Origin of the sequence: Microvirga lenta, assembly GCF_020532555.1 — a bacterium.
GTDB lineage: Bacteria > Pseudomonadota > Alphaproteobacteria > Rhizobiales > Beijerinckiaceae > Microvirga > Microvirga lenta.
This window is the reverse complement of record NZ_JAJBBR010000016.1, coordinates 54,083-104,835: the sequence shown is the minus strand read 5'-3', so window position 1 is coordinate 104,835 and position 50,753 is coordinate 54,083. Positions and strand designations below refer to the sequence as shown.

Annotated in this window: 46 protein-coding genes and 3 tRNA genes (1 of these 49 cut by a window edge); 18 read left to right on the top strand and 31 right to left on the bottom strand. The window is 62.5% G+C overall.

The window, feature by feature from the left end:
* Positions 1 to 1,069: 1,069 nt before the first annotated feature.
* On the top strand, positions 1,070 to 1,333 hold the full coding sequence (locus tag LGR44_RS20485; protein ID WP_226742574.1) for a hypothetical protein: 264 nt from the start codon (positions 1,070 to 1,072) through the stop codon (positions 1,331 to 1,333).
* A gap of 209 nt (positions 1,334 to 1,542) precedes the next feature.
* Here the strand turns inward: LGR44_RS20485 and LGR44_RS20480 are convergent, their stop codons facing one another.
* Positions 1,543 to 1,923, bottom strand: a complete 381-nt coding sequence (locus LGR44_RS20480; protein WP_226742573.1) for a hypothetical protein — start codon at positions 1,921 to 1,923, stop codon at positions 1,543 to 1,545.
* Positions 1,924 to 2,158: 235 nt separating this feature from the next.
* Here LGR44_RS20480 and LGR44_RS20475 point away from each other — a divergent pair, with 235 nt between their 5' ends.
* The 3 genes from LGR44_RS20475 to LGR44_RS20465 all read left to right on the top strand — a co-directional run bounded on the left by LGR44_RS20475 (position 2,159) and on the right by LGR44_RS20465 (position 4,547).
* Positions 2,159 to 2,860 (top strand): L,D-transpeptidase, encoded by a 702-nt coding sequence (locus LGR44_RS20475; protein ID WP_226742572.1) that lies wholly within the window; start codon positions 2,159 to 2,161, stop codon positions 2,858 to 2,860.
* Between the two features lie 359 nt (positions 2,861 to 3,219).
* On the top strand, positions 3,220 to 4,281 hold the full coding sequence (locus tag LGR44_RS22080) for a DUF882 domain-containing protein (RefSeq protein ID WP_404809964.1): 1,062 nt from the start codon (positions 3,220 to 3,222) through the stop codon (positions 4,279 to 4,281).
* A 110-nt stretch (positions 4,282 to 4,391) separates the two neighbouring features.
* Positions 4,392 to 4,547: a hypothetical protein gene (locus LGR44_RS20465; protein WP_226742571.1), complete on the top strand. Its 156-nt coding sequence runs from the start codon at positions 4,392 to 4,394 to the stop codon at positions 4,545 to 4,547.
* A 123-nt stretch (positions 4,548 to 4,670) separates the two neighbouring features.
* Here LGR44_RS20465 and LGR44_RS20460 read toward each other — a convergent pair whose 3' ends face one another.
* From LGR44_RS20460 to LGR44_RS20445, 4 genes are all read right to left on the bottom strand, one after another.
* Positions 4,671 to 5,396, bottom strand: coding sequence for a ZIP family metal transporter (locus LGR44_RS20460; protein WP_226742570.1), 726 nt, complete (start codon positions 5,394 to 5,396; stop codon positions 4,671 to 4,673).
* Between the two features lie 317 nt (positions 5,397 to 5,713).
* Entirely contained in the window at positions 5,714 to 7,834 is a 2,121-nt protein-coding gene (locus LGR44_RS20455) for a heavy metal translocating P-type ATPase (protein ID WP_226742569.1), read from the bottom strand.
* Between the two features lie 576 nt (positions 7,835 to 8,410).
* Positions 8,411 to 9,223 carry a nucleotidyltransferase family protein gene (locus tag LGR44_RS20450; RefSeq protein ID WP_226742568.1) on the bottom strand — a complete coding sequence of 271 codons (813 nt, stop codon included), beginning with the start codon at positions 9,221 to 9,223 and terminating at the stop codon, positions 8,411 to 8,413.
* 2 nt (positions 9,224 to 9,225) lie between these two features.
* Positions 9,226 to 10,332: a CgeB family protein gene (locus tag LGR44_RS20445; RefSeq protein WP_226742567.1), complete on the bottom strand. Its 1,107-nt coding sequence runs from the start codon at positions 10,330 to 10,332 to the stop codon at positions 9,226 to 9,228.
* A gap of 1,086 nt (positions 10,333 to 11,418) precedes the next feature.
* Here LGR44_RS20445 and LGR44_RS20440 point away from each other — a divergent pair.
* Positions 11,419 to 11,916 carry a PTS sugar transporter subunit IIA gene (locus tag LGR44_RS20440; RefSeq protein WP_226742566.1) on the top strand — a complete coding sequence of 166 codons (498 nt, stop codon included), beginning with the start codon at positions 11,419 to 11,421 and terminating at the stop codon, positions 11,914 to 11,916.
* Between the two features lie 745 nt (positions 11,917 to 12,661).
* Here the strand turns inward: LGR44_RS20440 and ctaD are convergent.
* Together ctaD and LGR44_RS20430 are read right to left on the bottom strand one after the other, a co-directional pair.
* The gene (gene ctaD / locus LGR44_RS20435) at positions 12,662 to 15,142 is read right to left on the bottom strand and encodes a cytochrome c oxidase subunit I (RefSeq protein WP_226742565.1); all 2,481 of its coding nucleotides are present in this window, start codon (positions 15,140 to 15,142) and stop codon (positions 12,662 to 12,664) included.
* On the bottom strand, positions 15,139 to 15,705 hold the full coding sequence (locus tag LGR44_RS20430) for a cytochrome c oxidase subunit II (RefSeq protein WP_226742564.1): 567 nt from the start codon (positions 15,703 to 15,705) through the stop codon (positions 15,139 to 15,141). The genes ctaD and LGR44_RS20430 overlap by 4 nt, the downstream gene beginning before the upstream one ends.
* Positions 15,706 to 15,834: 129 nt before the next feature.
* Between LGR44_RS20430 and LGR44_RS20425 the strand changes: the two genes are divergently transcribed.
* The gene (locus LGR44_RS20425) at positions 15,835 to 16,350 is read left to right on the top strand and encodes a DUF2231 domain-containing protein (protein WP_226742563.1); all 516 of its coding nucleotides are present in this window, start codon (positions 15,835 to 15,837) and stop codon (positions 16,348 to 16,350) included.
* Here the strand turns inward: LGR44_RS20425 and LGR44_RS20420 are convergent.
* The 4 genes from LGR44_RS20420 to LGR44_RS20405 all read right to left on the bottom strand — a co-directional run bounded on the left by LGR44_RS20420 (position 16,320) and on the right by LGR44_RS20405 (position 22,518).
* The gene (locus LGR44_RS20420; RefSeq protein WP_226742562.1) at positions 16,320 to 16,832 is read right to left on the bottom strand and encodes a CopD family protein; all 513 of its coding nucleotides are present in this window, start codon (positions 16,830 to 16,832) and stop codon (positions 16,320 to 16,322) included. The two genes, LGR44_RS20425 and LGR44_RS20420, sit on opposite strands and share 31 nt — an antisense overlap.
* Positions 16,829 to 17,542, bottom strand: a complete 714-nt coding sequence (locus LGR44_RS20415; protein ID WP_226742561.1) for a cytochrome c oxidase assembly protein — start codon at positions 17,540 to 17,542, stop codon at positions 16,829 to 16,831. Before LGR44_RS20415 ends, LGR44_RS20420 begins: the two co-directional genes overlap by 4 nt.
* A 173-nt stretch (positions 17,543 to 17,715) precedes the next feature.
* Positions 17,716 to 20,004, bottom strand: a complete 2,289-nt coding sequence (locus tag LGR44_RS20410) for an FdhF/YdeP family oxidoreductase (RefSeq protein ID WP_226742560.1) — start codon at positions 20,002 to 20,004, stop codon at positions 17,716 to 17,718.
* Between the two features lie 1,077 nt (positions 20,005 to 21,081).
* Positions 21,082 to 22,518 (bottom strand): PRC-barrel domain-containing protein, encoded by a 1,437-nt coding sequence (locus LGR44_RS20405; protein ID WP_226742559.1) that lies wholly within the window; start codon positions 22,516 to 22,518, stop codon positions 21,082 to 21,084.
* Positions 22,519 to 24,497: 1,979 nt separating this feature from the next.
* On the opposite strand from LGR44_RS20405, the gene LGR44_RS20400 reads away from it, so the two are divergent.
* On the top strand, positions 24,498 to 25,592 hold the full coding sequence (locus LGR44_RS20400; RefSeq protein ID WP_226742558.1) for an AI-2E family transporter: 1,095 nt from the start codon (positions 24,498 to 24,500) through the stop codon (positions 25,590 to 25,592).
* A 165-nt stretch (positions 25,593 to 25,757) separates the two neighbouring features.
* Entirely contained in the window at positions 25,758 to 26,639 is an 882-nt protein-coding gene (locus LGR44_RS20395) for a YihY/virulence factor BrkB family protein (RefSeq protein ID WP_226742557.1), read from the top strand.
* Between the two features lie 82 nt (positions 26,640 to 26,721).
* On the opposite strand, the gene LGR44_RS20390 is transcribed toward LGR44_RS20395, so the two are convergent.
* Positions 26,722 to 26,913, bottom strand: coding sequence for a hypothetical protein (locus tag LGR44_RS20390; protein WP_226742556.1), 192 nt, complete (start codon positions 26,911 to 26,913; stop codon positions 26,722 to 26,724).
* Positions 26,914 to 27,429: 516 nt separating this feature from the next.
* A complete protein-coding gene (locus LGR44_RS20385) occupies positions 27,430 to 27,603 on the bottom strand; it encodes a DUF1328 domain-containing protein (protein ID WP_226742555.1) in 174 nt (57 codons plus the stop codon).
* A gap of 609 nt (positions 27,604 to 28,212) precedes the next feature.
* Between LGR44_RS20385 and LGR44_RS22075 the strand changes: the two genes are divergently transcribed.
* Positions 28,213 to 28,938 (top strand): glycosyltransferase family 2 protein, encoded by a 726-nt coding sequence (locus tag LGR44_RS22075; protein ID WP_226742554.1) that lies wholly within the window; start codon positions 28,213 to 28,215, stop codon positions 28,936 to 28,938.
* On the top strand, positions 28,890 to 29,189 hold the full coding sequence (locus LGR44_RS20375) for a hypothetical protein (RefSeq protein ID WP_226742553.1): 300 nt from the start codon (positions 28,890 to 28,892) through the stop codon (positions 29,187 to 29,189). Before LGR44_RS22075 ends, LGR44_RS20375 begins: the two co-directional genes overlap by 49 nt.
* Positions 29,190 to 29,660: 471 nt before the next feature.
* On the opposite strand, the gene LGR44_RS20370 is transcribed toward LGR44_RS20375, so the two are convergent.
* The 5 genes from LGR44_RS20370 to LGR44_RS20350 form a co-directional block, all read right to left on the bottom strand.
* Positions 29,661 to 30,860 carry a ferredoxin reductase family protein gene (locus LGR44_RS20370; protein ID WP_226742552.1) on the bottom strand — a complete coding sequence of 400 codons (1,200 nt, stop codon included), beginning with the start codon at positions 30,858 to 30,860 and terminating at the stop codon, positions 29,661 to 29,663.
* Positions 30,861 to 31,499: 639 nt separating this feature from the next.
* Positions 31,500 to 31,778, bottom strand: a complete 279-nt coding sequence (locus LGR44_RS20365) for a hypothetical protein (protein WP_226742551.1) — start codon at positions 31,776 to 31,778, stop codon at positions 31,500 to 31,502.
* A 66-nt stretch (positions 31,779 to 31,844) separates the two neighbouring features.
* Positions 31,845 to 32,069 (bottom strand): hypothetical protein, encoded by a 225-nt coding sequence (locus LGR44_RS20360; RefSeq protein WP_226742550.1) that lies wholly within the window; start codon positions 32,067 to 32,069, stop codon positions 31,845 to 31,847.
* Between the two features lie 961 nt (positions 32,070 to 33,030).
* Complete coding sequence (locus LGR44_RS20355) at positions 33,031 to 34,023, bottom strand: IS481 family transposase (RefSeq protein WP_226742549.1); 993 nt, start codon at positions 34,021 to 34,023, stop codon at positions 33,031 to 33,033.
* Between the two features lie 149 nt (positions 34,024 to 34,172).
* Positions 34,173 to 35,417 carry a D-alanyl-D-alanine carboxypeptidase family protein gene (locus LGR44_RS20350; protein WP_226742548.1) on the bottom strand — a complete coding sequence of 415 codons (1,245 nt, stop codon included), beginning with the start codon at positions 35,415 to 35,417 and terminating at the stop codon, positions 34,173 to 34,175.
* Positions 35,418 to 35,679: 262 nt separating this feature from the next.
* Here LGR44_RS20350 and LGR44_RS20345 point away from each other — a divergent pair, with 262 nt between their 5' ends.
* From LGR44_RS20345 to LGR44_RS20325, 5 genes are all read left to right on the top strand, one after another.
* Entirely contained in the window at positions 35,680 to 35,862 is a 183-nt protein-coding gene (locus LGR44_RS20345) for a hypothetical protein (protein WP_226742547.1), read from the top strand.
* A gap of 584 nt (positions 35,863 to 36,446) precedes the next feature.
* Entirely contained in the window at positions 36,447 to 37,361 is a 915-nt protein-coding gene (locus LGR44_RS20340) for a DUF389 domain-containing protein (protein WP_226742546.1), read from the top strand.
* Between the two features lie 427 nt (positions 37,362 to 37,788).
* Entirely contained in the window at positions 37,789 to 38,184 is a 396-nt protein-coding gene (locus LGR44_RS20335; RefSeq protein WP_226742545.1) for a copper resistance protein NlpE, read from the top strand.
* A gap of 397 nt (positions 38,185 to 38,581) precedes the next feature.
* Positions 38,582 to 39,211, top strand: a complete 630-nt coding sequence (locus tag LGR44_RS22010) for a YsnF/AvaK domain-containing protein (RefSeq protein ID WP_319004872.1) — start codon at positions 38,582 to 38,584, stop codon at positions 39,209 to 39,211.
* A gap of 5 nt (positions 39,212 to 39,216) precedes the next feature.
* Positions 39,217 to 40,407 carry an AI-2E family transporter gene (locus LGR44_RS20325; RefSeq protein ID WP_226742544.1) on the top strand — a complete coding sequence of 397 codons (1,191 nt, stop codon included), beginning with the start codon at positions 39,217 to 39,219 and terminating at the stop codon, positions 40,405 to 40,407.
* A gap of 220 nt (positions 40,408 to 40,627) precedes the next feature.
* On the opposite strand, the gene LGR44_RS20320 is transcribed toward LGR44_RS20325, so the two are convergent.
* From LGR44_RS20320 to LGR44_RS20290, 7 genes are all read right to left on the bottom strand, one after another.
* Positions 40,628 to 40,801, bottom strand: coding sequence for a hypothetical protein (locus tag LGR44_RS20320; protein ID WP_226742543.1), 174 nt, complete (start codon positions 40,799 to 40,801; stop codon positions 40,628 to 40,630).
* 73 nt (positions 40,802 to 40,874) lie between these two features.
* Positions 40,875 to 40,951, bottom strand: a tRNA-Arg gene (locus LGR44_RS20315).
* Between the two features lie 18 nt (positions 40,952 to 40,969).
* A complete protein-coding gene (locus LGR44_RS20310) occupies positions 40,970 to 41,275 on the bottom strand; it encodes an ETC complex I subunit (protein ID WP_226742542.1) in 306 nt (101 codons plus the stop codon).
* Positions 41,276 to 41,312: 37 nt separating this feature from the next.
* Positions 41,313 to 41,389 (bottom strand) — tRNA-Pro (locus LGR44_RS20305).
* A 60-nt stretch (positions 41,390 to 41,449) separates the two neighbouring features.
* Positions 41,450 to 41,917, bottom strand: a complete 468-nt coding sequence (locus LGR44_RS20300) for a DUF192 domain-containing protein (RefSeq protein WP_226742541.1) — start codon at positions 41,915 to 41,917, stop codon at positions 41,450 to 41,452.
* Positions 41,917 to 42,537 (bottom strand): cold-shock protein, encoded by a 621-nt coding sequence (locus LGR44_RS20295; protein WP_226742540.1) that lies wholly within the window; start codon positions 42,535 to 42,537, stop codon positions 41,917 to 41,919. Before LGR44_RS20295 ends, LGR44_RS20300 begins: the two co-directional genes overlap by 1 nt.
* Before the next feature lie 123 nt (positions 42,538 to 42,660).
* A complete protein-coding gene (locus LGR44_RS20290; protein ID WP_226742539.1) occupies positions 42,661 to 43,422 on the bottom strand; it encodes an SIR2 family NAD-dependent protein deacylase in 762 nt (253 codons plus the stop codon).
* Between the two features lie 70 nt (positions 43,423 to 43,492).
* Between LGR44_RS20290 and LGR44_RS20285 the strand changes: the two genes are divergently transcribed.
* Positions 43,493 to 44,467 (top strand): DUF1624 domain-containing protein, encoded by a 975-nt coding sequence (locus tag LGR44_RS20285; protein ID WP_226742538.1) that lies wholly within the window; start codon positions 43,493 to 43,495, stop codon positions 44,465 to 44,467.
* Here LGR44_RS20285 and speB read toward each other — a convergent pair.
* From speB to LGR44_RS20270, 3 genes are all read right to left on the bottom strand, one after another.
* Positions 44,464 to 45,501 (bottom strand): agmatinase, encoded by a 1,038-nt coding sequence (gene speB, locus LGR44_RS20280; RefSeq protein ID WP_226742537.1) that lies wholly within the window; start codon positions 45,499 to 45,501, stop codon positions 44,464 to 44,466. The genes LGR44_RS20285 and speB overlap by 4 nt on opposite strands.
* Before the next feature lie 18 nt (positions 45,502 to 45,519).
* A complete protein-coding gene (gene rocD / locus LGR44_RS20275; RefSeq protein ID WP_226742536.1) occupies positions 45,520 to 46,719 on the bottom strand; it encodes an ornithine--oxo-acid transaminase in 1,200 nt (399 codons plus the stop codon).
* Positions 46,720 to 46,811: 92 nt separating this feature from the next.
* Entirely contained in the window at positions 46,812 to 47,333 is a 522-nt protein-coding gene (locus LGR44_RS20270) for an Lrp/AsnC family transcriptional regulator (protein WP_226742535.1), read from the bottom strand.
* A 235-nt stretch (positions 47,334 to 47,568) separates the two neighbouring features.
* Between LGR44_RS20270 and LGR44_RS20265 the strand changes: the two genes are divergently transcribed.
* Together LGR44_RS20265 and LGR44_RS20260 are read left to right on the top strand one after the other, a co-directional pair.
* Positions 47,569 to 48,180 (top strand): 2-dehydro-3-deoxy-6-phosphogalactonate aldolase, encoded by a 612-nt coding sequence (locus LGR44_RS20265; protein ID WP_264196670.1) that lies wholly within the window; start codon positions 47,569 to 47,571, stop codon positions 48,178 to 48,180.
* A complete protein-coding gene (locus LGR44_RS20260) occupies positions 48,177 to 49,172 on the top strand; it encodes a ribonuclease Z (protein ID WP_226742533.1) in 996 nt (331 codons plus the stop codon). The genes LGR44_RS20265 and LGR44_RS20260 overlap by 4 nt, the downstream gene beginning before the upstream one ends.
* 12 nt (positions 49,173 to 49,184) lie before the next feature.
* On the opposite strand, the gene LGR44_RS20255 is transcribed toward LGR44_RS20260, so the two are convergent.
* From LGR44_RS20255 to recJ, 3 genes are all read right to left on the bottom strand, one after another.
* Positions 49,185 to 49,412 (bottom strand): DUF6894 family protein, encoded by a 228-nt coding sequence (locus LGR44_RS20255; RefSeq protein ID WP_226742532.1) that lies wholly within the window; start codon positions 49,410 to 49,412, stop codon positions 49,185 to 49,187.
* Between the two features lie 108 nt (positions 49,413 to 49,520).
* Positions 49,521 to 49,595, bottom strand: a tRNA-Glu gene (locus LGR44_RS20250).
* 76 nt (positions 49,596 to 49,671) lie between these two features.
* Positions 49,672 to 50,753 carry the 3' portion of a single-stranded-DNA-specific exonuclease RecJ gene (gene recJ / locus LGR44_RS20245; RefSeq protein ID WP_226742531.1) on the bottom strand. 730 nt of this gene lie beyond the right edge of the window, so only the last 1,082 of its 1,812 coding nucleotides appear in the window; its start codon lies beyond the right edge, outside the window — the gene reads right to left on this strand; its stop codon occupies positions 49,672 to 49,674.

Sequence of the window (50,753 nt, the reverse complement as noted above, 5' to 3'; positions counted from 1 at the left end):
AGCCGAAGCGGTGTACTCACCAAAGCATAGAACTGGTCGATGTCCATTCATCGGCCATCCTCTCGGACAGCCCGCAAGAACACCGCCGCCTACGCTTCTCTCTCTCATCTTCACTTGTCAAAGAGCATTGTCTCAATCCGAGACGAAGAACGTCTTCGTAAACCAAACCGCCCATCACGGACCGTTCGGCTCCCGAAGCGTTCCGGCGTCAGGTTCGTGACCGAACCGCGCCGTCGATGGATCCTATTTAGAACGACCCATCCCAGAAGTCAATCGGAAAATCGAAGCTTTTTTCGAATTTTCCGGCGCTCGATCCTGCCTCTCCCAAGTAAAGACAAAGAAAGAGCGGCCGCAGAAACGAACCCGCTTCTGCGCTGAACCTCGTCGAACGGCGCGAAACCTTCGACACCTGTGCGGATTGTCCCCAGAGGAGCCCGTAAAAGCCCAGATCACTCCAGACAATACAGGGCTCATGGATGTGGATGCTCGAGGCGATTGCTCACCTCAGCCTCCGTGACAGTCGCAGCACCCGGGCTGAAGTGCCTGGGATGGCTCGCGACGATGTCAGGAAGCGGCGCCGGATCGCTGACGCGACGGCGCCGGGGAACGCGGATATAACCGATTCGTTCCGGATTGCAAGCGCGGGTTTATCCGTCGCCGGAGAGACGAATTTTGGATCGCACCGACCTGCTGAAAAACGACCACCTGCATCACTAGGTGCCAAGACGCCCTTGCCGGCGGATCTCACAGCACCCATGGAAGGTCCCAGTGGCCTATAAGCTGAGATGGTGTTTCCGCACGGTGTTTCAAGGGCTCCAGCCCCCGGCCCTACAGGCCGACGCCGCTGTGCCGGAATCTGAAGGCCGTATCTCTTCTCTTCCGCTGTTCGTACTCCCCTGCCCCTCTGGAAAATGCCCCTCTTCAGCGCCGGTGATTGCCCAGGGTCGGCTCATTGCGGCGCATGTGCATAAACCGTCAGAGCTGTGGATGGAGCCTCGGGAACGTTACTGATCCTTCCGTCGAAATGCTATGAAGCGCCGCCCATCCCGACAGCCCCAAAATCATGGCCATGAAACCGGCAGCGTTTACACTTGGATTGTTCCTCCTCGGCCTCCCCCTGACTTCTCTGAACGCGGAGGATCTCGTCGCCAGGCGGGAGGCCTGCCGCGCGCAGGCAAAGCGGCACCTCACGGTACGTGGCAAGACCAAGGTTGCCACCGAAGAGTACCGACAGATCGTGGAACGCCGCCGCGCCCATGTGGAAGCATGCATGGCATCGACGCAGGTCGCGCAGGATCAGTTACCGGTACCGCCGAAACGCCCGAGCATTTGAGGTGCGAATGCCCCATAGACGGGTCAGAGCCGGTCGAGAGAATGTGATCGCGGCCAAGCCCAGATCGGCGAGAAGGACAGGAACGTCGGGGGCGCTCGGAGATTGACTTGGTGCGGAGGCATCCCGCCCCTTGTGTGAGATCCCCCTCACCCGCCTCCGTAGACTGAGCCCCGTTCAGGCAACCCGAACGGGGCTTTTTCGTCGGGTGCTCAATGCGCGGTCCAAGTCCGCCCGTCACCATCGAGCGGCTCATGGTAGAGCGCTCCACGTGGAACGGCCTCAAGTGGGCGCATTCCCTGCGATCGCTCCTGCGAGATCTCGGCGATCGGGGTCAGGTAATGCGGGCGAAAGCGCTGATCGATCAGGTTCCGCAGCTCGGGGGCCGCCAAATCCAGAACTGTTGCGTCACGCCAGCGGCGATAATGCTTGGCGTTGCCGGTGAGACGACTCCAGAGGCTCTTCGTCTCCTCCTCCACGACCAGCACGATGCGGCCGGTGAAGGTTTTCCGTAGATTAAATCTCCCTGTGAGAGGCATCTCGCGTTTCCTTATGCGGCTGCGACGAGCCGGGAGAGAATAGAAGCCCAACATCGGCTGGTCTTCCTCACCTCAGGCGCTCAAGCTTCGCAGCGGACAACAATGCTGTGCTGTGGCAATGCGCACATCTGCTTGTAGTTCCTTAGAGCCTCGAAGGAGCAAGCCAGGGAAACGTATGCCCTGCCACGCTCGAAATCTGCGGTCTCGAGCGCGAATACTCAGCCCTCATCCGGACTCCTTCATGCCGTAGCTTGGTCGGGGTGGAACGGCATCGGCAGAGGATCGGGTCATGGGGCTCAACCGCCGCATCTTCACCTTCGGACTTCCGGCTTCGGCTGCCGCTCTCCTCGGTGAAAGAGGATGGGCGCAGTCCCTACGCCCCCGGCCCGCCTATGGCGGAATCTATGGCCCTATCGACGACGATCTCTACCCGGTACCTGGAATCGATCTTTCGGGGATCCAATCCGCTTTTCTCCGAAGCATCGTGCCGTACGAGACGCCCGAGCCCGCAGGCACGATCGTGATCGATCCCAGAGCGCGTTTTCTTTATCACGTCCAAGATGGCGGCCTTGCGATCCGCTACGGCGTCGGAGTCGGCCGGTCCGGTTTCGGCTGGTCCGGCACGGCGACGGTCGGCGACAAACAGGAATGGCCGGACTGGTATCCGCCGAAGGAGATGCTGCAGCGCCAGCCCGAACTGATGGAGCAGATGGCAGATCTCCCCGGCGGCGCAGGCATGCCCGGCGGGCCCGGCAATCCGCTCGGGGCCCGCGCGCTATATCTGTGGCAGGGAAAGAAGGATACGCTCTACCGGATCCACGGAACTTTCGAACCCTGGACGATCGGGACGAGCGTCTCGTCGGGCTGTATCAGGATGATCAATCAGGACGCGATCGATCTTTACAACCGCACGCCTGTCGGCACGAAGGTCGTGGTGCTTGCGCCCGCCTCGAACAGGCGAAAGCGCGCCGCTGCGGCCTCTGGAGAATAGCCCGTGCGAAGGGGCGGCTCCCGCACGCTGTCAAGCTTGAAATCAGTTGTCGGCCAGGAAAAATCCTGTCGTTGCTAACGCTCGATTAAAGACCCGGGGGCACACTACCACCTATGCCCCACGCCCCTGCAAAGATCGACCGCCCCTCCCTCCCTTCAGACGGCTTGCGCCCTGCCGCAATTTTCTCATTCTTTCTCAGCAGAAGTCAGTCTGAAGCTCAGGGCGGATATAAAGACATCAAGGGGATTTCTCGTTTCGCCCGGCCTGTGGGAGGACGCCAGATGGATGGTGCGTCGAGGGGTCATCGTCGCGCTGCAAGGAAAGCTTTCCTGCGCCTCACCTTTTGTTCGGTCGCAAGCATGGCGAGCTTCCTCGCCGCGACGGTCCAGACGCAGGACGCGATCGCCAACGGCGATACACGAAGCCTGAGCTTCTATCACACCCACACCCGAGAGACGGCGACGATCACCTATCGACGCGACGGTCGGTACGACGATCGGGCACTGGAGCAGTTGAACTGGCTCCTGCGCGATTGGCGTGTCGAACGCCCCGCCAAAATGGACCCGCGCCTGTTCGATATCCTCTGGGAGATCTATCGCGAAGCCGGATCGAACGAGCCTATCCACGTCATCTCCGCCTATCGCTCTCCGGCGACCAACAGCATGCTGCGCCGTCGGTCCAGCGGCGTCTCTGACCAGAGCCAGCACATGCTGGGCAAGGCGATGGATATCCGACTTCCTGATGTCGACACGGCCCGATTGCGCGCCATCGCCATGCGAATGCAATATGGTGGGGTCGGCTATTATCCCTCTTCCCAGTTCGTCCATGTGGATACCGGCAGTGTCCGAGCTTGGCCGCGAATGTCGCAGGATCAATTGGTCAGGCTTTTCCCCGATGGAAAAACCCTCCACCTGCCTCCAAGCGGAAAGCCCCTTCCCCGCTACGAGGAAGCGCGAGCTGAAATCCTCCCGAGGAATGCGGCGCTCGCCGCACAGGCTTCTGCAGGTGGCGGATCCTCAGGAAACATTCTGACAGCCCTGTTCGGCCGGAAAGCCTCCCCGGCTGCTCAAGCTCCACAACCGCCCGAGACGCAGGTGGCTTCCGCCTTGCCCGAGGCTCTCGGCGCGACGCTTGCACCCGTACCTGTTCCCCCGAGGCGGCCGCAGGAATTGGCTTTGCCGGAGCAACCCAAGGCGCCGGCGGCTCCGGCAGTTGCTGCATTCGCCCTTGCTACAGCACAACCTGAGGCGATCCTCGGCTACAACGTCGAGGCTGCGGTGGAGGCTCTCTTCGATCCTCGGGCTTCAGCCGCGAATGTCGGGTTCTCGCAAGCTCTCCAGACCGATTTGAACTCCGCGTCCTTCAGCGGACCGGCTGTAAAGCCGCTTTCCCTCATCCGTCAGGCCCAACTGGATCTCTGAGACGGATCCTTCCTGCTGGAATTATCGCCTCCGTAGCGACGGAATCAAGAACTGCCCTGGGGTTCGCTGCGTTATCCCGCGAGGTTTCAGCTCATTGAAGGGATGTCCTCATGAATGTCTCGATCACGTTGGAAGACGAGGCGAAGCAAACCTACTCGGTCTACATCGACGACACCTGCATCGCACGAGGCGTGCCTAAAGCCGAGGCGAACCGGATTCGCGTGCAGGCACGTCAGGGACAGCTTGGAAAACCACGCCTGGGCTAACTGCAACGGGGCATGTGCTCGGGACGCGTGATATGGCGATGTCTCCGATGAACCGTCTCATCCAGGTCGGTTGAGGCGCCGGGATTCCAAACAACCAGGCAACGGCCGGCTGGCTTCGCACCGTCATGCCTCGAAGTAGGATGAGACAAGGGTGAACAGGGCGAAGCCGCCGATGAAGAAAGCGGCGGAAAAACGGGTATCCTCAGCCACGTCGTGCGCCTCGCCCAGCATCTCCTCGACCGCCGCCAGGATCAGAAGTCCTGCCGTGAAGGCGAGCGCCGTCAGTTGGAGGCTCGCGCTCTGGTCGCGCAGGAGCCAGTACCCGATGCTCGCCCCAAGCAGGGGTGCGATCACGAACGAGGCCGAGAGAAGCAGGCGCGTGCTGCGCTCGACGCCCTTGTCGCGGAAATTGGCGATGGTCGCGAACCCTTCCGGGACGTCCGCCGTGACCTGCCCGATGGCAAGCACGAGCGCAAGGCTGAGGGAGACGACTGATCCGACGCCGATCATGAGTCCGTCGCTGAACAGGTCGATGAACACGGCCCCGTAGACAATCCATGGCCCCGCGGCCTCCTCGCCTCCCCCGAAGCGCTCGATGGCCCAGTCGAGCAGGATGAAGGTTACGCCGCCCAGGCAGAAGCCGAGGACCACCAGCCAAGGGGCCGCTCCCTCCAGCGCCTCCGGCATCAACTCGATGGCGACCACCGCGACAACGATCCCGGCCGCCACGTGAAGGGCCCGGCTGAGGGTTCGCCGGGAGGTCTTGATCAGTTCCGCGACCGCCCCTCCGGCGAAGTTGCCGAGCGCCGGAAGCAAGGCGAGAGCCAGAACCTGGAGATAAGGATCCATCCTTCAGCCCATCCCCTGCGGAGCCCGTACCTGGTCAACGCGATCTCCAAGACCGAGTTCACGAGCGGTGAGGAATGCTGTCCGCAGCCGGGACAAATCCCCGGCTGCGCATTCTCCGGCCGATCCGACGGGGCGGGCAACCGGAAAGCGAACAGGGCGGCACTACTCGTGCGGCGAACCGCCCGATGGATTCATGGATGCCCTCGCCCGCGCCGCAGTTATCCAGCGAGCGGCCGATGCGGTGCGGCACCTGTCGCGTCAGCAGCACGAAGACATTGACGCAGGCGAGGATTGCAACGGGAAGCCAGGTGACGGCATCACACGTTCCGTCCGGCCCCGAGCAAGCGCATGGCATTGGCGGTCACCAGCACTGTCGCGCCCGTATCGGCCAGGATCGCCGGCCAGAGGCCCGTGATGCCGAGCACGGTCGTGACCAGGAACACGGCTTTCAGGCCCAGGGCCACCCCGATGTTCTGGCGGATATTGCCCATGGTGGCTTTGGAGAGTGCGATCATGCGGGCGATATCGAGGACGCGCCCATGCAGCACCGCCCCGTCCGCGGTTTCCAGCGCCACGTCCGTGCCTCCCCCCATGGCGATGCCGACATCGGCAGCGGCCAAGGCCGGGGCATCGTTGATGCCGTCGCCGACCTTGGCGACTACCTGCCCCTGCGTCTTGAGTTCGTTGACGATCCGCAGCTTGTCCTGCGGCAACAGGTCGGCTCTGGACTCCACGCCCAACGCACGGGCGATGGCGGCCGCGGTCCTGGCGTTGTCGCCGGTGAGCATGACTGGTGCGATGCCACGGGCCTTGAGAACCTTCAGTCCTTCAAGTGCATCCTCGCGCGGCTCGTCGCGTACTGCGATCAATCCGGCCGGACTGTCGCTCACCATGAGTACGGATACGGTCTTACCTTCCTCCTGAAGGGAGGCAATGCGAGCCTCTGCCTCAGGCGAGAGAGGCGCGATGGCCGCTGCGGCCTTGGGCGAACCCAGGAACAGGCTGCGACGACGGGCGCGGCCCTTCACACCTTTGCCGCCCAACGCCATGACGCCGACGGCGGGAACGACCTCGATGCCGTCCGCCTGCGCCCGGGCCACAATGGCCTTGGCGATGGGATGGGACGAAGTGGCGTCGAGGGCGGCTGCATCCTCCAGGATGTCCCGTCCGGTCGCCTCGCCGAGGGTGATCACATCGGTGACCTGCGGACGGCCCTCGGTGAGGGTTCCGGTCTTATCCAGCGCGACGGCCGTGACCTTGCCCAAGGTCTCCAGTACGGCTCCACCCTTGATCAGCAGCCCGCGCCGGGCGCCGGCGGCAAGGCCGGCTGCGATGGCGGCCGGGGTCGAGATGACCAGGGCGCAAGGACAGCCGATGAGGAGCACCGCCAAACCCTTGTAGACCCACTCGCCCCATGGCTGGCCGGCCAGCAGCGGCGGCAGGATTGCAACAAGTGCACCGACGACCAGAACGGCCGGTGTGTAGTAGCGCGAGAATCGGTCGATAAAGCGCTCGGTCGGGGCCTTGGCCTCCTGGGCCTCCTCGACCAGGCGCACCACCCGTGCGATGGTGTTGTCCCGGGCCTCGGCGGTCACTCGGACGTGCAAGCTGCCGTCGGTGTTGATGGTGCCGGCGAAGACGGTCTCGCCCTCGCCCTTGCGCTTGGGCGTGCTCTCGCCTGTGACCGGAGCCTCATCAATGGCGCTCTCGCCCGACACGATCATGCCGTCCGCAGGGATGCGGTCGCCGGGCCGGACTGCAATCACGTCTCCGACTGCGAGGGTCACCGCCGCAACCTCCTCCAGGCTGCCGTTGCGCTCGATGAGGGCTGTCTTGGGCACCAGATCGGACAGGGACCGGATGCTGGCCCGCGCCCGGCCGGCTGCGACGCCCTCCAGGAGTTCGCCGACAAGGAAGAGCAGTACCACGATGGCGGCCTCCTCGGTCTCGCCGATGATTACCGCTCCGACGGCCGCGACAGTCATCAGGGTCTCTATGGTGAAGGGTGCGCCGGCCATGGCGGCGGCAATCGCCCGGCGCGCAATCGGCACCAAACCGATTGCCATGGCTGCAGTGTAGAGCCACGGCTCGTATCCCGGTAGGACCATGGCCAGGCTCCAGGCCGACGCGAGTCCCAATCCGCTGAGGATTGCCAGCCGCCCCTTGGCCGATTGCCACCACGGACCGTCCGCGGCCCCATGGTCATGGTGGTGATGGGCACCTTCGCCCACGGGGGTGATGCCGTAGCCAAGGTCGCGCACCACCTTCTCGACCTGCTCGCCCGTGTCGGCATGGGCTACCCGCAGGCGCAAGGTCTCGGTCGTGGTGTTGATGCTGATATCCGAGATGCCCGGCACACGGGTGAGCGCGGTCTCGATCTTGCGCGCGCAACTCCCGCAATCCATACCCTCGACGCGGAAACGCAAACGATCACTCATTTTGAAAAGCCCGATTCGATCTCATCTGACAGGCAGGCTACAACCTCTAGCGGCTAGAGGATCAAGAGGCTTTGGTGACCCGGGCGCCTGGTAAGGAGTCGGAATGGTCCGACCTCCCCTCGCCGGCCGCCGCACAGGGCTACGCGGGAGGCGTGATCTGCTTTCTCATCAGCCACTGATCGAGCTGCTCGACAGCCACTGCACCATCCGGAGCGGATGGAAGGTCCGCACCCCCAGATGAATGCGGCTCCCTCGGATCGTCTGCGCGCAAAGTCGATCTCGACCTGCCCGACCGGGAAGCCCGCGGTCACGGCCAGCAGCATCAGTGCGTCGCCGCATTGCTGCGCCTCGAAGGCCTGAGGGATGATGTCACGATGAGCCGAGAAAAGCCCCATCCATTCGAGCGCCGGAAGATCTTCCTCGACGCAGGAGCGAACGGCGATCTCAAGGGTCACCTCGAAGCGTCCAGATCCTCAGAATGTTCCATCTGCATCACTCCGGTCGAATGACCGATGCGGTTTCTGCCCCGATGCAGGAAATCCCTCCGCAGCTCCGTGCCGGACAGGACTCGAACGGCTATTCCTTATTCGCGTCGTGAAGACCCCGACCCATGCGGCCCGAAGGCCAACCCAGAGCCACCCGGGCTCCCGACTGGGCATTCTGCTCGGCCGCATCGCTCAGGAGACCTATCGCGGAGCGATATCCGTGAAGCGTGCCGACATCTACGTAGGATCGACCGGCCTTGACGCCGACGGCCTGCCCACCTTGCGCCAAATATGCGTTCACGAGAGTGCCAAAATACTCGTCCTCGCGGCCGCGCTTCAACCAGAGTTGCCGCAGGTCCTCCAACATACGGCCGGGCATCTTGAAGGCGCCCCAGATCCACTTGGAGGATGCATCGCTGCGCTTCACCTGGATTTCCAAGACCCGGTCGTTCTCGTCGAGTAGGACGGCGTCGAAGAATTCCGGGTTGTCGACTGGAAAGAGGAGGAATGACAAGGTTTCCTCAGGAAGCTCCGCCAGGGCGGTTTCCGGGAACCAGACGGTGTCCGGCAGCCCGACGATCACGCTCTCGTTCGGGGGAATGAGCGGCGAGGCACGGAAAATGGCGTCGCACAATCCACTGGCATCGGGCTGAACCACATAGGCGATCGATGCCTCGCCGTAGTTCGCCCCATAGTACTCCATGATGTCCGATTTTCCGGGGGAGATGACGAAGCACACCCTCTTCGCTCCGCCGTAGATCATGCGTTCGACGAGATACTCGCTGACCGCGCAGGGGCGCTCGACTCCGTTGTCCAGTCGGCTGCCGACCGGCAGCAGCTCCTTTGAGAAGGCAAGCGGCTGGATTCGGCTGCCTATTCCGGCAGCCGGTATGATGCCCCACATGATCAGGCCTCCATCATGGCTGTGACGCCATTAGCGCGCGACGAGGAGCCGGAGCCGGCGATCAACGCCTCCAGCTGTTGCGCCCTGCGCGCGGACGTATGCTCCGCGAGGGTTCGCTCGCGGCTGGCCTCGGCAATGCGCCCCAGCTCGGCATCGCTCAGTTCGCACGCATCGACGGCATCCTGCGTCGTGTCGGCGATGAGAATTTCTTGGCCAGGTTCGAAGAAGCTGTCGAGCCCCTCCCAATTGTCCGAGACGATCGGTGTGCCGCAGGCCGCTGCCTCGAAGAGGCGCCCGGAGGGGCACCAGCCCATTTCGGCCATCGCTTGGCGTGTGACATTGAGGGTGAGGCGGGATGACGAGAAGAAGGCAGGATGCTCGGATGGTGGCAGGTGCTGAACGAAATAAATGTTGGGTTCCCAGGGAAAGTCGGGCGGGTACTGGGCGCCACCGATCACGAAGCGCCGGTTCCGTCGCAGCCGGGCCGGCTCGATCAGAAGACGCTGAAGGGTTGCCTGTCGGTCGGCCGCATAGGTGCCCAAATAGGACAGGTCGGACTTATAGGATGGGACCGGCTCGACGGGGCGGTGCTGGTCGGGATCGACGTGCCCATAGAGAGGTTCGACCCGCCGTGCGTCCAGCTCCTGGCGCAGCCTCTCGAGAGCCGCGCCTCCTGTATAGCTGAGCACCAGATCGAAATCGCCGAGGCCGCGCGGTCCGATATAGGTGATGGCCTGCCTGTCATGCAGGCGGGAGAGCGTGACGGGTGTATCAAGATCGTAAAAGACCCGTGTTGCGCGCGGGGCATCGAGCAGGAGATCGGCGGCCGCGATGCCGTCGGGGCAGTAGGACGTCACCATGGCCGCGTCGGCATCGGCGATCTCTGCCTTCGCGCGTGGCCGGATCGCTTCCCAATCATCATAGAGTACGAGAGCCCCGCCAGGGATCTCATACAAATCCCGGTTCATGGCATAGTAGGGCACATCGCGCTCGAAGAAGACAACCCGGTGCCCTTGGTGGGCAAGTGCCCGGCACAGACCACGCCAGAGAGTGGCGTGCCCATTGCCCCAGGAGGAGGAGATCGTGAGGCCGAACACAACGATCTTCATGCAGCGATCACCTCATTATCCAGGCCTACACGCCGGCCGCAGACCAGAAGCCGGCTGCAAGCTTGGCCGCCGTTTAACGGCCGAGGCGAGCGTATTGTTCCGCTTTATCTGCCCAGGTTCTTCTCCAGGCCTGATCCAGGACACTGACATTATTGGCCTAAAGCACCCTTGCACGCCGGGTTGAGCCCGGCGCGAACGGAGGCTTCGCCTCGAGGCTCCACGATGAAGATCGGTCGAATTCCCTGGCTATCCATCCGCGTGCGCCGGGATGCGCAATCCGACACGACCGTAAAGCTCCGGCCGGTGGAGCAGCCAGTTCTCGATCATGCACTCCGTTGCCGGATGATAATGGCAGCTCACGGGCGTTCAGGCCTACGAAATGCGCTCCTGCGCGGCCGAGATGGGGCTGGTGTGGCCAGAAGGGCGAGCAGATCGTCACTTCCTCGGTCGTCACCACGTGAGCCTCGCGACCGAGTCCGCCGCAATCAGGCATCCAGCCCCAATACACGACGAACTCCCCACAGAGACAGACGCAGCGCCTCGAAACCGGGATCCGAAACATCGCCTATGGTCCAGCGGACGCCGACAGGACACGCCATCGTTCTACCTCGCGAGTGGTTCGAGAAAGCGGGAACAGGTTGATCTTCGACGGTGCCCCAGCGGTACTTATAGGGCTCCTGTCTTCTCAAAAAGTCGGTTCACTCACCCCAGCATTCGACGCACGACGGTAGTAACGCAGGTTCTGCGCCATGTTGCGCGAGAGCCGGGCCGGGGCCATGCCTTTGGGAGGATCACTGCCGGGGCATCGGTTTCTTATCTGATCGACCTCGTCAGTGCACGGGGTCGTCGATGTCAGCCGATTGGGCTAAGGTGACCTTGATCGCGGCTGTAAGCATGACGATATTACTATGTGGAACGACGCTGATCACCAGCCGGCCACGAATAGGACATACGGTGGGGACACAGCAAACGGAGTCCTGACGTTCCGAGGCGACTCAGGGGTGTCGATCAGGCTCGGGCAACCGGAAATGAAAGTGGCAGCCGCTGCCTTCACACGGTTCGGCATGCCTCAAGGGCACTAACGATATGGACATTGGGGATTTTGTCACGCCGGACCGGGTCATCCCGCTCCTTCTGGGTACGAACAAGTATGACGTCCTGAAGGAGCTGGCGCGACTTGGGGCAGCCGCTACAAACCTCGATCCCGACAAAGTGCTCAATGCGCTTCTTGAACGACAGGACAGCACAACGATCGGCCTTGGCCGGGGGATCGCAATCCCGCATGGGACGATTGAGGGCATTGATGCTCCCGTAGGTTTCTTTGCACGGCTTCAGCCACCCGTTGATTTCGGAGCTGTGGATGGTGTTGCCGCGGATCTCGCCGTGATGATCCTCGCCCCCGAGAATGATCCCAGGATCCTGCTACGGGCGCTGTCGTGCACGGCACGGCGTCTGCGAGAGGGCGATATCGCCGCGCGTCTTCGCTCAGCGAGCGATGCCAAGGTGCTCTACGCCATGCTCGTCCGCAAAGTCTCGAGTGATGCTGACGTTGCCGAAATGGACCTGAGACCCGCCGGAACTTGAGCGGGTGTGAAGCGGCACCGAAAGTCGCCCCACAGGCGCATGATCGGTTTCCTTTGGCTTCGGTACCAGATCAGTGCCAAACTGCTTCCGGATCGGAGGGGAAGGTTTCGCGCCTTCTCCGTCGATGAGTTTCCCGCACTCTGGCGTACCGTTCCATGCACTTCGTCTAAGGGAAAGGCTTACGCTTAAGCGCTTGTTCATCCGAGAAGCCGGATCTGTACGATGCCGAACCGAAATTCGCGGTGCACTGCCGCGTTCGGCTAAACATTTAAAGGTGGAGCACATCAGCCGGAGCATCGGGTTGCCACATCTCAGCCGGCCTTGCCTATCCATGACACTCCAAGCCGGTGGAGTGTCGTTTGGAAACTAGATGGCTAGGCAATTCGGATAGACTTGCATGTGAAACTGACGAAGAGGTCGATCAAACCTCACAGGCACAGCGACGTTGCGGCTACAGGGAGTAGTGTCCAGGCCGTAGCGACGAGCGCCACACCGGCCAGTGTCAGACTGACGCTCCGGGCGAACCCAGAGGGCGAGGCGAACCGCGGTGAGCGGAGGACCAGCAGAAGCATAGTCTGGAGCGCGACAGCCAGGGCCCACGCGGCCAGAAGTATCCCGCGACCCGCGGCAAGGCTCAATCCTGCTTCGGCCCAACGATGAGAGCAGACAAGGCCCTCGAGCCCGTAGACCGCGCTGAAAGCGGCGAGCCAGACCGTCAGCGGGACAGAGATGCGGAGGATGTCCTTCACGTCAGAACTCCTGGCAGCCAAGCCACACCAAGCCCGAGCAGCGCCACGGCCGCGGTGTAGTCGATCCAGAGCTGCACGATTCGCGCCTCGCCGACCCGACGACCTGCGACATAGCCCGCTGCCGCGCGAAGGGTGAGGAAGGTGATCATTCCGCCCACCAGGCCCGCATGGAACAGGACGTAGCCGCCGATCACCCAGATCGTGGCGCTGTAGGCATGGGCATCAAATGATGTCCTGAGAAGTAGAGTTCCCGCTGCCATACCTGTCCCGACGGCACCGACCACACTGAGTAGGAGGCCTAACCAGGGGCCGCCCCCGCAGCGCAGCTTCCAGCGCGCGAGCCGTATCCCCGCCATCGACAGGGCAGTGCCCCCGAGCACGAGAGCCGGGCCGACAAGGCCGGGCTCCAGATAGTTGGGCGGCGGCCAGTTGGGCGCGACCGTCCACAGGAAAGCATAACCGAACAGCAAGGATCCGAAGAGCGTTGCATTGGCGAGGAGCAGGAACAGCGATCCCCACCACCCTGGCGGATCCGCAGCCTCGGAAGCAAGCGGCAGGGTGAGGCCACGTCCCACCTCCAGTGGACCCTCATCCCGCTTGGAGCCCAGGCTCCACACCCATCTAACGACGATTGCAGCAACTCCCAGAGCGGCAAGCGGCACAAGCCAGTAGAGCTTCAGGAGCATGCCGACGAAGATGCCGCCCGTGACGAAGGCCATGAGAATGGGCAACGCCGTGTTGGTGGGGAAGATGACGACGTATGCGGGCTTTCCGCTCGCGACCTCTAGGGTGAGAGTCTCACGGCGCCCCCGGGACGGGTCGCCCAGGTAGCCTTCCCCGCGGACGAGGCAAACCGGCAGGTCCGGATCATCATAGAGCGGATTGCGCGATTCAATCAGGGGAAGGCTTGCGAAGTTGTAGGCCGGCGGCGGTGTCGGCATGGCCCATTCGAGAGTGCCGGCCTGCCACGGATCGCGAGAGCCGCGGATGGCAACAGCCGCGTTGAGCGCCACGTCCACGATCACCAGAGCGAAACCAACCGCTGTGACGAAGCCGCCGACGGAGGCAACCAGGTTGATGACTTCCCATCCCTGCCCTTCATCGTAGGTATGGATGCGGCGACGCTGGCCCAGGAGCCCCACCCAGTGGACGGCGAGGAAGGTGACATGGAAGCCGATTGAAATCAGCCAGAAGGCGGTCTCGCCAAGCTTGAAGAAGCGCTTTCGTCCGGTGGCGTGTGGCATCCAATAGTAAAGCGCTGCCAGCATCGGGAATACGAAGCCCCCGACGAGGACATAGTGGAGGTGCGCGACGATGAAGTGTGTGTCATGCACCTGCCAGTCGAAGGGCACCACGGCCACCATGACGCCCGTGAGCCCGCCGATGACGAAGGTGGCGAAGAAGGCCAGGATCCACATCATCGGAAGTTTGAGCTGCGGGCTCCCTTTCCAGATCGTCCCGATCCATGCGAAAATCTGTACTCCTGTGGGCACCGCGACCAAGGTCGAGGCCGCAGAGAAGAAGGCGAGGCCCATATGCGGGATGCCTGTGGTGAACATGTGGTGGACCCATAGCCCGAAGCTCAGGACGCCCAGCGTCACCGCCGCGGCCACAATCCAGCCGTAACCCAGCAGCGTTGTGCGCGCCATCACCGGCAGGATCATTGAGACCACTCCGGCGGCGGGCAGAAAGATGATATAGACCTCCGGGTGGCCGAAGAGCCAGAAAAGATGCTGCCACAGGAGGCTGTCGCCCCCGTGCTCCACTTGAAAGAAGGGCATTCCGAAGGCACGCTCGAGTTCGAGCAGGATCGAGCCCAGGATAAGCGGCGGGAATCCCGTCAGGATCATCACTGCGGTGACGAGAGCATACCAGGCAAAGATCGGCATCCGGGGCAGTGACATGCCCGGCGCACGATAGCGCAACACCGTCACGGTGATCTCAACGGAGGCGCAGATCGCGGAGATTTCCACGAAGGTGATGCCGAGGAGCCAAAAGTCTGTGTTGATACCGGGGCTCGCGATCCGGGAGGAGAGCGGCGGGTACATGAACCAGCCGCTGTCGGGCGCGATGCCCGCAAGGAGCGAGACGATCAGGAGCGAGCCGCCGAAGACGTAGCACCAGAAACCATAGGCGGTGAGGCGCGGGAACGCCAAGTCGCGCGTTCCCAGGATCTTGGGCAGCAGATACACCGCGAGCCCTTCGAAGAGAGGGATCGCGAACAGGAACATCATGATGGTCCCGTGCATCGTGAAGATTTGGTTGTAAATGTCCGGTCCGACGAAGGCCGAGCGCGGGGTGGCGAGTTGAGCGCGGATCAGCATCGCCAGAATTCCGCCGATCACGAAGAAGAACACCGCCACGAAAAGGAACATCCGCCCGAGGTCGGTGTGGTTCACCGTGGTGAACCAGCCTTTCCAGCCTGGGTCTGACGCCCAGATCCGCGTCAGTGCGCGATGGCGGCGCAGAGCATTCATCGCTCGCCTCCCGCCAGGAAGGCAATCCAGCCGGCCTCATCATGGGCGCGAACGGTGAAGACGTGGTCCTTATAGCCGGGACCGTTGTATTCCGAGCTTACGCCCGCGTAGTCGCCAGGCGCCCAAGCCTCGATCCGCAAGACGTTCACATGGCCCGGGATCGCGTCGAGTTTGCCTGCGAGCTGCGGCACCCAGAAGCTGTGGATCACGTCGACGGTGGTGACCTGCACGTCCACCGGCCGCCCGGCCGGGATGTGAAGCACGCCCTCAGTCACATGACCAGGGGCGTCGGCATAGCTAAAGGACCACGCCCACTGCCGCCCTTCGGCGCGGACGGTCACTACCTCCGGTCCCGGCCGAGGGAGGAGCCGCTCGCCCACGACGAGGCCGTAAGTCAGGAGCGCGGCCAGGACCGTGACTGAGAAACCGATGCCGAGACCCACGATCCAAACCTTCTCCCGTGCCTCGTCCGCCTGGGCAGAGGCTGGCGCCGGCCCGCGACTGAATGCCAGCACGAGAAGCGTCATCACGAAAAGAAAGATCACCGTGGCACCGGCCAACATCACCCACCACAGGGTGGCGATCAGGTCGGCTGCCGGTCCAGCCGGGTGGACCGTCGAGAGGCGCGACTCGCAACCAGCGAGGACGACGAACGTTGTGGCCCCGATACTCCAGCGAAGGAAACAGCCGTAATGACGCAGGAAATGGTGCAGAACGAGCGTGATGGACTCATCGACCCGATTGAGCAGCTTCCGGGTTACACCGAGACCGAGTCGAAGATCGGCATCTGGGGCCACCCGCTCCACGCGATGACCGTAGCCTTTCCCGTAGCGCTGACGTTCTGCACGTTCGGGGCAGATGGACTCTATTGGCTGTCTGGTGACATGTTTTGGGCACGTGCCGGCGTCTGGGCTGCAGGCACAGCTTTTCTGTTCGGACTCGCGGCTGCTGCGACGGGAACCATGGAGCTCCTGATGGTCCCCGGTATCCGTATACGCGTGCCCTCCTGGACCCATGCCGTTATCGCGGTGCTCCTGCTGTCGCTGCTCGGAGCCAACTGGGGCTACCGGCTGTATGGCTATGAGGCGGCGGTGCTGCCCTATGGCCTCCTTCTGTCTGGATTCAACGTCCTGATGGTCTCGGCAACGGGGTGGCATGGCGGCAAGCTTGTCTTTGACTATCGCCTGGGGACATCGAAGGGGAGCTGAACTCCCCGAGGTTCCTCGAGCCAGTCCGGGATCGGGATCCTGCTCAAATCCGGTTTGGCGAGGACAAGTGTGAGAATGGCGAGGATCGGGACCATCAGCAGCAGTGTGGGCACCAGCGGCTCGGGCGGCGTGTGAGAGCCCTCGGTCTCGGCGACGGCGACGATGATGTAGCTGACCCAGGCATGGAAGGACACGAGCAGCGCCACGAAAACCAACTTGGCGAACATCCACAGGACGAAAACCTCGCGCAGGAAGATGAGCAGCGTCCCCGACGCGATGGCGATCACGGCGGCCGGGGTAATGACGAAGGTGTAGCCGAAATGTGTGGCGCGCCGAATCCGGGCGTAGTCCGCTTGGCCGATGGCCGGGTCGTGCCGCGCCAGCATGAGCGGCAGGGCGAAGAGCCCCGCGCACCAGAGACTGAGCATCGCAATGTGAAGCGCCTTCAGATAAGGGATAGTCGGGTTCAGCCAAGGGATCATGCCAGGCGCCCGTCCATTGCCCGCCAGCCGCGTCGCGCCACCATTGCTCCCCAAGCTAGATAGGGCAGACCCGCCGGCACCCACATGATAAGGCCGCCGAGCTGCTGGTCATTGAGGGGCGAAAAGCCCCAGTCGAACGGCGCCACGGCATGGATCGCATAGAGGGAGGCGGGCGCAAACGTAAGGAGCGCACCCAGGAACGCCATCTGCATGTAGCCGCCGAGGATCATGAGAAGAGCGTAGCCCCCGTTCTGGCGCGGTTGGAGGATGGTGCGCCAAAAGACGATTGCGGTCACGATGAGCGAGAGCTGCATGATCCAGTAGGCCGGGACCCAAGACAGGGCGAGATCGTACGCTGAGGGAAGGTGCCATGCCCAAAGCACCGCCGTTGAAATCAGGAAAGGCGCTGCTGCCGGCCGTGGCTCGCGCGCGGGCCATGCCGATGCGATCAGCGGAGCCGCGACCGCGACCAGCAAGACGTGGTGTACGACACGAGCCGAGAAAAGCGATGCGGAGAGTGCGCAAAGAGGCGACACGAACGCCAACGCCAGCGCCGCCACGCCCAATGCGCCTGACCGGCTCCGGCCGACGGAAAAAGCTAAGACGCCGAGCGCCAGCAGGAGAATCGGGTCGAGGTTCCAGCGCAGCCAGATCTCCGCCGGAGCCGGAGCGGGGCCGCAATAAATCTGATTCCAGTCTTCCGGGCTCATCCCTCCATCCTCATCGCTCCCCGCTCTCGTCGCCTCCCGTCAAGATCCTGATCGGCCGCACCTGTCAGCAGACTGTTCGGCCACCTCGCCGGGATATCGCAGCGGTACTGCAGGATCGGCCATAGTGTGGGAGGGTGCCACTCGCCAGATCTTTCAGCATCTCTTTCATGCGCTCACCCTTCGGTACGGATGCGAACGGGCACGCCCTTGTAGGCAGGGGTCTTGGCCAACTCATCGTGATAGCCCACAGGGATCAGGGGATTGGCCTCAGGGTAGTAGGCCGCGACGCAGGCGTCCGGCAGATCGTAGGGAACGATCTTCAGCCCCCGCACCACGCGCTCGGCCCCATCATCCACCGCGCATTCGAGCGTCACCACCTGCCCCTCCGAGAGACCCCGCCGCCCCATCTCCTCGGGGTTGATGAGGAGGATGTCGCGCGACCCCGAAAGCCCCCGCAACCGGTCGGAAAAGCCGTAGATCGTGGTGTTGAACTGGTCGTTTGAACGCAGCGTAATCAGCGTAAACTCCTCGCCCTCAGGCGGCTCACCCAGGGCGGTCAGTACCTCGGGCGCGGTGAACTGGGCCTTCCCGCTTTCGGTCTTCCACTCGCGTTCGCGCGCCGAGTTGCCCCGGTGGAACCCACCCGGTGTGAAGAGCCGCCCGTTGAAGTCGCGGAACTTGTCGGGATAGGTCGCCTCGATCAGGTCGCGGATCAGCCCGTAGTCGCCGGTCCACTCGTCCCACTTCACCATGGGATTGGGCGGCAGCGTCGCCTTAGCGATCCCTGCGACGATGGCGACTTCGGACTTCAGATGCGGCGAGGCGGGCTTGCGCTTGCCCAGAGAGCCGTGGATCATGCTCAGGCTATCCTCCATCGTCACCGCCTGCGCCCCTGTCGCCTGCATATCCTCCTCGGATCGCACAAGGCAGGGCAGCAGCCAGGTGGCACGCCCGGGCAGCAGGTGCGAGCGATTGAGCTTGGTCGCGATCTGCACGTTGAGTTCGAGACTGCGCCAGCTCTCCTCGGCGCGGGCTCGGTCTGGGATCGCGCGAGCAAGATTGCCGCCCATGGAGATGAGGCCTCGCACTGAACCGTCGAGCAACCCCTCGACCAGATCCACGGTGGAGCGCCCCTCCTCCTGCGGCGGCTCGAAGCCGAACAGCTCCCTCAGCTTGTCCATCGGTACATTCTTGGGCTTCTCGGTGATGCCCACGGTGCGCTGGCCCTGCACGTTGGAATGCCCACGCACGGGCGAGATGCCGGCCCCTTCCCGCCCCATATTGCCGCGCAGCAGGAGCAGGTTCACGAGCATGGCGAGGTTGAGCCAGCCTCTGACATGTTGGGTCAGGCCCATCCCATAGATGCCGATGACGTTCTTCGACGTGGCGTAGATCTCCGCCACCTCTTCGAGCTCCTCGCGATGCAGGCCGGATTCCCTTTCGATCTCCTCCCAGGGTACCTCGCGCAACCGCGCCTCGAGTTCCTCAAGCCCTGTTGTATGCTCCGCGATGAAGGCCCGGTCGAGGATGCTCCCTCCCCGCTCGCCATCGAGCTCCAGCACACGCTTGCACAGCCCGGCCAGCACCGCGACGTCGCCTCCGGGGCGGACTTGGAGGTAGATGTCCGAAATCGGGGTGGCGGGCTTTACCGTCATCTGGGCAGGATTCTGAGGATCCGCGAACTCGACGAGGCCCCTCTCGCGGATCGGGTTGAAGGTGACGATCCTGCAGCCTCGCTCCCTGGCGTCCTTGAGGGTGTGGAGGAAGCGGGGCGAGTTGGTCCCGGTATTCTGGCCGAAGAACAGGATCAGGTCGCAATGATCGAAGTCCGACAGCACGCAGGTGCCTACCCCAACACCAATTACCTTCTTGAGCCCCACGCTCGTGGTCTCATGGCACATATTGGAGCTGTCGGGCAGGTTGTTGTGCCCGTAGAGCCGCGCGAAGAGCGCGTAGAGATAGGCGGTCTCCAGGACAGCCTTGCCTGACATGTAGAAGACTGTCGATTTTGGATCGAGCTCTCTGAGCTTCGCCCCGATCCCTTCGAAGGCCTCTTCCCAAGTCGTCTCGACGTAGCGATCCGAGGCAGCGTCGTAGCGCAGCGGATGCGTGAGCCGCCCGGCCCTCTCCAGCTCATAGTCCGGCAGGTCGCGCAGCTGTGTTACACTGTGCTGGGTGAAGAATTCAGGTGTGCAGCGGTCGCGCGTAAGGTCCCAGATTGTCGCCTTGGCGCCGTTCTCGCAGAACTCGAAGAGGTGCGGCTGCGCAGGCTTGGTCCAGGCGCAGGAGGTGCACATATGCCCGCCCGGCTTGTTCTGGCGCATCAGCGTACGGAGGGCCCCGACGGTAGGTCTCTGGTCGGCAAGGATGCGGCTGACCCCTTTGAGCGACCCCCAGCCGCCGGTGGCGTTCTCATAATGCGGCGTGTCGGGGCGCTGATCGGCTTCCTCGGACGTGCTCATCTGGTCCTCCTTGAATGGCGGCACTCATACCAACGGACAGACGTGGCTGTTCTCGGAACAGGCCTGGACGCCGGAAGTTCCATCCGCCGGAGCGGTCCGCTCATTCCGACGGGTCCAAACCGCTCCCACCTGTGTCATCTTGCTGAATCGATGAACGGGTTGGTAACTGCGGCTGTAGAGCGTGGGCTGTTCGGCTTGCGGGCCTAGATCGCCGCCCTGCTGTTCAAGTTCAATGCCGCTCGCTGCTTTTACCTCCCTGGAGCAGACGCGTACGAGGCCGCAACGCGCCAGCAAGAAGCATCACGGGTTCCATCGCAGGTTCGTAGTAGGACGAGACGAGAATGGAGCATATGCTTCGCTAGGACCTCATGCGACGAATAGATCGAACGGCTGAACGAGCTACGGCTGAACGTTTGGCGGCTTCTAACGCGCACGTAGTAGAATCACCGAGCGATCAGCACGGCGATCTTCAAACATCTAAAGCACCCGGAGCTCATCGTAGACGTAGCCCGCACTGAACTATCCAGCGGTTCGTTGCAGGACCAACTATGCAGGAAAGTCTGCGGACAGCCGGTGAACTCGCGCCCATAGCAGGAGGTTCAGCGCCGACGCATAACACGCCGCTGGTTGTCGCCTTGAACCTCGTCCACAACACCACCAGGCGCTCCAGCCACAGCCCCGGCTCCAGCCCCGACCACGGCACCCACTGGTCCTCCGACGACTGCACCGGCAGTCGCGCCAACAGCCGTGCTCGTTGTTTGCTGCTGGGAGGCGCAGGCTCCGGCCAGCAGACACACGGCGGTAACGAATGCAAGCTTATACATGATGTCTCTCCAGACTGCCCGAGCGGGACCAACTGTACAACCCCCCGCCGGTAGGATGGTTCGATATTCTTCATGAGGTCATGGGAATGGCGTCCTGGCGGTGCTCTGGGAGTGAGGCGCGAGAGCGTCCGTAGCGGACCAGTCGGCGAGAGCCCCAAGGCAACCAAATCGACGTGAGGGCGGCTCCTCAAAGAACCGCCCTCGCCTGAGCCATCACGACAGTGGACCTGAGCACTCCGAGTGCCTTGGCAGCTTACTGCCAGACGCGGAGGTCTGCGCGGTCGGTGCGGCCCGCCCGCTGGAAGCTGTCGAGGGTGTCGCGGTAATCGTCCATCGCTTCGATGTCCTCCTCCGTGACGCCGCGGATTACAAGACGATCACCCCTGAGCCAGAAGCGGTCGATCGGAAACGCGACCCGGTCCCGGCCAATGCCCAGAAAGCCGCCAGAGCCCACGACGAGATACTGCCCACCCTGCGGCGTCTGGATCACGCGATCCACCTTGCCCAGCTCGTCGCCACGCCCGTTGTACACTTCAGCATTCTCAAGATCGGAGATCGCCACCGGGCGGACTTGGACGTTTGCGTCCACCGAGCCGGTGCTCTCCACGTCGCCGGCATTCAAGCGTTCACGCAGGGATCGGCGCTGCTCCTCCGAGTATCCTGCCGTGGCCTGAGATTGCTGCTGACCCTGCTGAGTCGCCTGGGCCTGTCGCTGTTGAGCCTGCTGCTGTCCCTGCTGGTTCTCGCCCATGCGCTCGTAACGGATGGTGGGCTGGCCCTGGGCCTCGTTGAACTCCACCCGCGGCTCGCCCGTGCGCTCGTACGACACCTGGGGCTGCTCGGCCCGCTGGAGATTTACATTCGCCTCTTCCTGCGGCGGCAGCACCTGCACCTGGGGCTGGGCCTGCTCCACCGTAGCGGCACTCTGCTGCTGCCGTTCAGGCTGGACCACCCGTACCTGCGGCTGCGGCTGGTTCACCTCGACCTGGGGCTGAGCCATGGCGACATTGACGTCGGGCTCCGGCATGCGCACGATGATCTCCGGCTGCGGCTGGTCGACGGTGATAGTCGGTGGCGCCTGACGCACGATGATCTGCGGCTGCGGCTGGCGCACCGTCACGTTCGGCTGCGGCTGCTGGACCCGCACCTGAGGCTGGGCCTGCTCGACCTGCACCTGAGGCTGCGACTGGCGCACCACGACCTGAGTTCGGTCGTTCTGCTGCCGGTCCTGCCCTGATCGGCGACCCTGCTGCCCGAGAGCGACTTGCTGGTTGCCCCCCGCTTCACGGTAGCCGGACAAATTCTCACGGTATTCCTCCGTCTGGTTGAGCTCGGCCGCCGCCCCGGCAAGCACGAGGCGATCATCCTGCATATCGAGCCGATCCACCGGAATCATGCGCGGCTCGTCGCCCAGGCCAACCTCCCCCTCGAAGCGCACCACTGCGAAGGCCTGGTCGTTCTGTCCGATCATGACCCGCTCGACTCGGCCAACCGTGTCGCCGCGATCATTCACCACCTCTTTTCCCCTGAGCTCCGAAGCCGGGATAGGACGGTTCTGCGCGGAAGACTGCTGTGTTGCCTGGGAGCCGTCTTGTGCCAATCCAGGTTGCTGAGCCGTAGGCTGCGACTGCGCTAGCGCAACGGCTGACGTGAGTGCCGTCGACGCCAGAATGGTAACAAAGAGTTTCATGTCGTATCTCCGTCTGAAGCAGCACAGGAAGAGCGGACGGAGCCTGGTCATGGCTGCGACCGGTAAGGCTCAGGCAGAGCTCTGGACAAGCCGCTCGCCCGCTCGAGTAGTCCGGCTCACCCGCTGCAATGGGGAGCGGAACGGTCGGTGGAGCAACGGGAAGTCATTCCGTGACGTTCCGCTCGGGAACGTCACGTGAGTGAGTTCTGTACGGTTGAGAACAATGATTTTTGCTGTCGGAAAGCGACATAGCGCTCGTATGCATGGCCTCTGCAAGCATGGCGGAGACGAGGGTTGGGCTTCGTTAGGAAGCCACACCTTCCAATCTCCGGACATCGGCATCCGTCGTTGACGCGGCTCAGCAGGGGCAGGTCTTCCACGCAATAATTGAGCCGTTCCTGGCTTGGATCCGAAGTGCGAACCGTCGACCGAAATGCTCCGCAATCACGCTGAACGTGTCGCCGCTTCGCTTCACTTCGTTGATCCTGTGCCAATCCGCCCTCACAACGTAGACGTCATCCTTCAACGCCCACTCCAGCAAGCGAGTAATCCCGTGGCCCCGTAGAAGCGCCCTGAGCTTAATTGAGCGGCACGCTCTGCCATCAGCGCGGTCGCCGTTCGAGGGACCAGCGCCGCCTTCATACCCGCGGCAGAGAACGGGGGTCCGTTCAAGATCCACGCTGGGCTGTGCTTCTGCCGAGGGACTAGAGCCAAGGGAGGCTGCCAGCAACATGAGACTGAGTGTTTCTCCGGGCATGTTCCCCCTCACTTCTCGGGGCGTGGCATTCTCCGTCGGAATGCCGCCACGGCGACACGCTCGGCAGGAGTGAGCCTGGGGGGCGCACGTCAAACTGGGACCACACGCCATGGAAACACAGGATCTGGGCCGGGTGAGTCCTGTCAGTACGGAACTGAACCGGGTTGTCCGCCATCGGCGAGGAAGGCAGTCGATGAAGGCGTGACACAAAAAGAGGAGGACCCCGCTCAAGAGCGACGTCCTCAGTAGAAGGCGTATTGTTCCGGCGAAGTTTGGAGTGATAGCCTGAAGCGCATGACCAGCAACGGGCTCATCCTGGCAAACTGGCACCATCGCCAGGCTGCGCACGAAGGTGGGCCTGTAGGCATCCTGAGGAATGCGCGGATCCTTGAGAATGTCCGGAATGACCGCAGTCTTGGCCTCCATCATGCACCAGCCCGAGATGCAGGCCTCGATCGGAAACCGTCGGCCTTTCCACAAAGGGGAGATTGCATCCTCCTCTGCGTAATGGCAGAGATCCCCGTCTCGACGCACGAAGGTGATGCCGTCGGCCTGGAGGAGCGTTCGGGCGGCGTAGGTGGCGACCTCCATCACCTCATCGACCGAACCGCACGTGGAAAGGCGCCGCACGATCCTGATCAGCCCGGCCAGCTCCGATGACCCCGCCTCGAGCAAAGGGAAGCGGGCGATGTCGCCGTCTCTTCTCACTGCCAACTCCTGGGGTTAGAATGCTCGCAGCATACAGCTTAGGCTAGTCGTGGACAGACTCAATCCCGCGTGCGCCTCAGGTAGCCTGAGTGGCTAGACCACGCCGCTTTTCGGTTCGTTCACTGAGAGGCAGCCCATCTGCCTACATTCCTATCTTTGATCCTGTTCATCCTGGCGGCTTCCGCGCAATCTGTTCGATCGAGTTGTGTTCGCTAGCGTACGGGCATGCTTCCAGCCGCAGCCAAACCATTCCCAATGGCTTGCGTTAATGGATAATGCTTCCTCGATCATATCCGGATGCTACATCAAATACGCCGTCTGGCGGCAGGCTACTGCCTCGGCCGCTCGGTTCATCACGCGCCAAGACGGATACCGGTGACCCGAGCGCAGGATCAGCGGCGAGTTCGCCTTCGGCACGACGCAGGAAGCCATTGAGTTGCCTGTCCTGGCTCTTAGAATTCACTGGTCGAGGGGGCACTCAGATCGCCAATCCCATGCGGCCGGGGGATAGCTCATGATCCTCTTCGGTGGCGTCCAGCCTGCAACACGCGAGTATCTGCGAGCCGCCTCCCGCCTGATGATCGCGACCGGCATCGTCGTCCTCCTGATCCTGCTGGCGTGGCAGCTTACAGATGTCCTGCTCCTCGCATTCGGGGCCATCCTCGTCGCCATCCTGCTGCGCAGCTTGGCGGATCTCATCGACGCCTACACGCCCGCCCATGGCAACTGGTCCCTCCTGGCTGCGGGTCTCATCATCTTGGCCGCGCTGGTAGCGTTCAGTCTCGTACTGGGATCTCAGGTCTGGGCTCAGGCACTGGAACTGATCGAACGTCTGCCCGAGATCCTGCGATCGCTAGAGGAGCGTTTCGGGTTACGGAACGTAGAGACCTGGGTCGCCGAGCGCCTCCGGAACATGATGGACGGCGGAGCAGTCAGCCAAGTGGCCGGATACACCTCGGTGGTTCTTGGAGCAGCGGCGAATTTTTTCCTCGTGCTGGTTGCCGGAATTTATCTGGCCATCCGGCCGGGTTTCTACCGGAGGGGATTTCTCAAGCTCTTTCCTCCCAAGCACAGGCACATGGCAGATGAGACGTTCGCAGCAACGGCGCGCGCCCTTCGCCTGTGGCTGGTCGGCCAGTTGGCCGCCATGTTTCTCGTCGGGCTCCTGACAGGGCTCGGCCTGTGGTGGCTCGGCATCCCCTCGGCCATGGCCTTGGGACTGCTGGCGGGAGTGGCCGAGTTCATTCCGTTCCTGGGCCCCATCCTGGCCGCCATTCCCGCCATTCTCCTGGCCCTGTCGCAGGATACGACGACCGCCCTCTGGGTGGCAGGCCTATACCTCCTGATCCAGCAGATGGAAGGCAATCTGATCACGCCGCTGGTGCAGCAGCGGGCGGTCGACCTACCCCCGGTGATCACTCTTCTTGCCATCGTCGCCTTCGGCGTTCTGTTCGGGACACTCGGTGTCCTGCTGGCCACTCCGCTGGCCGTGGTCGCGCTCGTGGTCGTCAAGAAACTCTGGGTCCGGGAGGCCCTCGACGAGGAAACCGAACTCCCAGGCGAGAACGAAGACGAGGACGTCTCGATCAGGACAAAGCCGGACACCTGACTGGAACCTGATAACCCCCAGCAGGCTCGCGCCGCCACTCTAACCCTCTGTCAACCGGCAGTCACAGAGATGAAACGAACCACTTGAAAAACCAGGTGGAACGGGAACAGGTACATTTCCACACCACGATACTACTCCACGTAGCTGTCACTGCAAGAGACCACGATGATCTTTGGTGTTACCGCAAAGCAGTTCGCGCATGATCTCGGTAGGGCAATCAGCAAGGATAATGTCTTCAACGGTGCAGCCGCCCTTGGCTTCTATCTGACACTGGCACTCTTTCCGGCGTTGATCGCACTCATGAGCGTCCTGCCTTACCTGCCGATAGATCGCGTTGATGAAGCGATTATGGACCTCCTCGCTCAGGCGCTGCCGCCTGAGGCCTCTGATATCGTCGCACAGGTGGTGAACCAAGTGATGAGCGAGCGGCGGGGTGGACTGCTATCGTTCAGCCTGATCGCGACTTTGTGGGCGACCTCAACTGGCATGTACGCCATCATGCGACAGTTGAACATCACCTATGGCGTCGAGGAAGAGCGTACTTTCCTGAAGGCCCGTGCGACAGCACTTGTCCTGAGCTTGCTCTTTGGTGTGCTGATCGCTGGCGCGTTCTCGCTCATCGTTCTCGGCGGCGTCCTCCAGGACTGGATCGGCAATCGTTTCGGGTTCAGCAGTGTATTGCTAACCGTCTTCGCGTCAATCCGCTGGGCCATTATCGTGCTGGCAATGCTGCTTGGATTCGGAATCATCTATCGCTTTGCACCGAACGTTAAGCAGAGATTCGTGTTCATCACCCCTGGAAGTGCGGCAGGCGTGAGCCTGCTTATCGCTGCCTCGCTGGTGTTCTCGTTCTATACCAAGAACTTCGGTAGCTACGATGCCACCTATGGCAGCATTGGCGCTGTCATCATCCTCATGTTGTGGCTGTACATAGCCGGACTGGTGATCCTCATCGGTTCAGAAATCAACGTGCTATTCGCCCGCTATAGAATGGAAAGACAACACGCTGGCGCAGAGACAGAGATGCAACAGCGCAATGCCTCCTGACACACGTGGCTGGCGCGCAATACTCTTTTAACCGGGCCAGCTACGCTCCGACTCCATGGTCAACCAGCGTAAGGGTTCGCACCTATCCGTCTGTTCTGGGCAGGAGGCGATGGAACTCGTCCGGTGGATGCTGGAGCCCGTCAGCATCGGTGACGATCACGTCCAGCACACCGTCAGCAAGAAGCTCATGCGCTTTCTCAACCGCGGAGGCAGCCGTCGCGCAGGTGATTGCTAGCGGGCCATTCAGCCCTTGTCCTGTCACAACAAAGAACATGCTACCTCCTCTCGCTCTCTAGCTCATCAGCCTAGTGCAACAACGGCAGCCCGAACAGGAGCAATCCTCACCTGCCCGGCTCCTGTCGTCGACCTAGGTTGCACGGTTCAAGGGCCTTACAGAACGGTCCCACGACGCTGCATAGATGCCTGACGCAATTGCGGCCATCGCAGTAGAACTGGCTCGAAGCATACCTACCCGGCAGAGGAGATTCATCTCTCGCAGCCTGTCACAGGTCTCGTGCGCGGACCGGCGGTCATGGAGCCAGAGCAGTATGGCGGGCATGCAAAGGTGCCACCTTGCACGAGAGAGCCAGGGCTCGACAATAACGTTCAACATCTCGGCGGCCGAAATGGCCATAGACGATAAGCTGTATTCATTGCTCAACCGAGCATGCCTTGCGAGGTGCCCGCCCTCAAGTCACCAAGGCAAGCCTTTCGAACTGCCTTTGCATCGAAGGATTGTTCTGTCCGCCGTGACGCCGTGCATAGCGCTGCTTCAGCTTTCCGCGGACAGCTAGAATAAGGTCTCTCCGGCAATCAGGCCCAGGATGAGGAGGATGACGAAGACTGCGATGGCAATGAAGAAGAGCCACTTTGCGATCGTCGCAGCTCCAGCAGCAATGCCTGTGAAGCCAAACATTGCAGCGACGATGGCAATTACGAAGAAGATCAGAGCCCATTTCAGCATGGCGTTACCTCCATCTCTAAAACTCTGGGAGTGGAGCACCGTTCAGGTAGAGTTGCGGACTGGCCCAAATTATCGGTACGGTAGTAAACAGAACAAGCGAATTGACTCCTCTGGCTGGACCTTCACACCGGGAACAACACAGCCACACAAGTTCGCACATAGGCTGGCGCTGCTTCATGATGCTTGTAACTGTTCGATCGAGGGCTGAGGCGGTCTGTTCCGATCAAAAGGCCTGCCAACTCGCATCGACCAGATCGGCTATGACGCAGCTAAGAACATCGATGGCAAGAAGCGGTACCTCGTCATCGACACGCGGGCCCGATGCTTGAGCTTGACGTGCCCCCGTCCGGCATCAGAATCGGGGCTGCTTCCTGCTCGCTTCTGAAGAGCGGATCCATGCCGCACGAAGCGAACGCACTTTGGAAATCGGCAGCGCCCCAAAGTCCCTTGTCGCCGCACTATGGGAATTCGGCGTACTTCCGCCTCGTGCTAGGAGGGGACAATCCGCGGCCCTGAAGGGCGCCCCGAACGAGAAGCGGCAGTTCCGCCATAACCTTCTCGCCCTATCTCATCTCCACATCTGAAGCAGGATCTCCTGGAGTTGTCTCGGTGTTCCCATCGTCGATCCAACGCGACCAGCCTCTCGTTTCCATCATCCTGCCCTGTCATCTCGGCACTCCCGCTCAGGCCGAGTTGCTCAATCAGACATTACAAACGGCCGATGTCCAGACTTGCCAAAACTATGAGATCATCCTGGTGGATGATGGCTCACCGGTTCCTGCAGCACCAGTGGCGTCCGCATACCCGCGGGTCACAACCGTGTATCAGGACAATGCGGGTCCGGCGGTGGCCCGCAACACCGGGATTTCCCGGAGCCGTGGGCAGTATCTGGTTTTCCTCGATGCCGACGACCACCTGCTCCCCTGCGCTCTTGCGGCTGGGCTTGATGCTCTGGAGAGGCACCCGCAAGCCGGTTTTGCTGTCGGCCCACGCGAGGAGATGACGTTCGAAGGCGAGCCGGTACCTTGGCACGTTGCTCCGCCGCCGCCCCAGACCCACATTTATCTGCCTCTCCTCCGCTTTGACTGGTACATCATCCCACCCTCGTCAGTCATGTTCCGGCGCGAGGCGGTCGAGGCAGTTGGCGGCTTCAGGACCCATGGGGCGCTGACGACCTCGACTTCTATCTGCGGGTGGCCCACCGCTTCCCCGCCTGCTGCTATCAGGCGCCAGCGGTCACCCGCTACCGCCGCTACAGCACAAGTTCGTCGCGGGACGGCAAGCGCATGTTGCACAGCATTCGGGCCGTCTATGCGCGCCAATGGGCGCTGGTGAAGGGAGATCCTGAGGCTGAGGCAGCCTACCGTCATGGGTTGGGACGACTGACTGACATCTTCCTCGACTGTTTAGTGGAGAACATTGAGGATCGGCTGCGCGCCGGCAATCGGCTTGGCGCTCTCCAGAGCGCGCGGCTGCTCAAGATGGAGAGCCTTGAGCGGTGGAATGCCTTGCTGGATAGAAGTCTCGAGGTGGCTGTGCTGGAGGAGGAGCTCGCCGCAATCGCAGTGGCAAAGCATCCACTGTGAACGTCGTGTGATCCTCACAAATTGAGTGGGATGATCCGCTAGGGCTCAAGGCCGTGTTAAGCCGAAATTGGCCGGACAGACCGTTGCTGCTTACTTGGGCGGGCTGGCATGTCTTATCCAAACCGAAGGTGCCGGCCAAAATCACTCTGGTGTCAACGCTGGCGAAAGCACCCAAACTGCACCCGGTCGAAAATATCTGGCGATATCTCAGGGAGAACCGAATCTCCGATAGGATGTTCTCGTCCTGCACCGTCATTCTCGATCACTGCTGCGCGGCATGAAACAAGCTCACTGATCACCCCCTAGACGATAATATCCATCGGACTGGGTGATTGGGCACGGACCTGCCAATGATGGTCAGCCGGACTCAGTATCAATGCAAGAGGGCAAAGCTCAAGGCGAGCAGCAGCACCAGCCCGCCGGTTAGAAGCGCAAGTCTAAAGGCCCACACTCGGCGCATCCACACTCCCCCTAGACTAGCTCGAAGACTTCAGTCTGGATACGATCGAGCGGCACCTGAAGATCGCATAGTCCTTCCTCCGCGGCCTTGATCATGGGCGCGGGACCGCACAGGAAGTAGTACAGTTCAGCTCGGTTCTCGGGAAGATGACGATCCAGCACGTCCCTGCTGATGAACCCCTCTTCCCCTTTCCAGCCCCCAGGCGGATGCTCAAGGATATGTACAACCTTCAGGTTGAGTTGCTCCGCAAGGCGTTCGATCTCCTCACGGTACGTTACGCCGTCCCAGTTCGCATTTGCGTAGAAGAGCCAAAGCGGCCGCTCATCGCCTCGCTGTGCCATGCTGCGCAGCATGCTCATGCATGGCGTTACGCCGATCCCACCCACGATGTAGACGAACCCGGGAGACTCTTTCTGATTGTCGATGGAGAATACGCCGTAAGGGGCATCAAGGTAGGCAATTTCTCCCGGCTTAATATCCCCGATGCTTTCCGTGAAGTCTCCCAACGCCTTAATGCCGAGCTCCACGCGCGGCAACTGCTCCGGGGCGGAGGCGAGCGAGAATGGATGCTCGCTCAAACGAAAGGGGGAGGAGCGCAAGGTTAGCCAGCCGAACTGACCCGGCTTAAACCCCCTCATGCCCGAATGGCCGTCCGGCTGGAGAACCAATGTCCACGCCTCATTCCGCTCCTCCCGCACCTCGGCGACCCGGTAGGGCCGGTTGAGCTGGCTCCAGGGCCGGACAATCCGCACCCAAACCACGATGAAGACCCAGAGCAGCGTTACAACAAGCCAGAGCCATCGTTTGCCTGGAGCTTCCGTATAGTAACCAATCCCGACGATGTGTGCGACCGCGGCGGCGAAACCGATCGTCGCGAGAACCACATGCGTGAACCGCCAAATGCCGTATTCGAGGCGCAATGGTTTGCGCCACTCGGATGTGACGACGGCCAGGATGAAGGCGACGAGCGCGACTCGGCCTGAGGTGAGCTCCCATGGTGCTTTTCTTGGATCGATCGAACCAAGGACGTCCGCATAGCTCCACCACAAGATCCCGAAATGCATGAGCACCAGCATCAAGGCCGTGATCGCCATGTAGCGGTGGAAGAGATAAATGATGTCGATCCCGAAGGGAGCGCTGATACGCTTGAACCGTGCCGTTAGCGCAAACTGGATGCCCAAAACAGCCATGCCCGCGAATCCCAAGGCCATGGAGAGGTTCCACAAGAACTCACGTCCTGGCGGCATTCTTCCAAACAGCAGAACCAGAAGCGGCGCTGCCACGAGAAGGAGGTAAATTCCAATCCAGAGCGCTGCTCGTCTGCTCATAAGCGACGTCCCTGTAATTCTGCCAACCGACCTGATATCTGCTTCGGCATCGCCTCTATTGCCTGACAAGGGTGACGGCGCATTGTGTATCAGGCGCGTGTCACACCACTGGAGAATGAATGTCCGGCAAGCCCCTCCGCCTGGACGGATCTTGCGGTCGAGATCATAGAACCCGAGTGGGTTGACGGGATCATTCTTCTCCCGAAGAGCCGCGTCCCAGTCGATCTGATCGCTGAAGCTGCTTCAGGTGATGCCACAGAGCGGGATACTGTCCCGGCACAGGTTTCTGGACGTTCGCCCAAGTCCGCCAGAGCCATTGCATCGAGCTATTCTGATCCGTGCGCCGGCTGAAAACCTGCAGATCACCAAGGCATTCATGAACGATCTGAAGGTTGCTGCTATTACCCCCCTCCCCGGCTGCATTCATCGGCCATCCCGCCTGGTGCAAGCACCGACGCGATAAAACAACAGAGTCGTCATGCCATGAAACGAAGCAAATCTCCTCGTTTGCTCCTCTGCCTGTCACCGAGGCGTTTTCTCGGCAGGGTCCCCACTGTCGCCGCCGTCTGCTGGGTGTAATGGGTCCTGGCCGGTAATGGTCTGCTCGAGTTGGGAAATTGCTTCAGAATGACGGGTTCCCATCGCGGTGTCAGCATGATGGTAGCCACCACGCTTCGGATCATTATCCTTGCCCGGTACAGGGCGAGATTGCTCAGGCTGTTGGCTTGAGCTGGTTTTCCGTGAGCCCTGCTTCGGGTCGGCTCTGTCATTCATGGCTTCGATAGGAGAGTTGTGGTTCATCAATCTGTCCTCCGGGACTTCTCGATAGTTAAGCAATCGCCTTTACCTGCCCTGTGTTGCTGAACGTTAGTTCACGGAGTTTCCCCACATTGTCGGGCCCCAGAATATTGCAACAAGCACAAGCACCACGGCGGCCAGTATCAGCAGCACGGCAGCCAAGCTAATGCGGTTCGGCTTGAGTTCACTATTTCTGTCGCTTCCCTGCATCTCCATCACTCCTTCAGGATCAGGATCTCTAAAGATTGAGATATCCCATCCGCTACGTCGCTCCTTAGCGGCGAACAGGGACATCGGGTTCTCGTTCACTCGCCGAACCTTCTGGTGGCCGCATGCGCGTCTGTTGAGCCTCGCCAGCATAATGAGCTCAGCAGGACTGGGACGTTCACCAATGGCCGAACCCGCCGTGTTCTCGAGGGTCGAAGGCGCTCCTCACGACGTCTTTGCTCGGCGCTAGGCTTCTGCTCACCGGCAGTGGCTGGTCCAACCCATTGGGGGCGACACGTCCGGCTGCCGCGAGAATTACCAACGACTGCCGAAGACGAAATGCAGGGTTGGACATCTTCAGATCCCGATTCAGTGTTCCAACCTCTGCCGGCAGAGTAAAATTGTCAGCCATTCTAATGTTTCGGCGCAGGTCGCAAGAGTCGATCATATGCGGCACATGGGGCTCCATATCGTCCGCCGCTGGCATGCGGCATCCTGCGAGTCTACCGTGGGGACAACGAATGCATGTGTCCTAAGGTTCTAATCTGCTCATCCGCAGATGGGTGAATGGCACAGAACTCTGTCTAGTGGCGTACCATCTGGATAATGGGTGACCTGGATTGCGAGTGTGGCACTACAAGTTCGTCTATCAGTACTTCCCTGCTTCTGAGCCACTTGATAGCTGGGCGACGTCACAGCAGCACCTTCAACTGTGAAGCGCGTTCTCTCTATGCCCAAGTGACGGAAAGCATGATGACGGAGAGTGTCCTGTTTCACGATCATGGGAGGCCTCTACTTGGGCCGCCCCAGCGCTCATTGAAGTGGTTGCGCCTCTGCATCACACCATGGCTCGCGCCCCAAGACTTGGGCGCGCTCTGACGAGCGTAGGTTAATCCGTATCAACTTTGAAGCGTTCTGCTGGATACATTGAGGCATCTTGGCCCTGAGGCAGTCGCCAATAGGGGTTCCTACGGATGACGCAGGTATGCGAGACGCTTCAGGAACTCCGGGCCGACAAGCTCATCGGATCCACAGCCCGGCGCACATACTAGGTGTTCAGTCCCGGCATTTGATGGACCGGATCAAGTTTGAAGCGTTTGGGTTCCTTGAGCCAGGTTTTGCAGATGAACTCGTAGGGTGTGAGCCCTTTGAGGGTCTTGAGCCTTCGAGCGAAGTTGTAGGCGTTCACGAAGTCAGCCAGATGCTGCCGGAGTTGGTCATGGCTGTCGTAGTAGTAGCGCTTGACCGTCGCGTCCTTGATGGTGCGGTTCATCCGCTCAACCTGACCATTGGTCCAGGGATGCCTCGGCTTGGTCAGGCGATGGTCCACATCGTTCTGGGCACAGGCATACTCGAAGGCATGGGCCCGGAAGAGCTCGCCTCGTTTCATCGCTTTCTTGATCAGCGGGACTGCAGAAGCGGTGTTGCTGGGCGTGGTGAAGTGGATGCCATGGTCGGTCAGGACCGTGTGCACCTTGTAAGGCACGGCCTTGATCAGCGCACGCAGGAAGTCGCCGGCGATCCCGGTCGTTACCTTCTCGTGCAGTTCCACAAAAGCGAACTTGCTGGTGCGGTCAATCGCAACCAGCAGATACAGCCTTCCCTCCTCAGTGCGCACTTCAGCGATGTCGATGTGGAAGTAGCCGATGGGGTAGGCCTTGAACTTCTTCTTGGCGGGCTTGTCGCCGGTCACCTCGGGCAGGCGGCTGATGCCATGCCGCTGCAGGCAACGATGGAGCGATGAGCGGGTCAGGTGCGGGATTGTGGCTTGCAGGGCGTAGAGACAGTCATCCAGCGGCAGGAGGGTATGCCGGCGGAAGGCGACGATGATCGCCTCTTCCTGGACCGAGAGCACCGTGGAATGCGGGGCTCTCGGCCCCGTCGGGCGATCTGCGGTGGTATCCCGCTTCCTCCATTTGGCGACAGTCTTGGGGTTGATGCCATGGCGCTCGGCCAGAGCCCTCAGGCTCGCTTGACTATTTTGTATTGCTCGACGGATCGCCTCTGTCGTCGTGGCGCTCCCATGGAGAACTTGGCCCATAGCGCGTCCCTCCATCCTGAGGATAATATCGCACCATCAAACCCTGGGATCAAACAACTAGGCTTCAGGTGACCTACAATTCGTGCCATTGCTGCCTCCCGTCCTGTCCCGATCCAGTCTCGGCAGATCGATCATCCCAAGGCGCGCGCTCAGGGCGAACCTGTGGACGCAACCTCCTTGGGCGGGAAGACGAAAGCCCAGGTATCGTCCCAGGTGCTCCAGAGATAGCTGGTGGCCAGTCCCCAGGTCCTGCTCACGAACGAGGCCGGCTCCACCGCGGCGGCGGCGTGAACGGGATCCTCCCGGATGACATCGCCTGCACTGACCACCTGAAGCCAGCCCACACGATCTCCCTCTGCAACCGGAGCCTGTAGCGGCTCATCCCGATGCAGGATGGTATGGAGATCCTCCGCACCGCGCGGTACGGTGACCACGACCCCGCTGCGGACTACAACGGGAACAGTCGCGGCGGCCCCGCCGAGAACCTCCATCTCACCAACCTGGTCGTCCGCCTGGTGCAACGTCCGGTTCTCGAACGAGCGGAAGCCCCACTCGACGAGCTTGCGCGCCTCCTCCGTACGCGCGCTGGCACTCGACAGATGGCCCACGGCCACGATCAGCCGACGGCTGTCCCGCTCCACGGAGGCGACCAGCCCATAGCCCGCTTCGGAGGTGTAGCCTGTCTTCAATCCGTCCGCGCCCATATCGAGGAGCGGATTGCGGTTGCGCTGCGTGATCTCGTTGTAGGTGAATTCCTCTTCCCCGAAGTACTTGTAGAACTCGGGGTACTCGCGGATCAGGTGCGAGGCCAAGACCGCCAGGTCCCGCATGGTCACCCGCTGCTCCGGATCGGGCAGACCGTGCGAGTTGCGGAAGGTCGAGTCTGTCATTCCGAGCGCCTTCGCCCGTTCGGTCATCTGCTCCGCGAACTTTTCCTCTGTCCCGCCGAGGGCCTCGGCAACAACAATCGTGGCATCGTTGCCCGATTGGATGACGATGCCACGGATGAGGTCGCGCACGGAGACGGACGAGTTGACGGGCAGGAACATGGTCGAGCCGCCGGATTGCGCGCCCCCTTCCCGCCAAGCGCGCTCGGAGACGGGAAATTCGTCATCAAGGGAAATGCGCCCCTCCTTGAGCTCGCGGAACAGCAGTTCGACCGTCATCAGCTTGGCCAAGCTAGCCGGCGGGTAACGCTCGTCCGCATTCTTGTCAAAGAGGATGGCGTGAGTGTCATGGTCGACCAAGACGGCCGTCGGTGCCACCGTCTCGAAGGAGGGGGCGGCTGACGCGGAATTCAGGGCACCGAGGAGCGCGAGCAGCAGGACCAGCGGGCGAAGCGCCAGGGACAACCTTTGCTTGATCGCCGCTTCGAAGATCTGTCCGACAGGCATTGCACCTCCTGAAGAAGCATGCTCACAAGTCCGGCCCCGCATGGCCTGATGACCATGAGGCGGTCTCCACGACTGCGCTCAGGGGCTCACAAGGCCAATGCGGAACAGCGGTAGATGTTGCCTGGTGAGTGCGGAACCGTACCAAAAGTCAGCCGCCAAGACATAGCGTGCGTGGGCTACTGACGACGAAGCTCCATAGCTTGGTACAGACGGCGAGACTCTGGACACTATCGAGAACGTCGTCGTGCCCGGTAGGCCCCTCGTGGCCGTGATCCTGAAGCCCAAGGGTGACGATGCTGACCGCTTCATCACTCCTTCCCAGCCCATCAAACTTTCCAGGGCCTCCGGCAAGGTCGAGGCCATGCTGCCGCTGAAGCTGTCGGGCGTGAGGGGCAAAAATGAGATCCAGCGACTGAAGGACACCATACCGGATGGACCTGATTGACGGCCACGGAGCTGGGCTGAACTGTGGTAGCCTGGCGTTCGCAAACAATGTTCAGAGGACTCCCTCGGGCTGCTAAGGGGCCGGCGGGGAAGGTGTCACGAGAGACGTGCTGATGCGCCAGCAAAACCAGTGCGGTCGTGAGCGGTCGGTCCCCCTCGCAAGTGGCAACGGCGGTCATCCGTATAGCCGTACCGCTTCGAAACAGCGGCGCATCAACGAGTTTGGCCAGCAGGCGAGATGGCCGGCTCGTTAAGAAACCGGCTCCGCCAAACGGAGCTGCCGTCAAGTCCGGCTTTGTGCCCCATCCTCCATCAGAAGGCGGCCGGTGCGATCCGGCCTGCCCCCTCCTCTGCTCATCTGCAGCCGGGTTCTTGCAGTGCACCGTGCACTCCATGCCCGTTGCGAAAGAGTCTCTTCGTGGACAGCATCTGACATATGGGACCAGTGTGGAACCGGATCTTTGGACCATCTCTGGTCCCTCACCCTCCTAGTCGGCAAGAAATGCCGTCATTCACCTCGGAGCAGGGACTATGTGCCCGCTTTGGCGTTAAGGCCCGAGGATCCAATCTCGTGACGGAGGCCCAATGTCCCGCAGAATAGTCCTCAGCGTACCTTCGGAGTTGCGCAGCCAGGTTGTCGAGGACCTCCAGGCTGCCCCCGGCGTCGCAAGTGTCTCCCTGCAAGTCGGATCGTCGGTGAGCCCACCAGGCGATGTCATCAGCATTGATGCGACGAACGAGGCAACACTCGCTGTCATGAAACTGCTGGAGGAGAACGGTGTCCTAGATAGAGGCGCTGTCACTCTGAGCGAGCCGACCGCCATCATCTCGGCTCCGAATCTGACGAAGCTCGATCATCAGGGGAACGAGGGCGCCTGGGAGGAAGTGGGCGAGCAGTTGCGGCGCGACACCAATGTCACCTTCAACTTCCTTCTGCTGATGGCCGCGTCAGGTGCTATTGCGAGCTTCGGACTGGTGTCGGATACACTCCACATCGTGATCGGCGCTATGCTGATCGCGCCGGGCTTCGAGCCCCTCCTGCGGATCGTATTCGGAATCATGGGGCGTCGCTACGGCCCGGGAGCCGGGCTGCGGTCGACACTCGCTGGGTATCTTGCCCTGGCCATAGGAGCCGCTGCCGCCGCGCCCGTTGCCCTTCTGTTGCAGAATCGCACGGGTGCAGAGCTGCCCGATTTGCAGTGGGCCGGGTACTGGTCCAGCGTTCAGGTGAGTGGCATCGCTGTCTCCCTGATCGCGGGTGCGGCTGGCGCCACTATCGTGAGCGCTCGGCTGACGGTGTTCGCCACTGGTGTCATGGTTGCGCTCGCCCTGGTGCCAGCGATGGCGCTTGTCGGACTGGGAGGCGCCACTGGGAACCTTGGTCTCGCTTTCAGCGGCATTCTGCGTTGGGGCGTCGAGGTTTTCTGCGTACTGGTTGCCGGAGGCGCCGTGCTTGCCATTAAGCGCCGCGTTCTGCACGACCGCCGCGTTTTCGACTGACCTGTGCCGCAGTTCTTTCGAGCAAGTGGCCTGGAACAGACGCTCCATCAGCGAGGAGCTCATGCCTTGGGCTTCCAAGGTATTGATAAGTTCTCCGGCCCAACTTCTTCGGGCAGGAAACCTATCCTGCGACAACCCGTTCTCCAACGAGTATGCGAGCACGCATGATGTTCTCGGTTGGCCGTTCAAGTGTTCGCGCTTGAGCGTTCCATTCCGAACCGATTCCTCCCCAGACGGTTGAACAACAGGAGCTATACGGATGCATTTACGTTCCCTCATTCCCTTTGCGGCAGTCCTAGCCCTTGCCGCCTGTGGCGAAGAGCAGACCGCAGAAGCACCAGCCACCCCCACCTCGACCACAGCAACTGAAACGGCAGAAGCGCCCACAGCACCTGCGGCTCCAGCGACCACGGCTCCAACTCAATCGATGGCGGGAACCAATGCCGCAGATGATGTCCCTGGGACAACTGGCACGGCTACGGCCACGCCTCCGGCAGGCAGCACCCAGACAGCGGCCACCTCCGCGACGAACCTGGACACCTTCCAAGGTCGGACCTATTCGGCGGGTCCCGTTTCACTGCAGCTCAACCCGGACAACACCTTTGTGATGAACGAGGTGGACGGCAACAAGAAGGTCGAGGGGCGCTACGCCTACGAGAATGGCGTACTGACCCTCTCCGATCCCAAGGGCGATGTGGGGCAGGCGACGTTCCCGATGCGCTGTCGCTTCGAGACGAGCGGCGCCAGCGACTTCCGCCTTGCCGATAACGAGGGCGCCTGCACCCGCTTCAGGGACCTGACCTTCAAGCCTGCCGCAGGCTGACATCAACGTTCCGGGGGCGCCAGTCCCCGGAAACCCGCTGCTCAGCAATGGAAAGGACAGGACAGGCTTAAAGTTCTCGGCGGAGCCGTTGGCAGGACGCGGTCCTGCGGGCCTGGCACACGGTATTCCTGATCGCCTCGGAATTTCGGCTTGGGCATTGATCTCCAAAGCACGGTCCGATGCCTTGCGTACCAGACAAGCTCGAAATTCTTGACGCATCTGGTTGCGAACCGGCCGGAGCTACGCATCTTCGTGCTGCCCTGGAACCTGCCGCTCCTCAAGTTCCCCTTCCGGGTAGCCCTAACCCCTGAAGTTACTGGACTAACCTGCAGGCAAACGGCTCGATTTCCGTATCTCGGACGTTCCGCCCCATCAGGATGCAACCGCTCACGCGGATGTGCTCCCGATTGCCGAGGAAGGCCTGCACTTCGACAAGCATGCGGTCACAACCGGAAGGGTTCGCGTGCGCACGATCACCGATGTTGCCAGCGAGATGGCGCAGGCGACACTCGCACACGAGACGGTGGAGGTCACACGCATCCCGGTCGACCGGGTGGCGGACGAGGCGCCTGCCGTTCGGACCGAGAATGACGTCACCATTGTTCCTGCTCTCGAAGAGGTCCTCGTGGTCGAAAAGCAGCTCGTCCTGAAGGAGGAGATGCACATCAGGCGACGTGTCGAGACGGAGGATGTTGAGGTTCCCGTCAAGCTTCGCAAGCAGCGCGCCGTCGTGCCTCGCTTGTCGCCGTGCGCTGTGATGATGAGGTCGACCAGGTCGTCCGCATCCTCGACATCGATGAGCAGCAGACGGCATGACGCTCGGAAGGCTGGGCGGGATACAACCTGTCGAGCGCCCAGAGCCAGAACTTTTCCGCCGCGACCGAGCCGACGATTAGGCCGGTGGAGCCATAGCGCGCCCATCCGGGCCACGGGCGCGTTGGGGGTCCCTGGTTCAAGATCTCAACTGCAGCGTGAGCGCCCTCGGGGTGGACTCTGGCGGAACGCAGTGGTGGCTATAAACGTCTGATCCTTATGCAGCGTCCGACAACTGCCCCCGATCCCGATTCAGCCGGAACACCTGATGGTCGGGACGATCAGAATGCCACCGGCCCAAAGCTGACGGGCGCGGTTGCGGTTTCGATTCATGTCTGCGCTATCGTTTTGGGCACGGGAGCGCTTTACTTCGCCAAGCCGCTGATCCTGCCGATCATCATCGGCCTGCTCACTGCCCTCACCCTCATTCCCATCGTGCGGTGGCTCGAGCGGCGCGGCGTCCCGACGGGCCTGTCGGCCATCATGCTGGTCCTGCTCCTGGCGCTCACGCTCGGGACAGGCGCTTACCTCCTGAGCGCGCCGGTCTCCGATTGGATCCAGCGGGCCCCCACCATCGGGCGGCAGGTCGAGGACAAGCTGAACCAATTGCGCGGCTCAGTCCAGGCAGTCACCGAAGCAAGCCAAACCGTTGAGGAGCTGACCAGCGCAACATCCGATCCCCAGGTTCAGGAGGTCGTGGTCAAGGAGGCAGGATTCCTGTCCTCGGCGACCTCGATACTATGGAGCGCGCTGACAACAACAGGCATTGCCCTGGTTCTTGTGCTCTTCCTGCTCGGATCAGGCGATATGATCTACGACAAGATCGTGCGCGTGCTGCCGACGTTCCGCGACAAGAGAACCGCCGTCAGCATTCTCCATGACATCGAGGCGTCCATCTCGCATTACCTGCTCACCATCACCCTGATCAACATGGGACTCGGCATCGCCATCGGGCTGGCGATGTGGGCGATTGGCCTGCCGACGCCTTACCTTTGGGGGTTGGGAGCCACCTTTCTGAACTTCCTACCCTTCATCGGGGCAATTGCCGGCGTGGGTCTGGTTGCGGTCGTGGCCCTGATCTCCTTCGACTCGATCAGCTATGCGCTCCTGGCGCCGCTGGTCTATTTCGGCCTAACGGCCCTGGAAGGGAACATCATCACTCCCCTGATTCTCGGCCGCAGGCTTGAGCTCAACACCGTTGCAATCTTCATCGGCGTGGCGTTCTGGGGCTGGGTGTGGGGCCTGGTTGGGGTGCTCATCGCGGTGCCGCTCCTTGTGGTCATCAAGCGGTGCTGCGATCATCTGCCGTCCTGGAGCACCCTGGGCGAGTTCCTCTCCCTGACACCGCCCAAGTCGGAGGTCGAGGCCGAGCAGGAGCAGCCGGATCTCAATCCAGTCGCGAAGACCTGAGATCGGTTTGGGGATCAGCTGCGACGCACGGTGAACCGAGTGCTCCACGAGTCCCTGGACCGCGGGAGATCGCGGCTTCGGGCGAACAGGCCTGCCCTCGACGTGCTCGCGAGGCGCGGTCGCGGATCGTTCGTAGGAATCCTCGGGATCCTGCGCACGGTCCGCCCGGACGGAGCGGCTCCGGGGACCGAGTGGACACAAGGATCCACGTGACTCGGCATCATCGGGCGGACGAGGGCATCGGTTCGGGCGCCGCCAGCGGCCTCGTCCTGTTCGCCTCCGCGGCGACGCGGCTTCCCATGTCCGTCAGCTCGAATCGGACCCGCCAGACGCCTTCCGCGCGAAGGATCCGCACCCAGCCGCTTTTGACCTCCGTCGGGATGGCTGTCGCCACGTCCGGCGTTCCGGGCATTTTTCTGAGGAGGTTTCTGCGCGCGGTTTCAGGGGTTCCTGCGCGAAGCATTGAGTGGCGACCCCGGCAGGGCTCGAACCTGCGACCTACTGCTTAGAAGGCAGTTGCTCTATCCAGCTGAGCTACGGGGCCTTCGTCCGAGACTGGACCTCAGTGGGTCCAGGGCTCGACGCGATTGAACTTGAAATTGTCGGAATAGGAGATCGTACGCCGCTTGACCTCGTGCGGCTCCTCGACCCGGTAAGGGATGCCTTCGCGCTCCGCGTAGGCAATGGCCTCTTCCTTCGTGTCGAAGCCGAGACGAATCTGCTGGCGGGTATCGCCCGAGCTCGTCCAGCCCATGAGCGGCTCGATCTCACGCGGCCTGTCCTGATCGAAGACCAGGAGCCACTGCTTGGTCCGGGCCATGCCGGACTGCATTGCGGATTTGGCTGGCTTGTAAATCCGTGCGGACATCGGGTTCAGGCACTCTCTTGATGTTTCACCGGTGAGATGGTCGGGGCGGCAGGATTTGAACCCGCGACCCTCTGCTCCCAAAGCAGATGCGCTACCAGACTGCGCTACACCCCGCCTTCGTCACCGAGAGGTGTTGGCTATCACGGCAGCCCCGGGTCAGCAAGCACTAGAACGCTAGCGCTTGAACAGGGGATGCTCGATCCGATCCCCTGCCTTGATCCCCAGACGAGCTGCCGTACCGGCATTCAGCTCCAGAACGGCCAAAACCGGCTCGCCAGAGGGAATGGTGCGGGTGGACAAAGGTTCCGTATTGGCCGCGATCCGGGCGATGGACCCGTCGGGACGGACGAAAAGCATGTCCAGGGGCAGGTAGGTGTTCTGCATCCACATGGAGACCGGCTCGACCCGCCCGAAATCGAACAGCATGCCCTGGTCGGCCGGCATGGAGCGCCGGAACATGAGCCCTTGGGCACGATCGGCCTCCGTGCGGGCGACCTCCACCTGGAAGCTTTGCTTCTGGCCGTTCTGCAGGACGATGGTCAGCGGCTCCAGGGCCTGGGCATAGACCGCTCCCGCGAACACGAGGCAAAAGACCCATGTCAGGGCGACGGCCCGGAGCAGGCGCGGCACGTTGCGGCTCATCAATGGGAGTGCGGCAGGGACATGTCGGCCAAGCGAACCTCGGCCGCCATCAGGCCCTTCGAGCCGTCGCCGAAGCGCACGAAGACCTGCTCCCCGGGCTTGAGCTCGGCAATACCGTAGCGCCGCAGCGTTTCCATGTGCACGAAGATGTCGGGCTTCCCCTCACCTTGCGTCAGGAAGCCGAAGCCACGCAGTCGGTTGAACCACTTGACCACCGCCGGCTCCAACCCGCTGGTCGGCACCACCTGAACATGGGTGCGCGGCAGCGGAAGCTCCGAGGGATGGAGGGCCGTCGACTCGTCGAGGGAGAGGATCCGGAAGGCCTGGAGTCCCCGGGGGCGCTGCACCGCCTCGACGACGATCCGCGCTCCTTCATTCGCCGCCTGATACCCGTCCCGCCGAAGGCAGGTCACGTGCAGCAGGATGTCCGGCAGACCGTTGTCGGGCACGATGAATCCGAAGCCCTTGGCCACGTCGAACCACTTGATGTGACCGCTGACTTGAACGAGTTCGAGCGAATTCTCCTCCGAGACCGGGCGCGCCTCCTCCCGACGACCGGAGTCGAAGGAAGCCGTTTCTCCTCGAAGAGCGAATGAGTTAGAGCCGTAATCGTTAGTCATGAAAAAACCCAGACTCGAATCAGAAACCAGATTCTTAACGAGAGGATAACATCGTCCTGAGTCAGGGGAAGCCAGAAACGCGCTTCCAGGAGGCACGTTTTTTCCGCAGGATTCCTAAGCGTCTCATTTTCCTGCAATAAAAGCCGACAGAACGGCCCCGATATCTTCGCGGACCACCAGGTCCGCAATCCCGTCGAGCGGAGTGGGGTCGCGGTTCAGGATCGCGAGCCTGGCGCCGTTTTCCTTGGCCACGGCCGGAAAGGCCGCAGCCGGATGAACCACCAGGGAGGACCCGACCACGAGAAAGAGGTCGCACGTCAAGGCGAGCTTCTGTGCCCGGCGCATGGGCTCCCGAGGCATGGCCTGCCCGAAGGAGATCGTCGCGGATTTCAGGATGCCGCCGCAGGCCCGGCATGGGGGCGGGTTCCCGTGCTCCTCGAGCTGCGACCGGATCCAGCTCAAGTCGTGAGGCCGTTCGCAGGTCAGGCACTTCGCATAGGTCCCATTGCCGTGCAGCTCGATGACCTCGTGATCGGCCAGTCCCGATGCGTGATGCAGTCCGTCGATGTTCTGGGTGACCACCGCCGGCATCCGTCCGGATGTGACCAGAGACGCCAGCCCGAGGTGTCCCCGGTTGGGGCGAGCGCCTCGATAGAGATCGTCCATGGCGAATTTCCGCCGCCACGCCTCCCGCCTCGCCTCCTCGCTGCTCATGAAGAGCTCGAAAGGGATCGGCGTATTGCGCTTCCAAGGGCTGTTGGGCGAGCGGAAGTCGGGCACCCCGCTCTCGGTGGAAATGCCCGCTCCCGTAAAGCCGGCGATGAGGCCGGCTTCATCAACCATTTCCTTGAGGGCAGCGATTGACGCGGCAAGGCTATCGGTCATGAAGCTTATATAGGAAGGAGCGCCGGAGACGTCACACTCTCCCCGCCCCAGGATCAACGGACCGGAAGACGTGACCGCTCGAAGCATTCAGGCCCATGCCGTCGCCTCCCAAAGGTGGGACGCCATCGACGTTGCCCGCGGTGTCGCGATCTGCGCCATGATCGTCTACCACTTCAGCTGGGATCTGAGCTTCCTCAAGCTGATCGAGACGAACATCCTCCAGGTTCCGGCCTGGCGTTGGTTCGCGCGCGCCATCGCAGGGTCCTTCCTGTTGCTGGCGGGGGTCGGGCTCGCCCTGGCTCATGTCCAGGGCTTCCGCGGCATTTCGTTTCTCCGGCGGCTGATGCGGGTGGGAGGCGCAGCCCTGGCGATCACCCTGGCGACGTTCTTCGCCTTTCCCCAGAGCTACATCTTCTTCGGCATCCTGCACTGCATCGCCGTGTCGAGCGTGCTCGCCCTGCCCTTCCTGAGGCTCCATCCCGCTCTCACGTTCCTGGCGGCGATCTTCTGCCTGGCGGCTCCGGCGCTCTTCACCAGTCCGGCCCTCGACCACCCGTGGCTCGACTGGCTCGGCCTTGGCGCCGAGGAGCCCGTCACCAACGATTACGTTCCGATCTTTCCCTGGTTCGGAATGGTGCTGATCGGCGTCGCCGCCGGAAAGGTCCTTCTCCCGCTCAAGGAGACGATGGGGCTTGCCCGCTGGCGTGCGGAGAACGGGCTGTCCAGGGGCCTCGTCTGGGCCGGGCGCAAGAGCCTGCCCATCTATCTGATCCACCAGATCGTGCTGTTGGGGATCCTCTATGGGGTGCTCCAGATCGTCGGCCCCAACCCGGCGGCGGAAGCCCGGCCCTTCCTGGCGGAGTGCGAAGCGAACTGCGTTCAGCAGAACGGGCAGCCGGCCCTTTGCCGCTCGATGTGCTCCTGCATCGTGGACAACCTGCGGCAGACGGATGTCTGGCAGAAGATCCTCGGCAACAATGTCGATGCCGAGGACAGGACCCGGGTTTCAAGGGCCGCGCAGCAATGCCTGCGGAGAGCTCCTTAAGAGCCGACCACGTTCAGGCGCGTTTCGCCGCGCTCGGAGCGAGCCTCGGCCAGGAGGCACAGGAGCTCGAAGGCGATGGAGGCGCCCACCAGCGCGGTGCCGCCCGACTGGTCGAGGGGCGGCGAGACTTCGACCATGTCCGCGCCGACCAGGTTGAGATGGCGGAACCCGCGCACGAGCTGGAGGGCCTCACGGCTCGTGAAGCCGCCGATCTCCGGCGTTCCGGTGCCGGGCGCGAAGGCCGGATCGATGGAGTCGATGTCGAAGGTGAAGTAGGTCGGCCCCGTACCGACGACCCGGCGGGCCTCGGCGATGGCATAGGGAATCCCCTTCTCCACCACCTCTTCCATGTCGATGATGCGGATCCCCTGCTCGAGCGCCCAATCGCGCTCGTCGGCGGAATACATCGTGCCGCGGATGCCGATCTGCACCATGCGCTTGGGATCGAGCACGCCATCCTCGATCGCCCGGCGGAACGGGGTGCCGTGCGTGAGCTTCTGACCGCCGAAATAGGTGTCGCCGGTGTCGCTGTGCGCATCGATATGGATCATCCCGAGAGGCTGTGAGCCGCCCAGGGCGCGCAGGATCGGATAGGAGATGATGTGGTCGCCGCCGATGGACAGGGGCGTCACGCCGCCCTGATGCAGGTAGGACACCTCCGCCTCGATGCGCCGCAGGGTATCCTGCACGTCGATGGGATTGACCGGAACGTCGCCCACGTCCGCGCAGGCGCAAAGGTCGTAGGGCGCCACCAGTGTGCCGTAGTTCACGAGGCGCATGAGCGAGGAAGCCTCCCGAACCTGCCGCGGCCCCAGTCGCGTGCCCGGCCTATTCGTGGTCGCGCCGTCGAACGGAATGCCCAGGAGCGCGATGTCGATCTCCCCCGGCGCCTGCGTGGGGGCGAGATAGGGCAGCCGCATGAAGGTGGAGATGCCGGCGAAGCGCGGCACCACCATTCCGGAGAGCGGCTGGTAGGCCTCCAGACGCTCCGCCCTGCTTGGTTGGTCCACCTTCTTTTTCAGGTTCTGAGCCATGAAATCCGGTCCTTCGGTTCAATGAATGGCGCGGGCGAAAACCCGCTCGATACGTTCCATTCCCCAATCGATCTCCTCGCGGCTGATCGTGAGGGGCGGTGCGAAGCGCAGCACGGTGCCGTGGGTGTCTTTCGAAAGGACCCCATGGGCCAAAAGCGCGTCGCAGACGGCTCGGGCGGAGACGACGCTCGTGTCGACCTCCACGCCGACCCAGAGGCCCCTTCCACGGACCTCCTTCACGATGTTGCTCCGCATCTCCCGGAGCCTCGCCAGGAGATAGTCGCCCATCTCGGCGCTCCGCTCGACGAGGCGCTCCTCCTCGATAACGGCAAGAGCTTCCAATCCGATCCTTGCCGCCAGGGCATTGCCGCCGAAGGTGGAGCCGTGAGAGCCGGGATCGAAGACGCTCATCAGTTCGCGGGTGCCCACGAAGGCCGAGACGGGATAGACCCCGCCGCCGAGGGCCTTTCCGAGGATCAGGCCATCGGGCCGGATGTCCTCGTGCTGATGCGCGAACCAGCGTCCGGTTCGGCCCAGGCCGGATTGCACCTCGTCCAGGATCAGCAGAACATTATACCTGTCACAGAGGGCGCGAAGCTCGCGCAGATAGCCCTCCGGCGGCACCACGATTCCCGCCTCGCCCTGGATGGGTTCGATCAGAACGGCACAGGTGTTCTCGGTGATGGCGTCGGCAATCGCCTGAACATTCCCGAATGGAACGAGCTTGAAGCCGCCCGCGAAGGGTCCGAAATCCTCCCGGTAGGACGCATCCGAGGAAAAGCCGACGATGGTCGTCGTACGGCCATGGAAATTGTCTTCCGCAACAATGATTTCCGCCCGGTCCTTCGGAACTTTCTTGAAGCGATAGCCCCAGCGGCGGGCGGCCTTGATGGCGGTCTCGACGGCTTCGGCGCCCGTATTCATGGGCAGAGCCATGTCGAGGCCGGTCACCTGGACCAGCTTCTCCAGGAAGGGGCCGAGAAGTTCGGTGTGATAGGCCCTGCTGGTGACGGCAAGCTTTGCTGCCTGCTCCGCCATGGCCTTCAGAATGCGGGGATGGGCGTGTCCCAGGCTGACCGCCGAATAGGCGCTCATCATATCCAGGTAGCGCCGCCCCTGCGTGTCGGTCGCCCACACGCCCTTGGCGTCTCTCAGGACGACGGGCAGCGGATCGTAGTTTGCGGCGGTGACCTTCTTTTCGAGCGTGATGCAGTCCATGGGTTCCTCCATGGATAAGCTTAGAAAGGCCTCGATCCCGTTGGCGTCAAAATCCGTGGAGGGAACAGCCTATTCTGTCGTTCGGGCGCCCCTTAGGCACGATCCCGGCTGTTCATGACCGGATAGCCCTCGAAGCTCTTGAGAGTCTTCAGGACGAAGGTGGTGTGGATGCGGCCGATTCCGAAGCTCGGATCGGCCAGGAAGGCATCGGTCAGCGCCTCGTATTCCGCAAGCGACGGCGCAACGATGCGGGCGATATAGTCGTATTCCCCGTTCACGACCTGAAGTTCGACCACGGCCGTGTGGGCGATCAGTGCCCGCTCCAGGCGCTGCCGGGCCGCAGCCGAGGGATCGCGCATACTGATTCCGGCGAGCGCGATGATGTCGTGCCCCAGGGCCGAGGGCTCCACCAGGACCGTGTAGCCGCGAATGACGCCCTTCTGTTCGAGACGCTTCACCCGCTCCAGGCAAGGCCGGGCGGACAGCCCCACCCGCTCGGACAGCGCCTGATAGGTCATGCGCCCGCTGTGCCGAAGCGCTTCGAGAATCGAAAGGTCGATCCGGTCGAGGGTGTCCTTGACGTTGCGGCTGAGCGGCTTCGCAGGCGACTTCATGTTCCCTCTCGACACTATAGGCGCCCGTCAGGGATCCGTGGGAGCCGCGGGAGACTGGCGCGTCTTATCGTACCACCGGGGATGGAGGCAATTCCATGCTTGACCGTTCCATCCGCTCCCAGCCCGTCAAACCAAAAGCCGGCGGACGAGTTGACGGGGGTGGGGATAGATTGGCACCAACGTCTGCCGTCCGAGCCGAACGAGAGGGATGCTTACCTTGATATTGCGGGATTTCATGACCGGCCTGCCCCTGATCGCGATCCTCAGGGGCCTCAAGCCCGAGAATGCCGAGCGGGTCGGCCATGCCCTGGTCGAAGCCGGTTTCCGGATCATCGAGGTCCCCCTGAACTCGCCGGAGCCCTTCCGCAGCATCGAGATCATGGCGAAGACCCTGCCGCAGGATGTCCTCGTCGGGGCCGGCACGGTGCTCGAGCCGGATCTGGTCAACGGCGTCCTCGACGCCGGCGGAAAGCTGATCGTGATGCCGCACGCGGACACGGACGTGATCAAGCGCGCCAAGGAGCTTCGTCTCATCTGCACCCCCGGCGTCGCGACACCGACCGAGGCTTTCGCCGCCCTGAAGGCGGGCGCCGACGGCATCAAGATCTTTCCGGCCGAGGCGACGCCTCCGGCTGTCGTTAAGGCATGGCGAGCCGTTCTGCCCAAGGACGCCATCGTGATTCCCGTCGGCGGCATCAGGCCCGACACGATGAAAGCCTACGTTCAAGCCGGCGCCGACGGTTTCGGGCTGGGTTCTGCCCTGTTCACGCCGAGCATGTCCGTCGAGGACATCCGACGGAATGCGGACGACTTCGCCGCCGCCTGGCGCGGCCTGCGGACCGGATGAGCTGGCTGGTCCAACCACGGCTGATCAATGGCCCTTTCGACGACCCAGGACTCTATATCGATTTCCGCTACGGTCGCCGGGCGATCCTGTTCGACCTGGGCGATCTGACGCCCCTCTCCTCGCGCGAGCTCATGCGCGTCAGCCACGTCTTCGTGTCGCACACGCATGTGGATCACTTCGCGGGCTTCGACCGGCTCTTGCGCCTGTGTCTCCATCGTCCGGGCCCGCTCCATCTGCTCGGCCCGCCGGGTTTCATCGACCGCGTCGAGCACAGGCTCCAGGGCTTCACCTGGAATCTCCTCGACGAAACCTCCGTGGATTTCTGGCTTCACGTGAGCGAGTTCCGGGATGCGCGGGTGCACCGCGCTGCAATCTTCAGGGCCCGAGATGTCTTCAAGCGCGACGAGGTGGCCTGTCCTGACCTTCCGGAGCGTGTCGTCCTGAAGGAAGACGACTTCCACATCGAAGCCGCCGCGCTCGATCACGGCATCGCCTCTCTGGCCTTCAGCCTGAGGGAAACCCTGCGCGTGAATGTCCGCCGCGGGGTTCTCGAAGGCCTCGGGCTGCCGAAGGGGCCCTGGCTCAGCGAAGCGAAAACCTTGATCCGCTCAGGCGTTCAGGATGCCGAGGTTCCGGTGCCGGGCGTGGGGAGCATCGTTCTGAGGGACCTCGTCGACAGGCTCTTCTTCGTCGGGCCGGGCCAAGTCGTCACCTATGTGACCGATGCGGCATTCACGGAGGAAAACCGGGACAAGATCCTGTCTCTCGCACGCGAGGCCGACCAGCTTTTCATCGAGGCCGTTTTTCTGGATCGCGACCATGCCCTCGCCTCGGCTTCCAAGCACCTGACTGCGCGGCAGGCGGGCGAGCTGGCCTTGAAGGCACGGGTCAGGGAGCTCAACGTCTTTCACCACTCGCCGCGCTATCTCGAAGAGCCGGCAGCCCTCAAGCGCGAGGCGTTCAGGGCCTTCGAACAGGCTCCGGCTCCCTAGAGCCGGCGTCGCTCAGCGCCGACCGCCCCGGCCACGGAAGAACGGCACCGTCAGGAGGCGCCGCCCCGTCTCGTCGGTGATTTCGAGCTCGATATTGCCGGCATCCGTCAGTTGATCGCGGAGCTCCTCCACGGTCGCGAGCGCCTCGGCTCGGGCAGCTTCGAGGTCGGGCAGCTCGATTCCCTCCTCGTCCTCGTCGAGGTCGTAGCCGTCCCGGATATTGAAGAAAAAGCGCGGCATGAAAGTCCAGCGTCGGAAGGGGGTAAGATCGATATCACCCACGAATGGAGGAAACCTAGCTTAGTTCCCGTCCGGGCGATTCAAAGAGATATTTTTGAGGATCAGGGGTGGCGCGGCCTAGGGGAATCGAACCCCTCTTCCCAGCGTGAAAGGCTGGTGTCCTAACCGATAGACGAAGGCCGCTTGATCGGGGCAATGCCGCCGAAGTGGGCGGACATATAGATGGGTTCTTTCCGCACGGCAAGCGCTAAAGGAGCACTTATTCCGGCTTTGCCGCATCCATGAGGCGAAGCTCGACTTTTTCGTTTCCACCCCACCGGTCGACCGACAGGGTCCCGGCCACGTGGAGGCTGTTCCCGATGGCATTTGAGAGTGCGATGCCCAGGGGCTGCCCGGCGGCCCGAAAGGCGATTCCCCCGATCATGGACCCGTCGCCGCCACGCAGCTTCACGCGGACATGGCCGCCGCTGCCGACCTCCCGCGCCTCGACGAGACGATGCTGGGGAAAGACGAAAACCGGTTCCGGCTGCCCCGAGCCGAACGGCCCTGCCCGCTCCAGGGCAGCGACAAGGCTGGGCTGGGCCCCGCCGGCGGTCAGGGTGGCATCGACCGGGAAATGATCGTTGAGACGGACGGTGCTGACAGGATCGGCCAACCTCTCGCTGACATAGGCGCGGAAACGTTCCAGCTCGGCGGCCAGGATCGTGACCCCGGCCGCCATGGTGTGGCCGCCTCCCTTGATGGCGAGACCGGCATCCACGGCCGCCCTCACCACGGACCCGAGATCCACGCCGGGGACCGAACGGCCGGAGCCGGTGGCCGTCCCGTCGGAATTGAGGGTGAACGCGAAGGCGGGCCTCCGGAAGCGCTCCTTCGTCCGGGCCGCGATCAGCCCGACGACGCCCGGATGCCATTCCGGCGAGGCCGTGATCACCACCGGCAGGTCCGGAGCCCGCTCCATGGCGAACAGGGCCTGCGCCTCGGCATCCGCGACGGCCGCCACTTCGATGGCCTGCCGCTCCCGGTTCAGCCGGTCGAGTTCGGCTGCAAGCTGCGCGGCCTGCGAGGGATCCTCCGTGAGAAGAAGCTTCGACCCGAGTGCGGCGTCGCCGATGCGTCCGCCCGCATTGATGCGGGGGCCGACGAGGTAGCCGAGATGCCAGCATTCCGGGGCACCGGCCAAGCCGGCCGCGTCGAACAGCGCCGCCAGGCCGGCACGGCGCCGGCTGCGCATGATCGTGAGCCCCTGGCGTACGAAGGCCCGGTTCAGGCCGGTCAGAGGCACCACGTCCGCAACCGTGGCCAGGGCGACCAGGTCGAGGCTCGCCAGGAGATCGGGCT

What these genes read in the sequence shown, in the direction of transcription:
- LGR44_RS20485 (WP_226742574.1), top strand. Translation starts at nt 1,070, where the DNA reads ATGAAACCGGCAGCGTTTACACTTGGATTGTTCCTCCTCGGCCTCCCC.
- LGR44_RS20480 (WP_226742573.1), bottom strand. Translation starts at nt 1,923, where the DNA reads ATGTTGGGCTTCTATTCTCTCCCGGCTCGTCGCAGCCGCATAAGGAAA.
- LGR44_RS20475 (WP_226742572.1), top strand. Translation starts at nt 2,159, where the DNA reads ATGGGGCTCAACCGCCGCATCTTCACCTTCGGACTTCCGGCTTCGGCT.
- LGR44_RS22080 (WP_404809964.1), top strand. Translation starts at nt 3,220, where the DNA reads ATGGCGAGCTTCCTCGCCGCGACGGTCCAGACGCAGGACGCGATCGCC.
- LGR44_RS20465 (WP_226742571.1), top strand. Translation starts at nt 4,392, where the DNA reads ATGAATGTCTCGATCACGTTGGAAGACGAGGCGAAGCAAACCTACTCG.
- LGR44_RS20460 (WP_226742570.1), bottom strand. Translation starts at nt 5,396, where the DNA reads ATGGATCCTTATCTCCAGGTTCTGGCTCTCGCCTTGCTTCCGGCGCTC.
- LGR44_RS20455 (WP_226742569.1), bottom strand. Translation starts at nt 7,834, where the DNA reads ATGAGTGATCGTTTGCGTTTCCGCGTCGAGGGTATGGATTGCGGGAGT.
- LGR44_RS20450 (WP_226742568.1), bottom strand. Translation starts at nt 9,223, where the DNA reads ATGTGGGGCATCATACCGGCTGCCGGAATAGGCAGCCGAATCCAGCCG.
- LGR44_RS20445 (WP_226742567.1), bottom strand. Translation starts at nt 10,332, where the DNA reads ATGAAGATCGTTGTGTTCGGCCTCACGATCTCCTCCTCCTGGGGCAAT.
- LGR44_RS20440 (WP_226742566.1), top strand. Translation starts at nt 11,419, where the DNA reads ATGGACATTGGGGATTTTGTCACGCCGGACCGGGTCATCCCGCTCCTT.
- ctaD (WP_226742565.1), bottom strand. Translation starts at nt 15,142, where the DNA reads ATGAATGCTCTGCGCCGCCATCGCGCACTGACGCGGATCTGGGCGTCA.
- LGR44_RS20430 (WP_226742564.1), bottom strand. Translation starts at nt 15,705, where the DNA reads ATGTTGGCCGGTGCCACGGTGATCTTTCTTTTCGTGATGACGCTTCTC.
- LGR44_RS20425 (WP_226742563.1), top strand. Translation starts at nt 15,835, where the DNA reads ATGACGCAGGAAATGGTGCAGAACGAGCGTGATGGACTCATCGACCCG.
- LGR44_RS20420 (WP_226742562.1), bottom strand. Translation starts at nt 16,832, where the DNA reads ATGATCCCTTGGCTGAACCCGACTATCCCTTATCTGAAGGCGCTTCAC.
- LGR44_RS20415 (WP_226742561.1), bottom strand. Translation starts at nt 17,542, where the DNA reads ATGAGCCCGGAAGACTGGAATCAGATTTATTGCGGCCCCGCTCCGGCT.
- LGR44_RS20410 (WP_226742560.1), bottom strand. Translation starts at nt 20,004, where the DNA reads ATGAGCACGTCCGAGGAAGCCGATCAGCGCCCCGACACGCCGCATTAT.
- LGR44_RS20405 (WP_226742559.1), bottom strand. Translation starts at nt 22,518, where the DNA reads ATGAAACTCTTTGTTACCATTCTGGCGTCGACGGCACTCACGTCAGCC.
- LGR44_RS20400 (WP_226742558.1), top strand. Translation starts at nt 24,498, where the DNA reads ATGATCCTCTTCGGTGGCGTCCAGCCTGCAACACGCGAGTATCTGCGA.
- LGR44_RS20395 (WP_226742557.1), top strand. Translation starts at nt 25,758, where the DNA reads ATGATCTTTGGTGTTACCGCAAAGCAGTTCGCGCATGATCTCGGTAGG.
- LGR44_RS20390 (WP_226742556.1), bottom strand. Translation starts at nt 26,913, where the DNA reads ATGTTCTTTGTTGTGACAGGACAAGGGCTGAATGGCCCGCTAGCAATC.
- LGR44_RS20385 (WP_226742555.1), bottom strand. Translation starts at nt 27,603, where the DNA reads ATGCTGAAATGGGCTCTGATCTTCTTCGTAATTGCCATCGTCGCTGCA.
- LGR44_RS20375 (WP_226742553.1), top strand. Translation starts at nt 28,890, where the DNA reads ATGTTGCACAGCATTCGGGCCGTCTATGCGCGCCAATGGGCGCTGGTG.
- LGR44_RS20370 (WP_226742552.1), bottom strand. Translation starts at nt 30,860, where the DNA reads ATGGCCTTGGGATTCGCGGGCATGGCTGTTTTGGGCATCCAGTTTGCG.
- LGR44_RS20365 (WP_226742551.1), bottom strand. Translation starts at nt 31,778, where the DNA reads ATGAACCACAACTCTCCTATCGAAGCCATGAATGACAGAGCCGACCCG.
- LGR44_RS20360 (WP_226742550.1), bottom strand. Translation starts at nt 32,069, where the DNA reads ATGTCCCTGTTCGCCGCTAAGGAGCGACGTAGCGGATGGGATATCTCA.
- LGR44_RS20355 (WP_226742549.1), bottom strand. Translation starts at nt 34,023, where the DNA reads ATGGGCCAAGTTCTCCATGGGAGCGCCACGACGACAGAGGCGATCCGT.
- LGR44_RS20350 (WP_226742548.1), bottom strand. Translation starts at nt 35,417, where the DNA reads ATGCCTGTCGGACAGATCTTCGAAGCGGCGATCAAGCAAAGGTTGTCC.
- LGR44_RS20340 (WP_226742546.1), top strand. Translation starts at nt 36,447, where the DNA reads ATGTCCCGCAGAATAGTCCTCAGCGTACCTTCGGAGTTGCGCAGCCAG.
- LGR44_RS20335 (WP_226742545.1), top strand. Translation starts at nt 37,789, where the DNA reads ATGGCGGGAACCAATGCCGCAGATGATGTCCCTGGGACAACTGGCACG.
- LGR44_RS20325 (WP_226742544.1), top strand. Translation starts at nt 39,217, where the DNA reads ATGCAGCGTCCGACAACTGCCCCCGATCCCGATTCAGCCGGAACACCT.
- LGR44_RS20310 (WP_226742542.1), bottom strand. Translation starts at nt 41,275, where the DNA reads ATGTCCGCACGGATTTACAAGCCAGCCAAATCCGCAATGCAGTCCGGC.
- LGR44_RS20300 (WP_226742541.1), bottom strand. Translation starts at nt 41,917, where the DNA reads ATGAGCCGCAACGTGCCGCGCCTGCTCCGGGCCGTCGCCCTGACATGG.
- LGR44_RS20295 (WP_226742540.1), bottom strand. Translation starts at nt 42,537, where the DNA reads ATGACTAACGATTACGGCTCTAACTCATTCGCTCTTCGAGGAGAAACG.
- LGR44_RS20290 (WP_226742539.1), bottom strand. Translation starts at nt 43,422, where the DNA reads ATGACCGATAGCCTTGCCGCGTCAATCGCTGCCCTCAAGGAAATGGTT.
- speB (WP_226742537.1), bottom strand. Translation starts at nt 45,501, where the DNA reads ATGGCTCAGAACCTGAAAAAGAAGGTGGACCAACCAAGCAGGGCGGAG.
- rocD (WP_226742536.1), bottom strand. Translation starts at nt 46,719, where the DNA reads ATGGACTGCATCACGCTCGAAAAGAAGGTCACCGCCGCAAACTACGAT.
- LGR44_RS20270 (WP_226742535.1), bottom strand. Translation starts at nt 47,333, where the DNA reads ATGAAGTCGCCTGCGAAGCCGCTCAGCCGCAACGTCAAGGACACCCTC.
- LGR44_RS20265 (WP_264196670.1), top strand. Translation starts at nt 47,569, where the DNA reads ATGACCGGCCTGCCCCTGATCGCGATCCTCAGGGGCCTCAAGCCCGAG.
- LGR44_RS20260 (WP_226742533.1), top strand. Translation starts at nt 48,177, where the DNA reads ATGAGCTGGCTGGTCCAACCACGGCTGATCAATGGCCCTTTCGACGAC.
- LGR44_RS20255 (WP_226742532.1), bottom strand. Translation starts at nt 49,412, where the DNA reads ATGCCGCGCTTTTTCTTCAATATCCGGGACGGCTACGACCTCGACGAG.